The sequence below is a fragment of the Streptomyces sp. NPDC005485 genome, from assembly GCF_040606085.1.
Classification (GTDB): Bacteria; Actinomycetota; Actinomycetes; order Streptomycetales; family Streptomycetaceae; genus Streptomyces.
This window is the reverse complement of record NZ_JBEXDZ010000018.1, coordinates 1-57451: the sequence shown is the minus strand read 5'-3', so window position 1 is coordinate 57451 and position 57451 is coordinate 1. Positions and strand designations below refer to the sequence as shown.

At 70.3% G+C, this 57451-nt stretch carries 53 protein-coding genes (1 of these 53 cut by a window edge); 35 read left to right on the top strand and 18 right to left on the bottom strand.

What is annotated here, in order from left to right:
• Positions 1-415, top strand: partial view of a 5-dehydro-4-deoxyglucarate dehydratase gene (locus ABZS97_RS09270; protein WP_356135372.1) — the final stretch only. It extends 536 nt beyond the left edge of the window; the window shows 415 of its 951 coding nt (coding positions 537-951); the start codon falls outside the window, past its left edge; the stop codon is at positions 413-415.
• Positions 412-1581 (top strand): hypothetical protein, encoded by a 1170-nt coding sequence (locus tag ABZS97_RS09265; protein ID WP_356135370.1) that lies wholly within the window; start codon positions 412-414, stop codon positions 1579-1581. Before ABZS97_RS09270 ends, ABZS97_RS09265 begins: the two co-directional genes overlap by 4 nt.
• Here ABZS97_RS09265 and ABZS97_RS09260 read toward each other — a convergent pair.
• Positions 1515-2795: an MFS transporter gene (locus tag ABZS97_RS09260; RefSeq protein WP_356135368.1), complete on the bottom strand. Its 1281-nt coding sequence runs from the start codon at positions 2793-2795 to the stop codon at positions 1515-1517. The genes ABZS97_RS09265 and ABZS97_RS09260 overlap by 67 nt on opposite strands.
• A gap of 109 nt (positions 2796-2904) precedes the next feature.
• Positions 2905-3873 carry an NAD(P)-dependent alcohol dehydrogenase gene (locus tag ABZS97_RS09255; RefSeq protein ID WP_356135366.1) on the bottom strand — a complete coding sequence of 323 codons (969 nt, stop codon included), beginning with the start codon at positions 3871-3873 and terminating at the stop codon, positions 2905-2907.
• 172 nt (positions 3874-4045) lie between these two features.
• On the opposite strand from ABZS97_RS09255, the gene ABZS97_RS09250 reads away from it, so the two are divergent.
• From ABZS97_RS09250 to ABZS97_RS09160, 19 genes are all read left to right on the top strand, one after another.
• Positions 4046-4648, top strand: coding sequence for a TIGR03086 family metal-binding protein (locus tag ABZS97_RS09250; RefSeq protein ID WP_356135365.1), 603 nt, complete (start codon positions 4046-4048; stop codon positions 4646-4648).
• An 85-nt stretch (positions 4649-4733) separates the two neighbouring features.
• On the top strand, positions 4734-5486 hold the full coding sequence (locus ABZS97_RS09245; RefSeq protein ID WP_356135364.1) for an MBL fold metallo-hydrolase: 753 nt from the start codon (positions 4734-4736) through the stop codon (positions 5484-5486).
• A gap of 160 nt (positions 5487-5646) precedes the next feature.
• Positions 5647-6303 carry a GntR family transcriptional regulator gene (locus ABZS97_RS09240; RefSeq protein ID WP_356135362.1) on the top strand — a complete coding sequence of 219 codons (657 nt, stop codon included), beginning with the start codon at positions 5647-5649 and terminating at the stop codon, positions 6301-6303.
• A complete protein-coding gene (locus tag ABZS97_RS09235) occupies positions 6300-7208 on the top strand; it encodes a dihydrodipicolinate synthase family protein (protein WP_356135360.1) in 909 nt (302 codons plus the stop codon). Before ABZS97_RS09240 ends, ABZS97_RS09235 begins: the two co-directional genes overlap by 4 nt.
• Complete coding sequence (gene araD, locus ABZS97_RS09230; RefSeq protein WP_356135358.1) at positions 7205-8926, top strand: L-arabinonate dehydratase; 1722 nt, start codon at positions 7205-7207, stop codon at positions 8924-8926. The genes ABZS97_RS09235 and araD overlap by 4 nt, the downstream gene beginning before the upstream one ends.
• A 99-nt stretch (positions 8927-9025) precedes the next feature.
• Positions 9026-9961 carry a sugar ABC transporter permease gene (locus ABZS97_RS09225; RefSeq protein ID WP_356135356.1) on the top strand — a complete coding sequence of 312 codons (936 nt, stop codon included), beginning with the start codon at positions 9026-9028 and terminating at the stop codon, positions 9959-9961.
• A gap of 47 nt (positions 9962-10008) precedes the next feature.
• Positions 10009-10863, top strand: coding sequence for a carbohydrate ABC transporter permease (locus ABZS97_RS09220; RefSeq protein ID WP_356135412.1), 855 nt, complete (start codon positions 10009-10011; stop codon positions 10861-10863).
• Positions 10860-12161 (top strand): pectate lyase, encoded by a 1302-nt coding sequence (locus ABZS97_RS09215; RefSeq protein WP_356135353.1) that lies wholly within the window; start codon positions 10860-10862, stop codon positions 12159-12161. Before ABZS97_RS09220 ends, ABZS97_RS09215 begins: the two co-directional genes overlap by 4 nt.
• Positions 12158-13360: a Gfo/Idh/MocA family oxidoreductase gene (locus tag ABZS97_RS09210; protein ID WP_356135351.1), complete on the top strand. Its 1203-nt coding sequence runs from the start codon at positions 12158-12160 to the stop codon at positions 13358-13360. The genes ABZS97_RS09215 and ABZS97_RS09210 overlap by 4 nt, the downstream gene beginning before the upstream one ends.
• On the top strand, positions 13357-14205 hold the full coding sequence (locus tag ABZS97_RS09205; RefSeq protein ID WP_356135349.1) for a PmoA family protein: 849 nt from the start codon (positions 13357-13359) through the stop codon (positions 14203-14205). The genes ABZS97_RS09210 and ABZS97_RS09205 overlap by 4 nt, the downstream gene beginning before the upstream one ends.
• Positions 14202-15731 carry a family 43 glycosylhydrolase gene (locus ABZS97_RS09200; protein ID WP_356135347.1) on the top strand — a complete coding sequence of 510 codons (1530 nt, stop codon included), beginning with the start codon at positions 14202-14204 and terminating at the stop codon, positions 15729-15731. The genes ABZS97_RS09205 and ABZS97_RS09200 overlap by 4 nt, the downstream gene beginning before the upstream one ends.
• A 49-nt stretch (positions 15732-15780) precedes the next feature.
• Positions 15781-17802, top strand: a complete 2022-nt coding sequence (locus tag ABZS97_RS09195; RefSeq protein WP_356135345.1) for a pectinesterase family protein — start codon at positions 15781-15783, stop codon at positions 17800-17802.
• A 68-nt stretch (positions 17803-17870) separates the two neighbouring features.
• Positions 17871-19208, top strand: coding sequence for a sugar ABC transporter substrate-binding protein (locus ABZS97_RS09190; protein ID WP_356135343.1), 1338 nt, complete (start codon positions 17871-17873; stop codon positions 19206-19208).
• Positions 19209-19363: 155 nt separating this feature from the next.
• Positions 19364-20170, top strand: a complete 807-nt coding sequence (locus ABZS97_RS09185) for a rhamnogalacturonan acetylesterase (protein WP_356135341.1) — start codon at positions 19364-19366, stop codon at positions 20168-20170.
• A 100-nt stretch (positions 20171-20270) separates the two neighbouring features.
• A complete protein-coding gene (locus tag ABZS97_RS09180) occupies positions 20271-21596 on the top strand; it encodes a pectate lyase (RefSeq protein WP_356135339.1) in 1326 nt (441 codons plus the stop codon).
• A 14-nt stretch (positions 21597-21610) separates the two neighbouring features.
• The gene (locus tag ABZS97_RS09175; protein ID WP_356135337.1) at positions 21611-22717 is read left to right on the top strand and encodes a pectinesterase family protein; all 1107 of its coding nucleotides are present in this window, start codon (positions 21611-21613) and stop codon (positions 22715-22717) included.
• Between the two features lies 1 nt (position 22718).
• Positions 22719-23738: a pectinesterase family protein gene (locus ABZS97_RS09170; protein ID WP_356135335.1), complete on the top strand. Its 1020-nt coding sequence runs from the start codon at positions 22719-22721 to the stop codon at positions 23736-23738.
• Between the two features lie 50 nt (positions 23739-23788).
• Positions 23789-24901: a pectate lyase gene (locus ABZS97_RS09165; protein WP_356135333.1), complete on the top strand. Its 1113-nt coding sequence runs from the start codon at positions 23789-23791 to the stop codon at positions 24899-24901.
• A 97-nt stretch (positions 24902-24998) separates the two neighbouring features.
• Positions 24999-25793 (top strand): HAD family acid phosphatase, encoded by a 795-nt coding sequence (locus ABZS97_RS09160; protein ID WP_356135331.1) that lies wholly within the window; start codon positions 24999-25001, stop codon positions 25791-25793.
• On the opposite strand, the gene ABZS97_RS09155 is transcribed toward ABZS97_RS09160, so the two are convergent.
• Positions 25790-28018, bottom strand: a complete 2229-nt coding sequence (locus tag ABZS97_RS09155) for a family 43 glycosylhydrolase (protein ID WP_356135329.1) — start codon at positions 28016-28018, stop codon at positions 25790-25792. The two genes, ABZS97_RS09160 and ABZS97_RS09155, sit on opposite strands and share 4 nt — an antisense overlap.
• A gap of 236 nt (positions 28019-28254) precedes the next feature.
• Here ABZS97_RS09155 and ABZS97_RS09150 point away from each other — a divergent pair, with 236 nt between their 5' ends.
• Positions 28255-29409 carry a right-handed parallel beta-helix repeat-containing protein gene (locus tag ABZS97_RS09150; protein WP_356135327.1) on the top strand — a complete coding sequence of 385 codons (1155 nt, stop codon included), beginning with the start codon at positions 28255-28257 and terminating at the stop codon, positions 29407-29409.
• Positions 29410-29562: 153 nt separating this feature from the next.
• On the opposite strand, the gene ABZS97_RS09145 is transcribed toward ABZS97_RS09150, so the two are convergent.
• The 3 genes from ABZS97_RS09145 to ABZS97_RS09135 all read right to left on the bottom strand — a co-directional run bounded on the left by ABZS97_RS09145 (position 29563) and on the right by ABZS97_RS09135 (position 31960).
• Positions 29563-30393, bottom strand: a complete 831-nt coding sequence (locus ABZS97_RS09145) for a pectate lyase (RefSeq protein WP_356135325.1) — start codon at positions 30391-30393, stop codon at positions 29563-29565.
• A 119-nt stretch (positions 30394-30512) separates the two neighbouring features.
• The gene (locus ABZS97_RS09140; protein ID WP_356135323.1) at positions 30513-31397 is read right to left on the bottom strand and encodes a hypothetical protein; all 885 of its coding nucleotides are present in this window, start codon (positions 31395-31397) and stop codon (positions 30513-30515) included.
• A complete protein-coding gene (locus ABZS97_RS09135) occupies positions 31394-31960 on the bottom strand; it encodes a SigE family RNA polymerase sigma factor (RefSeq protein ID WP_356135321.1) in 567 nt (188 codons plus the stop codon). The genes ABZS97_RS09140 and ABZS97_RS09135 overlap by 4 nt, the downstream gene beginning before the upstream one ends.
• A 251-nt stretch (positions 31961-32211) precedes the next feature.
• Between ABZS97_RS09135 and ABZS97_RS09130 the strand changes: the two genes are divergently transcribed.
• The gene (locus ABZS97_RS09130) at positions 32212-33663 is read left to right on the top strand and encodes an NCS2 family permease (RefSeq protein WP_356135319.1); all 1452 of its coding nucleotides are present in this window, start codon (positions 32212-32214) and stop codon (positions 33661-33663) included.
• Positions 33664-33737: 74 nt separating this feature from the next.
• On the opposite strand, the gene ABZS97_RS09125 is transcribed toward ABZS97_RS09130, so the two are convergent.
• The 5 genes from ABZS97_RS09125 to ABZS97_RS09105 form a co-directional block, all read right to left on the bottom strand.
• Positions 33738-35189 (bottom strand): penicillin-binding transpeptidase domain-containing protein, encoded by a 1452-nt coding sequence (locus tag ABZS97_RS09125; RefSeq protein WP_356135317.1) that lies wholly within the window; start codon positions 35187-35189, stop codon positions 33738-33740.
• 55 nt (positions 35190-35244) lie between these two features.
• Positions 35245-35901, bottom strand: coding sequence for a response regulator transcription factor (locus tag ABZS97_RS09120; RefSeq protein ID WP_356135315.1), 657 nt, complete (start codon positions 35899-35901; stop codon positions 35245-35247).
• A 24-nt stretch (positions 35902-35925) separates the two neighbouring features.
• Positions 35926-37179 (bottom strand): histidine kinase, encoded by a 1254-nt coding sequence (locus tag ABZS97_RS09115; RefSeq protein ID WP_356135313.1) that lies wholly within the window; start codon positions 37177-37179, stop codon positions 35926-35928.
• A 158-nt stretch (positions 37180-37337) separates the two neighbouring features.
• Entirely contained in the window at positions 37338-37811 is a 474-nt protein-coding gene (locus ABZS97_RS09110; protein WP_356135311.1) for a GNAT family N-acetyltransferase, read from the bottom strand.
• On the bottom strand, positions 37811-38584 hold the full coding sequence (locus ABZS97_RS09105; RefSeq protein WP_356135309.1) for an IclR family transcriptional regulator: 774 nt from the start codon (positions 38582-38584) through the stop codon (positions 37811-37813). The genes ABZS97_RS09110 and ABZS97_RS09105 overlap by 1 nt, the downstream gene beginning before the upstream one ends.
• A 162-nt stretch (positions 38585-38746) precedes the next feature.
• Between ABZS97_RS09105 and ABZS97_RS09100 the strand changes: the two genes are divergently transcribed.
• A complete protein-coding gene (locus ABZS97_RS09100) occupies positions 38747-40276 on the top strand; it encodes an aldehyde dehydrogenase (NADP(+)) (RefSeq protein ID WP_356135303.1) in 1530 nt (509 codons plus the stop codon).
• Between the two features lie 105 nt (positions 40277-40381).
• On the top strand, positions 40382-40990 hold the full coding sequence (locus ABZS97_RS09095; RefSeq protein ID WP_356135301.1) for a DUF1349 domain-containing protein: 609 nt from the start codon (positions 40382-40384) through the stop codon (positions 40988-40990).
• Between the two features lie 15 nt (positions 40991-41005).
• Here ABZS97_RS09095 and ABZS97_RS09090 read toward each other — a convergent pair whose 3' ends face one another.
• Entirely contained in the window at positions 41006-42403 is a 1398-nt protein-coding gene (locus ABZS97_RS09090) for an MFS transporter (protein WP_356135299.1), read from the bottom strand.
• A gap of 70 nt (positions 42404-42473) precedes the next feature.
• Between ABZS97_RS09090 and ABZS97_RS09085 the strand changes: the two genes are divergently transcribed.
• From ABZS97_RS09085 to ABZS97_RS09065, 5 genes are all read left to right on the top strand, one after another.
• Entirely contained in the window at positions 42474-43481 is a 1008-nt protein-coding gene (locus tag ABZS97_RS09085) for a helix-turn-helix domain-containing protein (RefSeq protein WP_356135297.1), read from the top strand.
• A gap of 61 nt (positions 43482-43542) precedes the next feature.
• Complete coding sequence (locus ABZS97_RS09080; protein ID WP_356135295.1) at positions 43543-44262, top strand: DsbA family oxidoreductase; 720 nt, start codon at positions 43543-43545, stop codon at positions 44260-44262.
• An 83-nt stretch (positions 44263-44345) separates the two neighbouring features.
• A complete protein-coding gene (locus tag ABZS97_RS09075; protein WP_356135293.1) occupies positions 44346-45449 on the top strand; it encodes an aminotransferase class V-fold PLP-dependent enzyme in 1104 nt (367 codons plus the stop codon).
• Positions 45450-45494: 45 nt separating this feature from the next.
• Positions 45495-46109: a sigma-70 family RNA polymerase sigma factor gene (locus ABZS97_RS09070; protein ID WP_356135291.1), complete on the top strand. Its 615-nt coding sequence runs from the start codon at positions 45495-45497 to the stop codon at positions 46107-46109.
• Positions 46110-46167: 58 nt separating this feature from the next.
• The gene (locus ABZS97_RS09065) at positions 46168-47238 is read left to right on the top strand and encodes a maleylpyruvate isomerase family mycothiol-dependent enzyme (RefSeq protein ID WP_356135289.1); all 1071 of its coding nucleotides are present in this window, start codon (positions 46168-46170) and stop codon (positions 47236-47238) included.
• Between the two features lie 44 nt (positions 47239-47282).
• On the opposite strand, the gene thpD is transcribed toward ABZS97_RS09065, so the two are convergent.
• The 6 genes from thpD to ABZS97_RS09035 form a co-directional block, all read right to left on the bottom strand.
• The gene (gene thpD, locus ABZS97_RS09060) at positions 47283-48176 is read right to left on the bottom strand and encodes an ectoine hydroxylase (RefSeq protein WP_356135287.1); all 894 of its coding nucleotides are present in this window, start codon (positions 48174-48176) and stop codon (positions 47283-47285) included.
• Between the two features lie 6 nt (positions 48177-48182).
• Complete coding sequence (locus tag ABZS97_RS09055) at positions 48183-48587, bottom strand: ectoine synthase (RefSeq protein WP_356135285.1); 405 nt, start codon at positions 48585-48587, stop codon at positions 48183-48185.
• Positions 48588-48623: 36 nt separating this feature from the next.
• On the bottom strand, positions 48624-49898 hold the full coding sequence (ectB, locus tag ABZS97_RS09050; protein WP_356135283.1) for a diaminobutyrate--2-oxoglutarate transaminase: 1275 nt from the start codon (positions 49896-49898) through the stop codon (positions 48624-48626).
• A 13-nt stretch (positions 49899-49911) separates the two neighbouring features.
• A complete protein-coding gene (gene ectA / locus ABZS97_RS09045) occupies positions 49912-50472 on the bottom strand; it encodes a diaminobutyrate acetyltransferase (protein WP_356135281.1) in 561 nt (186 codons plus the stop codon).
• 362 nt (positions 50473-50834) lie between these two features.
• Complete coding sequence (locus tag ABZS97_RS09040) at positions 50835-51935, bottom strand: aminotransferase class V-fold PLP-dependent enzyme (RefSeq protein ID WP_356135410.1); 1101 nt, start codon at positions 51933-51935, stop codon at positions 50835-50837.
• Positions 51936-52067: 132 nt separating this feature from the next.
• Positions 52068-52403: a hypothetical protein gene (locus ABZS97_RS09035; RefSeq protein WP_356135279.1), complete on the bottom strand. Its 336-nt coding sequence runs from the start codon at positions 52401-52403 to the stop codon at positions 52068-52070.
• Positions 52404-52573: 170 nt separating this feature from the next.
• Here ABZS97_RS09035 and ABZS97_RS09030 point away from each other — a divergent pair, with 170 nt between their 5' ends.
• From ABZS97_RS09030 to ABZS97_RS09010, 5 genes are all read left to right on the top strand, one after another.
• On the top strand, positions 52574-53425 hold the full coding sequence (locus ABZS97_RS09030; RefSeq protein WP_356135277.1) for a transporter substrate-binding domain-containing protein: 852 nt from the start codon (positions 52574-52576) through the stop codon (positions 53423-53425).
• Positions 53422-54255, top strand: a complete 834-nt coding sequence (locus ABZS97_RS09025) for an amino acid ABC transporter permease (RefSeq protein ID WP_356135275.1) — start codon at positions 53422-53424, stop codon at positions 54253-54255. The genes ABZS97_RS09030 and ABZS97_RS09025 overlap by 4 nt, the downstream gene beginning before the upstream one ends.
• Positions 54252-55043 (top strand): amino acid ABC transporter ATP-binding protein, encoded by a 792-nt coding sequence (locus ABZS97_RS09020; protein ID WP_356135273.1) that lies wholly within the window; start codon positions 54252-54254, stop codon positions 55041-55043. The genes ABZS97_RS09025 and ABZS97_RS09020 overlap by 4 nt, the downstream gene beginning before the upstream one ends.
• A gap of 25 nt (positions 55044-55068) precedes the next feature.
• Positions 55069-56160 (top strand): amidohydrolase family protein, encoded by a 1092-nt coding sequence (locus ABZS97_RS09015; RefSeq protein WP_356135271.1) that lies wholly within the window; start codon positions 55069-55071, stop codon positions 56158-56160.
• Positions 56161-56458: 298 nt separating this feature from the next.
• Complete coding sequence (locus ABZS97_RS09010) at positions 56459-57355, top strand: SCO1860 family LAETG-anchored protein (protein WP_356135269.1); 897 nt, start codon at positions 56459-56461, stop codon at positions 57353-57355.
• Positions 57356-57451: the final 96 nt, after the last annotated feature.

The window sequence follows — 57451 nt, the reverse complement described above, 5'->3', positions numbered from 1 at the left end:
GATCGTGAGCGCGGTGCGCAGCGAGGCCCCGGGGGACTTCCTGTACTTCAACGGGCTGCCCACCGCCGAACTGACCGCTCTCGCGTATCGCGGCATCGGGATCACCCTGTGCTCGTCCGCCGTGTTCTGCTTCGCGCCCGAGATCGCGCTCGCCTTCCACCAGGCGCTCAACGCCGGTGACTTCGCGGGCGATACGGTGGTCGACCAGCTGCTCGACGGGTTCTACCGGCCCTTCGTCGACCTGCGCGCGCAGGGACGCGGATACGCCGTCTCGCTCGTCAAGGCCGGGGTGCGGCTGCGGGGGCTCGACGTGGGGGAGGTCCGGCCGCCGTTGCACGAGCCCGCAGAGGAGCATGTGAAGCAGCTCGCGCAGTTGATCGAGCGTGGGTACGAGCTGCTTGAGGAGGGCGTGTGAAGGCGTCGACCTTCGTCTACCCGTGGGATGTCAACGGCGACCCCGACGCTGCGGCACGCATCGCCGGGCTCGGGGTGCGGCAGGCGACGCTCGCCTCCGCGTACCACTCCACGCGCGCACTGACCCCTCGCCACCCCCGGCACCGGATCGTCACCGCCCTGCACGCTGCCGTGCTCTACCCGGTGGACGGTGAGCGGTGGCAGGGGCGCCGGCTGCGGCCGTACGCCGCCGGGGACTGGGCGCCCGGGGACGCATACGGAGAGGCCGCCTCGGCCCTCGCGGAGGCGGGCCTCGACGTGCACACGTGGGTGGTGCTCGCGCACAACTCCCGTATGGGCGAGGAGTTCACGGACACCTCCGTGGTCAACGCCTACGGAGACCGCTATCCGTGGGCGCCCTGCATCGCGCAGCCCGACACGCGCGCGTACCTGGTCGAACTGGCCGTGGAGGCGGCGGTACGGCCGGGCGCGGGGGGCACGGAGCTGGAGTCCCTCGGCTGGTACGGGCTCGCGCATCTCCACGCGCACGACAAGACGGGGGGCGTGGCGCTCGGGGACGCAGGGCTGTACCTGATGTCGCTGTGCTTCTGCCCCTCCTGCCGCGACGGCTATGCGCAACTGGGTCTGGACCCGGACGAGTTGATGGCCGCGGTCCGGCGTGCCCTGGAACCGGTCTGGCGCGGCGAGGCACCCGCGGGGGATTGGGAAGCCGTCGAGAAGCTGCTCGGCGCGGAGTTGGCGACGGCCACGCGCGCGTGGCGCGATTCCGTCGCCCGTTCGCTCCAGGAGGAGGCCGTCGGCGCGGTGCGCTCGGCCGCCCCCGAGGGGTTCCAGATCCTGTTGCACGCGGATCCGGCCTCGTACCGCGTCGGCGCGAACGTCGGCGTGGATCCCGCGCACATCCTGTCGGTCGCCGACGGTGTGGTCGTGCCGTGCGCCGGAGGACCGGAGCCGCTGGCTTCCTTTGCCGGGCAGGCAGCCGGGCCCCATGTGCTGGCGGCCAACTTCACCGTGGTGAGCGGCATGGGCGGCCGCCCCGGGGCACTCGGCGAGGACGTGGCACGGGCGGTCGAGCTCGGGGCCACCGAAGTGCGGCTCTATCACGCCGGGTTGGCATCCGACGAGGATCTGTCGCGCGTGACGGAGGCGCTCGCGCGGCTCGGCTGACGCCGCAGCAAGGGTGCGGCCGTCACCAGCCGCACCAGCCCGAGCACCGCCAGCAGCACCTGATGGGGGACCAGTTCGACCAGACCCGCGCCCAGCGCGAGTCCTGCCGCGTTCGGGCCGAACAGCAGCGTGTTGGCGGTCGCCGTCGTACGGCCCAGGAGCGCGTCCGGCGTCTCGCGCTGGACCGCGGTGAGGGCCGCGATCAACACGCACGGCAGCCCCGCGCCGACCGCCACGGCCGAGGCGAGCACCACCGCGTCGTACGGGAGCGCGCGAGCCGCCACGGCCGCGGCGGTGAGCGCGATGCCGCAGCCCGCGAACCGGCGCTCGCCCAGGCGGCGCAGGAGCGGGCCCGCGGCCGGTCCGATCGCCACCGAGCCGATGCCCTGGGCGACGTACAGCACGCCCACGTACGCGGGGGAGTGGCCGAGGCCCTCCGCCACCGCGTAGATCGTCGCGCCGTTGATGCCCGCGAACAGCATCGTCGTGCCGCCGGCGACGACGAGGGGACGCAGCGTCGCGTGGCCCCAGAGGTAGCGGGCGCCGTCGGCCGCCCGCGTGCGCCAGTGGGCGGGTGCCGGGAGCGGCTTCGGCTCGTGTACGCGCAGAAGCGAGCAGAGGCCCGCGGCCAGGACGAAGGTGAGTGCGTCCAGAAGCGCGACGCGGGCACCCCCGTACGCCGCGTACAGGCCCGCTCCGGCGAGCGGGGCGAGCAGCTTCATACCCTCGGTGGCCGTCATCCGAAGGCCGTTGAAATCACCGAGGAGCTGTCTGTCGACGGCGGTGGCCACCAGGGCCGACTCCGCCGCGTCGTGGACGACGCCGGCCGCGCCGTGGACGAGGAGGACGGCGAAGAGAATCCACAGGGTGTGCGCGGAGTCGACGGTGAACAGGGACATGAGGAGTGCGGCCAGACCCAGGTTCGTCCACACCAGCAACGGCCGGCGGCGGACACGGTCCGCGAGAGTGCCGAGAGCCGGGCCGATGAGCGTCGGGGCCCAGAGCGCGAAGACGCAGAGCGCGGCCAGACCGTCCGATCCGGTGAGGTCCTTCACCCAGACCCCGGACACCAGCCACATGGCCGACGTGCCGAAACCGGAGACCAGGACCCCACCCAGGTAGAGGCCGGCGTTGCGATCGCGCAGGACGCGCGTCACCGGCCATCCGGAAGGCGATGGCGATGGTGATGGCGAGGCTGATGGCGATGTCGTCATGCCTGGTCATCGTGGAGCTAAGGGCCCCTGCCCGGGATCGGGCGGTTGCCTTAGAAACGGGCCGGCGGACGGTCGGCCGCTCCGAGCGCGGCCCCGGCACCTTCCGCCGTCAGATGGTGACGACGAGCTTGCCCCGGGGGTGGCCCTTCTTCAGATGGCGGATGGCGGCGGGGGCCTCGGAGAGGGGGTACGTGCGGTCGATGGCCGGTGTGATCAGGCCCTGCTCCGCGAGGTCCTTGAGGGTCTGGAGGTCCTCGCGGCGGGCGACGGAGACGAGGTTGCGGAGGTCCTGGCCGATGAACGGGGAGAGCAGGACGGCCCGGATGTCGCGACTCATGCCGCCGAAGAAGCCGGTTCCGCCCTCGCCGCCGACGATGACGAGGGTGCCGCGCGGGGTGAGCGCGCGACGGAGGGCGGTCAGGGAGCGGAGACCCGCGTTGTCGACGACTACGTCGTAGCGGTGCGGGCCGTCGGTGATGTCCTCGCGGGTGTAGTCGATGACGTGGGCGGCCCCCTGGGAGCGGACGAAGTCCGCGCCGGCAGGGCCGCAGACGCCGGTGACCTCGGCGCCGTACATCGCGGCCAGTTGGACGGCGTAGGACCCCACACCGCCGGAGGCGCCGACGACGAGGACCTTCTGACCCGGCTGCGGGCGGCCGTTGCCGCTCAGGGCCTGGAGGGCGGTCATGCCCGAGACGGGGAGGGCGGCGGCCTGCTCGAAGGTGAGGCCCGCGGGCTTGAGGGCGATCCTGGCGGCCCTGGCGCACGCGTATTCGGCGAACGAGCCCTCGCAGTTGCCGAAGACCTCGTCGCCCGGCTCGAACCCGGTCACCTTCGCGCCGACCGCCTCGACGCGCCCGGCGCCGTCCCAGCCGCGTACCGGGTTCTTCGGCTTTCGGAGCCCCAGGACCGCACGGGCCACATAGGGCCGGCCCGTCATGAGGTGCCACACCTCGGGGCCGACGCCGGCCGCGCGCATCTCGACGAGCACTTCGTCGTCACGGGGCACGGGGCGGTCGATGTCGCGCAACTCCAGGAGGTCCGCTGATCCGTAGGCATCCTGAACGATCGCCTTCATGGCGTGGCTCCCCTTCGTGGTCCCGGACACCGAACATCGTGGATGGACCGAGCATTCCGGGGCTTCGAACGCCTGAACAGACTCCTGAGCACGATCGTGGGAGTGGGTGCGATGAGTTTCCGTACGTCCGGCGGTCTACCCCCTGACGACCCCGTGACCGGAGGAGCCGAGCATGACCGATGGCGGTACGACACCGACGACCCTCGACCTGGAGCCGCAGGCCCGGATCGTGGCGCGCCTCGCGGCGAACGTGACGCAGGAGCAACTACAGGGCGCGACGCCTTGTCCGCAGTACGCGGTGCACCACCTGCTGGGGCATCTCGCCGGGCTGACCGTCGCGTTCCGTGACGCCGGGCGCAAGGATCTGGGGGCGACCACGGACACCAACCCGGGCGCCGCCCTGCCGGACCTCGGGCCCGGCTGGCGCGAGGCCCTGCCGACGGAACTGGACGGTCTCGCCGAGGCCTGGCGCGACCCGGCCGCCTGGACCGGGATGACCCGGGCGGGCGGGATCGATCTGCCGGGCGAGATCGCCGGTGCCGTCGCGGTCGACGAACTGGTGGTGCACGGCTGGGACCTCGCCCGGGCCACCGGGCAGGAGTACGAGCCCGACGAGGCCGCGCTGCGTGCGACGCACGACTTCCTTGCCGCCGCGGCCACGGAGATGCGGGGCAGCGATGGACCTTTCGGAGCCGTCGTGTCCGTGCCGGACGACGCGCCCCTCCTCGACCGCGTGATCGGGCTCAGCGGGCGCGATCCCGGCTGGAAGCCCTGATCCGGTGAGCGGCAGTTGAGCGGCCGGGGATGAGCTCCGGTCAATAAGGGGGGCGGCCACGGAGGCCGTTTCGTACGCTCCCCGTATGTCTCTCAGCCTCACCGTCCTCGGTACCGCCTCCCCGCACCCGCGGCCCGGTCGTCCCTGCTCCGGGTACCTGCTCGGCGGCGGGGGCGCCGAGGTGTGGGTCGACGCCGGGCCGGGGAGCTTCGCCGAGTTGCAGAGGCACACGGATCCGGCCCGGCTGGACGCGATCTGGATCTCGCATCTGCACGCGGATCACTGTGCCGATCTGCTGTCCGCCTTCTACGCGCTCGCCTACGGCGGACTCACCCCGGCCGCACCCGTGCCCGTGTACGCGCCCGGCGACTGCGCACGGCGCCTCGCCGGGTTCTTCGGGCGCCCGGACGCCGGGTTCATGGGTGGCGTTTTTGACTTCCGGACCCTGCACGACGGGCACACCGCCCGGCACGGCGACCTGCTCCTCACGTCCGGCGCCGTCCTGCACGACGTGGAGGCCTACGGGCTGCGCGCCGAGTGCGCGGGGCGGACGCTCGTGTACTCCGGGGACAGCGGGCCGTGCGACGCCCTGCTGCATCTCGCCGCCGGCGCCGACCTGTTCCTGTGCGAGGCCGACATCGACGAGCATCGCGAAGGCGAACAGGTTCATCTGACCCCCGAGGAGGCCGGCGCAGCCGCCCGGCTGGCAGGGGTGGGGGAGCTGCTCGTCACGCACGTCGGACCCACTCTCACCACCGAGGCGGCGACCACCCGTGCCGCCGCGGCGTTCGGCGGGCCCACCGCCGCCGCCCGCGTGGGCGAGATGCGCGTCGTCTGAACGCAACTCCGACTTCGTTTGTCAGAAGCATTGACGAAACACGGCGACGCTCCTACCTTCAACGCGTCGTACTTCGTACGTCATATATGAGACGCGATACGCCAGATCAGATACACCTGATCCGGCACGCGATCTGACACGCGAGATCCGAGAGGCGCGCATGACCTCTGTGCCCACCCCGATCCCGTCCCGCACGCAGTTCGTGCTGGAAGGGATCAAACACCGCATCCTCACCGGGCAGTTGACCCCGGGGCAGGCTCTGGTCGAGACCGAGCTCGCCGCGCAGTTCGGCGTGTCGAAGACACCCGTCCGCGAGGCGCTCAAGACACTGGCCGGCACCGGGCTCGTCGTGATGAACCAGTACAAGGGCGTCACGGTGCGCATGGTGGACGCGGACATGGCGCGCGAGGTGTACGACGTGCGGCTGCTCCTCGAACCCGAGGCGCTGCGGCGCGCGGTGCGGCGCGGGTCGTCGCTGGACGCGGCACGCGACGCGCTCGGCCGCTCCGACGAAGCCTCCGACACCGCCGAACGCTCCCTGGCCAACCGGGAGTTCCACCGCGCCCTGTACGTGTCCTGCGGCAACCCGCTGCTCGGCCGCATGCTCGACGAAGTGCGCGACCAGGCAGCTCTGGTCTCGGCCGTCGCGTGGGCGGCAAACCCGTCCTGGGAGCGCGAGGCCGACGAACACCGGGAGATCCTGCGGCTCGCCCTCGACGGCGATGCCGACGGCGCCGCCGACGCCCTGCATGCCCATATCGCGTCGTTCGTGCAACGGGCCTTCCCCGGGACCCAGGAAGAGGATGGACAGGAATGACAGCGACGTACGAGACCCAGCGGGCGGCACTCGCCGAGGTCGTGGCCATCCCCGTGACCCCGTTCGCCGAGGACGGGTCGGTCGACCGCGACACCCACCGGGCCCTGCTGCGTCGGCTGCTCGACGGCGGCGTCAAGACCCTCACCCCCAACGGCAACACCGGTGAGTTCTACGCCCTGACGCCCGAAGAGCGGCGGCTGGTCACGGAGTTGACCATCGAGGAGGCCGGGGACCGGGCCGCCGTCGTGGTCGGCGTCGGGCACGACGTGCCGACCGCTGTCGCCTCCGCACAGCACGCCCGTGAGCACGGCGCACAGCTGGTGATGGTGCATCAGCCCGTGCATCCGTACGTGTCGGAGGCGGGTTGGGTCGACTACCACCGGGCCATCGCCGAGACGGTGCCCGAGCTGGGTGTCGTCCCCTACATCCGCAACGCGCGACTGAGCGGCGCCCGGCTCGCCGAACTCGCCGACCACTGCCCCAACGTCGTCGGCGTGAAGTACGCGGTGCCGGACGCCGCACGCTTCGCCGCCTTCGCGCGGGACGCCGGGCTCGAACGGTTCGTGTGGGTGGCCGGGCTCGCCGAGCCGTACGCCCCCTCCTACTTCTCCGCCGGCGCCACCGGCTTCACCTCGGGCCTGGTGAACGTCGCCCCGTCCGTTTCGCTGAACATGATCGAAGCGCTTCGATCCGGCGACTACCCGGCCGCCATGAAGGTCTGGGAGCAGATCCGCCGCTTCGAGGAACTGCGGGCCGAGGACGCTTCCGCCAACAACGTCACCGTGGTGAAGGAGGCGCTCGCCTCGCTCGGGCTGTGCCGCCGCGATGTGCGCGCGCCGAGCAGGGCACTGCCGGAGGGCGAGCGGGCCGAAGTCGCCGCCATCGCGGCCGGGTGGTCCATATGAAGAGCCCCGAGGAGTTCAGAAGCCACCAGTGGTACGGCACGGACGGGCTGCGTTCCTTCAGCCACCGGGCCAGGACACGGCAGCTCGGCTACCTGCCCGAGGAGCACCTCGGCAAGCCGGTGATCGCGATCCTCAACACCTGGTCCGACATCAACCCGTGCCACGTCCACCTGCGCGACCGCGCACAGGCCGTCAAGCGGGGTGTGTGGCAGGCCGGGGGTTTCCCGCTCGAGTTCCCGGTCTCCACGCTCAGCGAGACCTTCCAGAAGCCGACCCCGATGCTCTACCGCAACATGCTCGCGATGGAGACCGAGGAACTGCTGCGGTCGTATCCGGTCGACGGCGCCGTGCTGATGGGCGGCTGCGACAAGTCCACGCCGGCGCTGCTGATGGGCGCGGCCTCGGTGGACCTGCCGGCCGTCTTCGTGCCCGCCGGGCCCATGCTGCCGGGCCACTGGCGCAATGAAGTCCTCGGCTCCGGCACCGACATGTGGAAGTACTGGGACGACAAGCGCGCCGGCCTCATCGGCGACTGCGAGATGACCGAGCTGGAGAGCGGACTCGCCCGTTCGCCGGGGCACTGCATGACCATGGGGACGGCGTCCACGCTGACAGCCGCCGCCGAGGCGCTGGGTGTGACCGTTCCGGGGGCGTCGAGCATCCCGGCCGTCGACTCCGGGCACGACCGGATGGCCGCCGCAGCGGGACTTCGGATCGTCGAACTCGTGCGCCAGGACCGGAAGTTGTCCGACATCCTGACGGCGGAGGCGTTCGAGGACGCGGTGACGACCGTCCTCGGGCTGGGTGGCTCGACCAACGCCGTCATCCATCTGATCGCCATGGCCGGCCGCGCCGGCGTCACCCTCACACTCGACGACTTCGACCGCGTCGCGCGGACCGTGCCGGTGCTCGCCAACGTCCGGCCCGGCGGACAGACGTACCTGATGGAGGACTTCCACTTCGCCGGCGGCCTCCCCGGGTTCCTGTCCCGGATCACCGACCTGCTCCACCTGGACCGCCCGACGGTCTCCCACGACACCCTGCGCGAACAGCTCTCGACCGCGCAGGTGCACAACGACGACGTCATCCGCACCCGGGACAACCCCGTCGCGAGCGAGGGCGGCGTCGCCGTCCTGCGCGGCAACCTCTGCCCCGACGGCGCCGTCATCAAGCACATCTCCGCCGAGCCGCACCTGCTCAAGCACACCGGCACCGCGGTCGTCTTCGACGACTACCGGACCATGCAACGCACCATCAACGACCCGGAGTTGGGCATCACCGCCGACAGTGTGCTGGTGCTGCGCAACGCCGGACCCAAGGGCGGCCCTGGCATGCCCGAGTACGGCATGCTCCCGATCCCCGACCACCTGCTCAAGCAGGGTGTACGGGACATGGTGCGGATCTCCGACGCCCGGATGAGCGGCACGAGTTACGGCGCCTGCGTGCTGCACGTGGCACCGGAGTCGTACGTGGGAGGACCGCTCGCCCTGGTGCGGACCGGCGACGCGATCACCCTCGATGTCGAGGGACGGTCGCTCCAACTCAATGTGGACGACGTGGAGTTGGAGCGGCGCAGGGCGGAGTGGACGCCGCCGCCCGAGCGGTACGAGCGCGGCTACGGGGCGCTCTACAACGAGCAGATCACCCAGGCGGACACCGGCTGCGACTTCGAGTTCCTCGCACGGCCCGGCAAGGTCCAGGACCCGTACGCGGGCTGAACGAACATCCCCGGCCACCCCTTCTTTTGGCCGAGATCTCGAACGACGCTCGGAAAGCGCTTCACCCCGCTGCACCCCGCACGAGAACGGAGAAAAGTCATGGCCCAAGCCGCAGCCGTGGCGAAACAGCCCGCGCCACCCCGGCGGCGCCGTGGCTCGGCGACGCCCCGCAAGCTCCCGTACCTGCTGATCGCCCCCGCGGGCCTGCTGATGCTGGGCTTCATCGCCTACCCCGTCATCAGCGTCTTCTACTACAGCCTGCGCAACTACAACCCCACCAAGCCGTGGCGCAACGGCTACGCGGGCTTCGACAACTTCGTGCACGCCTTCACCGACGACCCGCAGTTCTGGGACACCCTGACCTTCAGCGCCAAGTGGGTCGTGGTGGAAGTCGGACTGCAGCTGCTGTTCGGCCTCGCGCTCGCCCTCATCGTCAACCAGACCTTCGTGGGGCGGGCGGTCGGCCGCGCGATGGTGTTCTCGCCGTGGGCCGTCTCCGGCGTGCTGACCTCCGCGATCTGGGTGCTCCTCTACAACTCCCAGACGGGTATCACCCGTTACCTCGCCGACATGGGGATCGGCGCGTACGGCACCAGCTGGCTGTCGGACCCCTCGACCGTCTTCCCGGCCGCCGTGGTCGCCGACCTGTGGCGTGGCGTCCCCTTCTTCGCGATCCTGATCCTCGCCGACCTCCAGTCCGTCTCCAAGGACCTCTACGAGGCCGCCGAGGTCGACGGCGCCGGCCGCGTCAAACAGTTCCTGCACATCACGCTGCCGCACCTCAAGGACGCCATCGTCCTGTCCACGCTGCTGCGCGCGGTCTGGGAGTTCAACAACGTCGACCTCCTCTACACCCTGACCGGCGGCGGACCCGCGGGCGAGACGACCACACTGCCGCTCTACATCGCCAACACCAGCGTCGAGGCACACAACTTCGGCTACGCGTCGGCCCTGACCACCGTCGCGTTCGTGATTCTGCTCTTCTGCTCGATCGTCTACCTGCGGCTGAGCAAGTTCGGAGGTGGAGACAAGTGATCACCAAGGACGCCGAGATCAGCGACGCTCCCGCGGCGCCCGCCCCGGTGGCCGAGGAGCCACGGCAGCGCCCGGGCAAGGCTCGTCGGGCCTGGGACGAGGTCCCGCGCTGGCAGATCTACCTCCCGCTCTCGATCTACCTGCTCTTCACCCTGATCCCCTTCTACTGGATCCTGCTGTTCGCGCTGCGCCCGGCCGGCTCCACCTCGCTCGTGCCCTGGCCCATGACCTTCGAGCACTTCGACAAGGTGTGGACCGAGCGCAGCTTCGGGACCTACTTCCAGAACAGCGTGCTCATCGGCGTCGCCACCCTCGTGATGACCACCGTGGTCGCGCTGGCCGGCGGATACGCCCTCGCCCGCTTCGAGTTCAGGATCAAGCGCGCCTTCATGCTGGCGCTGCTGTGCTCGCAGTTCGTGCCGGGCGCCCTGATGCTGGTGCCGCTCTTCCAGATCTTCGCCAAGCTCCAGATGATCAACTCGCTGGGCAGCGTCATCATCGCCGAGACCGTCTTCCAGCTGCCGCTGTCGATGATCCTGATCAGCGGCTTCATCCGGAACGTGCCGCCCTCGCTGGAGGAGGCCGCATGGGTCGACGGCTGCAACCGCTTCAAGGCCTTCAGGATCGTCGTACTCCCGCTGCTGCGCCCCGGGTTGATCGCCGTCGGCTCCTTCGCCTTCGTGCACGCCTGGAACCACTTCCTGTTCGCCCTGATGTTCCTCAGCGACCAGAGCAAGCAGACCATCCCCGTCGGCCTCAACACCCTGATGAGCGCGGACAGCGTCGACCTGGGCGCCCTGGCCGCGGGCGGCATCATCGCTGCCGTCCCCGTGGTCATCGTCTTCGCCTTCATCCAGAAGTGGCTGATCACCGGCTTCAGCGCAGGGGCGGTGAAGGGATGAGAAGGATCCTCCAAGTGGCCGCCGTGGCAGGCCTGTTGGGGCTTGCTCTCGGTGTCCCGGCCGACGCCGACTCCCGCTCCCGTGACATCAGCCGCGACACCCTGGCCGCGGACGACGGCTGGGCCGCGGCGGACGGCGGCACCACCGGAGGCGCCGCCGCCGACGACGCCCACGTCTTCACCGTGACCAACCGAGCCGAACTGGTCCGCGCCCTCGACGGCGGCAGCGCCACCCCGAAGATCATCAAGGTGGCGGGGACGATCGACGCCAACGCGGACGACGACGGCCGGCATCTGGACTGCGACGACTACGCGACCGACGGCTACACCGTGAAGAAGTACCTGACCGCCTACGACCCCCGCACCTGGGGCTCCGCCAAGCCCAGCGGCGCACAGGAGGAGGCCCGCCAGGCGTCCGCCGCCGCCCAGGCCTCCCGCGTCGAGTTTCTCGTCGGCCCCAACACCACGATCGTCGGCCTGGGCTCCGGCGCCGTCCTCAAGGGCGCGAGCCTCCAGGTCAAGAACGCGGACAACGTCATCGTCCGCAACCTCGACCTCCGCGACGCCTACGACTGCTTCCCCCTCTGGCAGCCCAACACCGGAGGCCTCGGCGACTGGAAGACGTCGTACGACACCCTGTGGCTGAACGGCGCCACCCATGTGTGGGTCGACCACATCACCGCGAGCGACCAGGGCCACCCGGACGCGAAGGAACCCACCTACTTCGCGCGCAACTACCTGCGCCACGACGGCCTGTTGGACATCACCGGTGGCTCCGACCTGGTCACCGTCTCCTGGAGCCGGTTCGCCGACCACGACAAGGCGATGCTCATCGGCAACAGCGACTCGGCGACCGGCGACCGCGGCAAGCTGCGCGTCACGCTGCACCACAACGAGTTCGAGTCCGTCGTACAGCGCGCGCCGCGCGTCCGGTTCGGCCAGGTGCACGTGTACAACAACCGTTATGTCGTGCCGGAGGATTCCGAGTACCGCTACTCGCTGGGCGTCTCCACCGAGTCGGGCATCCACGCCGAGAACAACGCCTTCACCGCGCCGGGCCATGTCGAGGTCGCCGATCTCGTGAAGAGCTGGAACGGCACCGCCCTGCACCAGACCGGGACGCTCTTCAACGGCTTCCCCGTCGACCTGCTGGCCATTCACAACGCGTACAACTCCGGCAGCGAGCGCGACCTGACCGCCGACGTCGGCTGGACGCCCTCGCTGCACGGGAAGATCGACAGCGCCCGCCGGGCCGACCACGACGTCGAGCGCGGCGCGGGCGCGGGGAGGATCCCATGAACCCCACCCATCCCATGAGCCTGCCGGTGCCGGTCGTTCTCGCGGGCGCCCGCGGCCACGGCCGCTGGCACCTGGAGAACATCCGCCGCCTCCAGCACAAGGGGCTCGTACGACTCGCGGGCATCTGTGAGCTGACACCGCTGAGCGAGGACGAGCTCGACGGCCTCGGCGCCCCCGAGCAGTCCGCGGACTTCGGCGCCCTCCTCGACTCCACGGGCGCAGCGATCGCGGTGATCTGCACGCCCATCCCCACCCACACCGACCTCGCGCTCGTCGCGGCCGGCAAGGGCGTACACCTGCTCCTGGAGAAGCCGCCCGCGCCGTCGTACGCCGAGTTCCGGCGGATGGCCGACGGGGTCGCCGCCGCCGGAGTCGTCTGCCAGATCGGCTTCCAGTCGCTCGGCTCGCACGCCGTGCCCGCGATCCGGCAGCTGATCGCGGAGGGCGCGCTCGGCACGGTGACCGGGATCGGCGGCGCCGGGGCCTGGGCGCGCGACGAGGCGTACTACCGGCGGGCGCCCTGGGCCGGCCGGCGCCGCCTGAACGGGGCCGACGTGATCGACGGGGTGCTGACCAACCCCCTCGCGCACGCCGTCGCCACCGCCCTCGCGCTGCACGGCTCCACCCGCGCCGAGGACATCGCCGACATCGAGACCGAGCTGCTGCGGGCCAACGACATCGAGTCCGACGACACCTCCTGCGTCCGTGTGACGACGAAGGACGGCGGGCGTATCACCGTCGCCGCGACGCTCTGCGCCCAGCAGCCGGGCGAGCCGTACGTCGTGGTGCACGGCAGCAGCGGGCGGATCACCTTCTGGTACAAGCAGGACCGGGTGCTCGTCCAGCGCTCCGGGCGCGGCCCCGAGGAGATCGAGTACGGCAGGACGGACCTGCTGGAGAACCTCGTCGCGCATCTGACGGACGGCACCGAACTGCTGGTCGAACCCGACGCGACGGGCGCCTTCATGAAGGTCGTCGAAGCGATCCGGCAGGCCCCCGACCCGGTGGCGCTGCCGGCCGACGCCTGGCGTCTCGTGCCCGAGGAGAACCGCCGTGTCGTGCCCGGCATCGACGCCCTCGTCGCGGCCGCCGCCGACACCCTCGCCCTCTACTCCGAGCTGGGCGCCCCCTGGGCGCTCCCGCACGCCGCACCGCACTCCGCAGCGAAGGCTCTCCCCGACGAGGTGAGCACCCGATGAACACGAACAACGAGTCGCTCGTCCTGCGCGTCGCGGGCCGCCCGGTCGGCCGCTACATCACCCGCCCCGAGCTGCCGCCCAGGCTCTCCCCGCGCCCCTATCTGCACCCCGTCACCACCCTGGCCGGTACGGCGGTCACCGAGCTCAGCCCCGCCGACCACATACACCACCTCGGCGTCGGTGTGGCAGTACCCGACGTCGAGGGGCACAACTTCTGGGGCGGTCGCACCTATGTGCGCGGCCAGGGGCCGACCGAGCTCGACAACCACGGCGCGCAGCGGCACACCTGCTTCCAGCTGCGCGACCCCGACGGCTTCGTGGAGGAGCTGCGCTGGGTGGCCGGGGGCGGCGAGCTGCTGCGCGAACGGCGCACCGTCGCCGCGAGTGAACTCACCGAGTCCGCCTGGGCGTTGGACTTCACCTTCTCGCTCACCAACATCACGGACGCGGACCTGTCGGTCGGCAGCCCCGCGACGAACGGGCGCCCCGGCGCGGCGTACGGCGGCTTCTTCTGGCGGGCCCGCAAGGAGGCGGACGCACCGCGCGTGTTCACCGCCGCCGCCGAGGGCGAGGAGGCGGTGCACGGCACCCGCGCCGATTGGCTCGCCCTCGTGGGCGCCGGCTGGACGCTCGTCTTCGCCGGTGCCACCGAGCCCACCCGCTGCGACCCGTGGTTCGTGCGCACCGCCGAGTACCCGGGCGTCGGCTCGTCCCTCGCCCACGGCGAACGGCTGTCGATCGCCGCCGGGGAGACCGTCGTGCGCCGGATCGTCACCGTCGTCGCCGACGGCATCCTCGACCGGGACGGGGCGGCGGCCCTCGTCCGCAAGGCGGTGAGCCCGTGATCACCTCGTCCGACCTGGGGGACGGGACCTACCGCAACCCCGTCCTCGACGCCGACTGGTCCGACCCCGACGTCCTGCGCGTCGGCGACGACTTCTATCTGACCGCCTCCAGCTTCGGCCGGGCGCCGGGTCTGCCGCTTCTGCACTCCCGCGACCTGGTGAACTGGACGCTGGTCGGGCATGCGCTGGCACGGCTGGAGCCCGCCGCCGAGTTCAGGAAGCCACGGCACGACTGCGGCGTCTGGGCTCCGTCCCTGCGCCACCACGACGACCGGTTCTGGATCTTCTGGGGCGACCCCGACCAGGGCGTCTTCCAGGTCAACGCCCCCGAGATACGCGGCCCTTGGACCCGGCCGCACCTGGTGAAGGCGGGCAAGGGGCTCATCGACGCCTGTCCGCTGTGGGACGAGGAGAGCGGCGAGGCGTATCTCGTGCACGCCTGGGCCAAGTCCCGCGCCGGGGTGAAGAACCGGCTCACCGGGCATCGCATGCGGCCCGACGGCACCGCACTGCTCGACGAGGGCAAGGTGATCGTCGACGGCGACCTGATACCGGGCTGGTTCACGCTCGAAGGCCCCAAGATCTACCGCCACGACGGCTGGTTCTGGATCCTCGCCCCCGCCGGAGGAGTGGAGACCGGCTGGCAGGGCGCCTTCCGCTCGCGCGGCTTCTTCGGCCCGTACGAGGAGCGGGTCGTGCTGGAGCAGGGCGACACCGACGTCAACGGCCCCCACCAGGGCGGCTGGGTGCGCACCCAGGCGGGCGAGGACTGGTTCCTGCACTTCCAGGCCAGGGGCGCGTACGGCAGGGTCGTCCACCTCCAGCCGATGCGCTGGGGCACGGACGGCTGGCCGGTGCTCGGCGACGAGGGCGCCCCCGTCGCCGTGCACAGGAAGCCGGACCTGCCGCGGCAGCCGCTCTCCGCGCTCGCGGTCGACGACAGCTTTCCCGGCGGCCGGTACGGGCGGCAGTGGCAGTGGACGGCCAACGCGCAGGACGGCTGGGCCACCCACCACTCCGCGGACGGGCTGCGGCTGACCTGTGTGCGAACGGCGGACGCGCACGACCTGCGCACCCTGCCGAACGTCCTCACCCAGCGCCTGCCCGGCACCCCCTGCACCGTCGAGGTGGAGCTGCGGCTCGACAGCGAGGAGCCCGGCGCACGGGCCGGACTCGCCGTACTCGGGGACGCGTTCAGCTGGATCGGGCTGCAGCGGGGGAGCGACGGGTCGGTGCAGCTCGTGCACCGGTTCGCGGAATCCGTCGCCGACCGGGAGCGGGACGCCGCGCCTGCCCGGCTCGCGCCCGAGGGACGGGCCCGGCTGTGGATCGAGATCGGCGCGGGGGCACGCTGTCGCTTCTCCTACGACGTCGGTGACGGCCGGGGCCGCTCCGGTCAGGTCTTCGCCGCCACCCCCTGGCGCTGGGTCGGCGCCCTGCTCGGGCTCTTCGCGCTCGCACCCCTCGGCGGGGGACACGCGGGTGCGGCCACGTTCACACAGTTCCGTATCACCGAGACCCGCTGAGGGTCATTTCCTGCCATCCGTACACCTGTTGTGCCTGTTGGGAGCCGCAATGACGCAGCACCTTCATAGCAAGCGCTTGCCGAGACCGGGTCGCGGCAGGGTCGTGGCCGCCGTGATCGCCCTGGCCGCCGCACTGAGTCTCGGAGCGATCGGGGAGGCGAAGGCCGTGGGCCCGGCGGCCGGCGAACCGACGGGGGCTGCCGCTGCCGGGCCGGCCGCGACGGCAGCCCGTCTCTCCGACCGCCCGCACGGCTTCGCCTCCCTGGAGGGCGGCACCACCGGCGGAGCGGGCGGCAAGGTCGTCACCGTCACCGACCAGGCCTCGCTCGCCCGGTACGCGGCCGCCGAGGAGCCGTACGTCATCCGGGTCTCGGGCGCGATCGACGTCGAACCCTTCGGTTCGGACATCGTCGTGAACTCGGACAAGACCCTCATCGGCATCGGCGACACCGGCGAGATCGTCCACGGCGAGCTGCACCTCAACCCCGGCACGCACAACGTGATCATCCGCAACCTGACGATCCGCGACAGCTATGTCGAGGGTGACTGGGACGGCAAGACCACCGACTTCGACGCCATCCAGATGGACACCGTCGACCACGTGTGGATCGACCACAACCGCTTCACACACATGGGCGACGGGCTGCTCGACATCCGCAAGGACAGCCAGTACATCACCGTCTCCGCCAACCGGTTCACCCACCACAACAAGGCGTTCGGGATCGGCTGGACGCCCAACGTCACCACGCAGATCACCATCGACCACAACCTGTTCAGCGGCACCAAGCAGCGCAACCCGTCCGCCGACAACTGCGCCTACGCACACCTCTACAACAACTACTTCACCAGCCAGGTGGCCGACGGCGACCCGGTGTGGACGTACGGCAGCTGGTCGCGCGGCCACACCAAGATGGTCATCGAGAACAGCTACTACGACGGTGTCCAGCACCCCTATCAGGCCGACGCCACCGCCGAGTTGGTGCAGCGCGGCTCCATCCTGAAGAACACCACCGGGCGTCAGGACGCGTGGGGCAAGGCCTTCGACCCGCACGACTTCTACGCCTACCGTCTCGACCCGGCGGCCGCCGTACCCGCACTGGTGACGCGGTTCTCCGGGCCGCAGAAGAACCTCGGCACGAACACCGTGCTGAACGTCCCCGCGGACTACCCGAGCGTCCAGGCCGCCGTGGACGCCGTGCCCGACGGCAACGCCGGCACGGTGACCGTCGCGATCGCGCCCGGCACCTACCGCGCGAAGGTCTACATCCCCGCGATCAAGCCGCGGATCGTGCTCCAGGGCACCGGCCGGGACCGATCCGACACCGTCGTCGTGTACAACACCCCTGCCGAGTACGGCGGTTCGACCGGCAGCGCCACCGTGCGGATCGCCGCGAACGACGTCACGGCCCGCAACCTCACCTTCAGCAACGACTTCGACGAGGCCGCGGTCGAGCTGAAGGGAGAGCAGGCCCTCGCCATGAAGACCACCGGTGACCGGATCGTCTTCGAGAACACGGCCTTCCTGGGCAACCAGGACACCCTGATGACCGACAGCCCCAAGCTGGACGTCATCAGTCGGGTCTACCTCCGTGACTCGTACATCGAGGGCGACGTCGACTTCATCTACGGGCGCGCGACCACCGTCATCGAGCACTCCGTCATCAAGGCCCTCAGCCGCGGCTCCACCACCAACAACGGCTACCTCACGGCCGCTTCGACGTGGAAGGACAACCCGTACGGGTTCCTGATCACCCGGTCGAGGGTCGTGAGCGACGCGCCCGCCGGGTCCTTCCACCTCGGCCGGCCCTGGCACCCCGGCGGCGAACCCGACGCCGTGGCCCAGGTCCTGTTCCGCGACACCGAGCTGCCCGCGGCGGTCAAGTCCGCACCGTGGGCCGACATGAGCGGCTTCTCGTGGAAGGACGCCCGCTTCGCCGAGTACCGCAGCCACGGCCCCGGAGCGACCGTCACGGCCGACCGGCCGCAGCTGCCGGACGCCGACGCGACGACGTACACCGTCGCCACGTACCTGTCGGGCACGGACGGCTGGGCGCCGTACGCCCGCCACTGACCCCACAACCGCACAGCCGACCCCACAACCGCACAGCTCCGTTGGATCCAGAAGAAGAGAGCCGGTCAATGAAGATCAACGTTCGTAGAAGCAGGCGCGCCGCCGCGGCCGTCGCCCTGGGGTCCGTCCTCGCCCTGACCGCCACCGCCTGCGGCGACGACGGCAGCGGCACCGCCGGCGACAAGGGCAACGAGGGCTCCGGCAAGGGCGAGATCACCTTCTGGGACAACAACGGCGGTGTGCGTACCGACGTCTGGAAGGAGATCATCAAGGACTTCGGGAAGAAGTACCCCGACATCAAGGTCAACTACGTCGGAGTGCCCGCCACCAGCATCCAGTCCAAGTACGACACCTCCATCAGCGGCGGCGGTCTGCCCGACGTCGGCGGTGTCGGCGCCGCCATGCTCGCGGAGGTCGCGGCCCAGAAGGCCCTTGAGCCGCTGGACAGCCGGATCGAGAAGAGCACCCTGAACGGCAAGCTCAACCAGGGCATGCTCGACAGCGTCCGCAACGCGGGTGGCGGCGACAAGCTCTACTCGGTGCCGACCTCCGCCAACAACGGCACGCTGTGGTACCGCACCGACCTGTTCAAGTCCGCGGGCCTCGCCGAGCCGTCCAGCTGGACGAACTTCTACAAGGCCGCCGACAAGCTCACCGACAAGGGCGACAACAAGTTCGGCTACACCATCCGCGGCGGCGAGGGCTCCATCGCGCAGGCCCTGGACGCCAGTTACGGCCAGAGCGGCATCACCGAGTTCTGGAACGGCGACAAGACCACGGTCAACGACCCGAAGAACGTCGCCGCGTTGGAGAAGTACGTCAAGCTCTACAAGAAGGACACCCCGTCCGCCGACGTCAACAACGACTTCACCAAGATGGTCGCCCAGTGGGACAGCGGCACCATCGGCATGCTGAGCCACAACCTGGGCTCCTACCAGGACCACGTGAAGGCGCTCGGCACCGGCAAGTTCCGGGGCATACCCAACCCGACCCTGGACGACGGCACCCGGGTGCAGGTCTCCAACCCCGTCGACGGTCTCGGACTGTTCAAGGCCAGCAAGCACAAGGCGGCCGCCTGGAAGTTCATCGAGTTCGCCGCCTCGCACGAGTCCAACAGCAAGTGGAACGAGTCGGCCGGCGCCATTCCGTCCAACATCGAGGCCGCGAAGGACTCCTGGATCCAGCAGGCCGAGCCCACGAAGCTCGCCGCCGAGGCGCTGAACGGCGGCAAGACCAAGATCGTGCAGCTGCCGTACTACCTGCCCGACTGGAACAACATCTCCAAGTCCGACAACGAGCCGAACTTCCAGAAGGTGCTGCTCGGCAAGATGTCGGCGAAGGACTTCCTGAACACGCTGGCGGAGCAGCTCAATGCTGCGCAGGCGGACTGGAAGAAGAACGGATAGCTCTGCTGGTTGTGCTGTGCGGATCGGCCCGTGGTCATGACGCTGCATTCCGTCCGCGGGCCGGTCGTGGCTGGTCGCGCCCGCGCGGCGGAGCCGCATGTCTGCACAGCCCCGCGCCCCTTGATTCCCTCACCTCTGTTGAAAGGTGCACCCCTGTGTCCCTTACCCGCAGACAAATCACCTCGGCGGCCCTCGCCGCCGTCCCCCTCGCCGTCGCCGCGACGGCGCCCGCCTTCGCGGCTCCCGGCGCGGCGCGGCACCGCACCCTCTACATCGCCGGTGACTCCACCGCCGCCCAGAAGTACTCCGATGCCGCGCCCGAGACCGGCTGGGGCATGGCGCTGCCCTTCTTCCTGAACAAGGACGTGGTGGTCGCCAACCACGCCGTGAACGGGCGGAGTTCGAAGAGTTTCATCGACGAGGGCCGACTCGACGTCATCCTCCAAGCCATCCGGCCCGGCGACCTCCTGCTGATCCAGTTCGCGCACAACGACGAGAAGAGCGCCGACCCCACGCGCTACACCGAGCCGTGGACGACGTACCAGGACTATCTGCGTCAGTACATCGACGGGGCGCGCGCCCGCGGTGCGCGCCCGGTGCTCGCCACCCCCGTCGAGCGCAGAAAGTTCGACGCGGACGGCAACGCCGTGCCGACCCACGGCGACTACCCGGCAGCGATGCGCGTTCTCGCGGCCGAGGAGGGCGTGGCGCTGCTCGACATCCAGGCGCTGTCGCTCGCCCTGTGGCAGAAGCTCGGTGTCGAGGAGACCAAGACGTACTTCAACTGGACCGCGACCGAGCAGGACAACACGCACTTCAACCCGCCCGGCGCGATCGCCGTGGCCCGTCTCGTCGCGGCCGGGCTGCTGCACCGCCGGGTGCTCGCGCCCCGGGACGTACGCCGCCTCGACGACGCGATCCCCACGTCGTGGATCACCTGGCCCGAGGGCACCGCCGCGTAGGTCCCACCTCGGAGCTCCACCCACGTCGGTACCCCTGAAGTCGCACCCCCGAAGTCGCACCCCGAAGCCGCACCCCGGAAGTCGAAAGAGGAGCCGCACAGTGAACGCACAGGAATGGCATGGGCATGTCATTACAAAGGCTGCCGCGCTGATCGGCTGCACCGCACTGGTGCTGTCCGTCACCGGTACGACCGCGCAGGCCGCCCAGGCCCAGGTCGCCCAAGCCAAGGACGTCGCCCGTCAGACCCTGGCCGCGAACGACGGCTGGGGCTCCTACGGCACCGGCACCACCGGCGGCGCGAGTGCCGACGCCGCGCATGTGTACACCGTCACCACCTGGGCGGAGTTCAAGGCCGCACTCAAGGCCGGCGGCACCGCACCGAAGATCATCAAGGTCAAGGGCACGATCGACGCCAACGCCGACGGCTGCGCGTCCTTCGCGGCCGAGGGCTACGACTTCGCCCAGTACCTCGCGGACTACGACCCGGCCGTGTGGGGCCACGACAAGGTGGTCAGCGGGCCGCAGGAGGACGCGCGCGCCGCCTCCGCCGCCAACCAGGACACGGCCATCAAGGCGAACGTCCCCGCCAACACCACCATCATCGGCATCGGGAAGAACGCCGGGTTCAAGGGCGCCAGCCTGCAGATCAAGGCCGTCGACAACATCATCGTGCGCAACCTCGCCTTCGAGAGCCCCCTCGACTGCTTCCCGCAGTGGGACCCCACCGACACGGCGGACGGCAACTGGAACTCCGAGTACGACAGCGCGGTCGTCTACGGCTCCACCCATGTCTGGCTGGACCACAACACGTTCACCGACGGCGACCACCCCGACAGCTCGCTGCCCAGCTACTACGGCCGGATCTACGAGCAGCACGACGGCGAGCTCGACATCGTCAAGGGCGCCGACTACGTCACCGCGTCCTGGAACGTGTTCACCGACCACGACAAGACGATCCTGATCGGCAACAGCGACAGCGCGTCCACCGCCGCCGTCGACCGCGGCCATCTCAAGGTCACCTTCCACCACAACCTGTTCTCGAACCTGGTGGAGCGCGCACCGCGCGTCCGCTTCGGTCAGGTCGACTCGTACAACAACCACTTCGTCGCCGAGGCCGGGTTCGCCTACAGCTACGGCATCGGCATGGAGTCCCAACTCGTCGCGGAGCACAACGCGTTCACACTTCCCGGCGGGGTCAAGGCCGGTTCGATCCTGAAGAAGTGGAAGGAGGCGCCGGTCACCGCCGCCGACAACTACGTCAACGGCTCGCCGACCGACCTCATCGCCGTGCACAACGCGGAGATCCCGGCCGAGACCCTGCAGTCGGGCGCCGGCTGGACGCCGACCCTGCGCACGAAGGTCGACGCGCCGCGGGCCGTCCCCGGCATCGTCGACCACCGCGCGGGTGCCGGAAAGGTCTGCTGACCATGCGGGCAGCCATGGACCGCAGAAGCTTCCTGGTCGCGAGTGCCGGCGCCGCGGTGGCGCTCGGCCTCGCGGCCCCCGCGCCCGCCCGCGCCGCGACACGCCCGCGCTCCCGCTTCGGGCGCTACGGCTCGCCGGCCGCACGCCTCACCGAGCACACGCTGTACGTGGACGCGGGTGGCGCCGGTGACTTCACCACCGTTCAGGCCGCCGTGACGGCGGCCACCGGCAGCGGGTGCACGCTCGTCATCGCTCCCGGCGTCTACCGCGAGACCGTCGCGGTCGCCGCCGCCGCGACCGAGCTGACCTGGATCGGCGCGTCCGAGGACCCGCGCGATGTCGTCGTCGTGTACGACCACGCCAACGGGACACCCAAGCCCGGCGGCGGCACCTACGGCACCACCGGCTCCGCCACGACGACCGTGCAGGCCGACGGGTTCACCGCCCGCTGGATCACCTTCGCCAACGACTGGCTGCGCGCCGACCACCCCGAGATCACCGGCACCCAGGCCGTGGCCATCAAGGTGCAGGGCGACCGCTCGGCATTCCTGCACTGCCGTTTCCTCGGACACCAGGACACGCTCTACGCCGACTCGATGGCGCTCGGCACGTTCGCGCGCCAGTACTTCGCGCACTGCTACGTCGAGGGAGACGTCGACTTCGTCTTCGGCCGGGCCACCGCCGTCTACGAGCAATGCCACTTCCGTACGCTGAACCGCACCGACCTGGCCGGGGCGCCGTACGGCTTCGTGTTCGCCCCGTCCACGGCGGTCGCCAACCCGCGCGGCTACCTGGTGACCCGCAGCCGGATCAGCAGCGAGGCACCGGAGGCGTACTACAAGCTCGCCCGCCCCTGGGTGCCAGGCTCGGACACCACCGCCCGCCCGATGCTCACGGTGCGCGACAGCGTCCTCGGCCCCGGCATCGACGCGATCGCGCCCTACACGAACATGTCGGACACCTACCCGTGGCAGAGCCAGCGGTTCGCCGAGTACCGCAACACCGGGCCCGGCGCGGTAGTCACGGTCCAGGCCAACCGGCCCCAACTCACCGACGAGGAGGCCGAGTCGGCGACCCGCGAGGCCTACCTCGGCGACTGGACCCCGTGGGAGAGGTGCTGACATGAACCGGCGCACTCTGCTGACCGGGATAGTGGGAGGGCTCGTCGCCGTCGGTACGACCCCTGCCTTCGCGGGCATGCGCGGCCATACGCTCCACGTCCGCCCCGGCGAATCCGTGCAGGCCGCCGTGGACGCGGTGGACGGCAGCGGCTGGACGATCGTCGTGCACCCGGGAACGTACCGGGAAGTGGTGAACATCCCTGTCAACAAAGCGGAGTTGACCGTCCGCGGTGCCACGTGCGACCCGCGCGACGTCGTCATCGTCTTCGACCACGCGAACGGCACGAAGAAGGCCGACGGCACGACCTACGGCACCGCGGGCTCCGCCACCTTCACCTCGGCGGCGCCCGGTCTGACCGTCCGCGACCTGACGCTCGCCAACGACTGGCTGCGCGCCGACCACCCCGACATCACCGGCACGCAGGCGGTGGCCGCCTACACCTACGGCGACCGCACGCACTTCGAGAACGTCCGGCTGCTGGCCCACCAGGACACCCTCTTCGTCGAGACGACCGCGCTGGACACCTTCGACCGGCAGTACTTCCACCGCTGCCACATCGAGGGAGACGTCGACTTCGTCTTCGGCCGGGCGACCGCCGTCTTCGAGGAGTGCCACTTCCACACACTGCAACGGGACGTGGCCTTCACCCCCAAGGGCATGGTCTTCGCACCCTCGACGGCCCGCGCCAACCCGTACGGCATCCTCGCCGTCCGCTCCCGGATCACATCCGGCGCGGAAGACGGGGCGTACAAGATCGCCCGTCCCTGGGTGCCGTCGTACGAGACGACCGCCTGGCCCTCCCTCGTGGTCCGGGACACCCGGATCGGCCCCGGCATCGACGCCGTGGCCCCCTACACCAACATGCGCGAGGCCTACCCCTGGCAGTCCATGCGCTTTCGCGAGTACCGCAACACCGGGCCGGGCGCGGAGATCACCGTCCCCGACAACCGCCCCCAACTCGCCGACGCCGAGGCCGCGTTGCACACCCCCGCCGCCTACCTCGGCGACTGGCGTCCCTGAAGAACCACAGGAAACCCCTCCCCACAGAACGACGAAAGGACCGCACTCCTATGTCTCGTCGTACCGCTCTCACCCTCTGCGCAGCCCTGGCGCTCGGCGCCGGGCTCGCCGTGCTCCCCACCCAGGCCCAGGCCGCCACCGTGGTCGTCAGCAACTCGGCCGACCTGACGAACGCCATCAAGAACGCCACCGCTGGCACCGTCATCCAGGTCCGCGGAGGCACGTACTACCCGACGGCCACGCTCCAGTCGACGGCCAACGGCACCTCCGCGAGCCGGATCTCCCTTCAGCCGTACGGCTCGGAGACCGTGAAGATCGACGGCTCCTCGCTGCCCGACGGCGACTGGATCTTCAAGTTGACCGCCGACTACTGGAACGTCTCGAACATCACCTTCCAGAACTCGCCGGACAGCGCCGTCGTCTGCCAGTCCTGCACCGGCACGGTGTGGAGCAACATCAAGACCGTCAACGGCGGCGACTCCGGGTTCACGCTGACCGGCGACGGCACGGTCAACAACACCGTCAGGAACATCGACAGTTACGGCAACTACGACGCGGCCAACCACGGCGAGAACGCGGACGGCGTCGCCGTGAAGTTCGGCTCCGGCACCGGGAACCTGATCACCGGGGCCCGCCTCTACAACAACTCGGACGACGGGATCGACTTCTGGTCCTTCTCCTCGCCCGTCACCGTCGAGCACACCTGGTCCTTCGGCAACGGGAAGAACCGCTGGTCCGACTCGGCCTTCGCGGGCGACGGCAACGGCTACAAGCTCGGCGGCGACGGCGAGGTCGTCGCGCACGTCATCAACAACTCCGCCGCCTGGGACGACGCCGGCAACGGCTTCACGGAGAACTCCAACACCGGAGCGATCGTCATCAACCGCACCACCGCCTACGCCAACGGCAAGTACGGCTACTACTTCGCCACCAGCTCCGCGAAGCTCGGCAAGAACCTCGCCGTGAAGAACGGCAGCGCGGCGGTCTCCAAGGGTTCCGCCGTCAGCTCGTCCGGCAACAACTGGGACTCCGGCATCTCGACCCCCTCGTTCGTCTCCACGGACGCGACGACCTGCTACAACGCCCGCAAATCGGACGGCTCGCTGCCGGCGACCACCTTCCTGACGACGGGGAGCACGACCATCGGCGCGACGATGAACTGAGCCGGCCGGGGGACGCGAGGCCTCTTTGTCTGTGGAATATGTATCGATCAGGCAACGAGCCTCGCGTTCAGGGGGGTGACGCGCGTAGAAACCTGTCATGCATAAGCCACTGCGTTTCGCGGCGATCGCCGCCACCTGTGCCGTCGCCGGTGCCGCCCTGTACGGCACCGGCGCCGCCACCGCCGACCAGTCGACGGCGAACAGCACCAGGGAGCCCCACAACATCGGGCTTCTGGTCGGGGAGATCGACACTTACTACGGCACGACGCTCGACAGCAACGGCGTGTACCAGGCGTCCAAGGACAGCCAGTACGCCAAGGACCTCGCGCGCCTCGAGTCCGACGCCAAGAAGTACATCAAGAAGGCGGCCGGCAAGGCCCGTCACAAGGGCGAGAAGGCCGCGGTCGTCTTCGACATCGACGACACGCTGCTGCTCTCCCTCGACTACGAGAAGAAGACCAACTACACGTACAACGGCACCACGTGGGCCGACTACGTGAACAAGGCGGACCGCCCGGCCGTCTTCGGCACCCCCGAGCTCGTCGCGTACGCCGAGTCCAAGGGCGTCGAGGTCTTCTACAACTCGGGCCTGAGCGAGGCGCAGCGCTCCGCCGCGGTCGCGAACCTCAAGAAGGTCGGCGCCGACATCAACCTCGACGCCGACCACATGTTCCTGAAGGACAAGACGAACCCGCCGGCGTACCTGAGCGCCTGCGCCACCCCGGGCGCCTGGACCTGCACGACCGTGCAGTACAAGTCCGGCACCCGCAAGCACATCGAGGACCTCGGCTACGAGGTCGTCGCCAACTTCGGCGACCAGTACTCGGACCTCGAAGGGGGCTACGCCGACAGGACGTACAAGCTCCCGAACCCCACGTACTACGTGAGCTAGTCGCTTGCTGCGGTCCGCACGGGGCGGACCGACTCCAGGGTCGGCACCACCGGCTCGATCGTGCCGTCGGCCGCGAAGCGGAGACGGTCGATCGTGGTCTCCCGGTGCGTGCCGTCCCCACCCGCCCTGCCGGGGCCGTTGAGTGCGAACCGGTGGTAGACGATGTACCAGTCGTCGCTGCCGGGGACGTTCACCACCGAGTGGTGGCCGGTGCCCTTGATGCCGTACTCAGGGCGCTTGGACAGGATCGTGCCCCGCTTGGTCCAGGGACCGAGCGGGGAGGGTCCCGTGGCGTAGGCGACGTGGTAGTTCTCGCTGCGCGTGTCGTCCTCGGACCACATGAAGTAGTACGTGCCCTGCCGCTTGACCACGAAGGAGCCCTCGCGGAAGTTCGCCGGGGTGATGTCCTTCACCCTCGCCGGGTCGTAGGACACCATGTCGTCGTTGAGCGGGACGACGTAGCCGTGCCCGTTGCCCCAGTAGAGGTACGCCTGCCCGTCGTCGTCCGTGAAGACCGCCGGGTCGATCATCTGGCCGCTCAGCGAACCGCCCTTGGCGACCAGGGGCTTGCCCAGCGCGTCCTTGAACGGGCCGGCCGGCGAGTCGGCGACCGCCACCCCGATCTGCTGCTCGGCGCAGAAGTAGAAGTAGTACTTGCCGTCGCGTTCGGCGATCGCCGGGGCCCAGGCGTTCTCGTCGGCCCAGCTCACATCCGGCCCGAGGTCGAGGATCACGCCGTGGTCCTTCCAGTGGACCAGGTCTTTCGACGAGTACGCCTTGAAGCTCGTACCGCTCCATCCCGGGTGGCCGTCCGACGTCGGATAGATCCAGTAACGGCCGTCCAGGTACTGGATGTCGGGGTCGGCGGTGAGCCCTGGCAGGACCGGGCTGCGGGTGGGCACCGCCTCGACCGTCCAGGTGCGGCTGGTCCCGTCCGCGGCCGTCACGGTGTACGTCTGCGGGGTGCGGAAGTCGCGAGGGGTGCCGGAGGCGGGGGTGAGGGTCGCGCCCGCGCCGACGGCCAGCTTCGGCGCCAGGTGCCGCAGTGCGGCGTCCGGCTTCATCGGCAGCACCACCTTGGACGAGCCCTCGGTGACGACCGCGTAGCCCTTCTGTCCCGTGGCCGTCGCGTCCACGACCGAGGCCGGAGTGGACGGATACGCCGCGAGCAGCCGGTCGTACTGGGCCTGCGTCACCGGCAGCACCGTGCCGTGCCGGGGGCTCGCCGGCAGCTGGTAGTTCGTGGACATCGTCCACTTGCCGGAGTCGAGGTCGGTGGTCTCGAAGGGCACATAGCCGCGGCCGCCGTACTCGTCGATGAACAGGTACCACTTGTTCTCGGTGTTGGACCTGAAGACCGTCGGGCCCTCACCGCGGTCGATCGAGCCGCTGCCGATGCAGTCGGAGACGAAGTCGTACTTCTCGGACGTCAGCGTGGCCGACTTCTCCGCGGTGATGAACTTCGAGCACGGGGAGTCGGACGACGGGTTCCGCTCGTCCTTGGTGAAGCGGTAGTAACTGCCCTTGTTCTTGATGACCGTTGAGTCGATCACCGAGTAGCCGGGGTCGTCCCAGACCTTCGGCTCGCTGAAGGTGCGGAAGTCCTCCGTGGTCGCGTACAGCATCTTGTTGTACGTCGATCCCGTGTGGTCCGGGTCGTCGTCGGCGTAGAGCTTCGACGCCCAGAAGACGACGTACCGGCCGAGCGTGTCGTCCCAATAGGCCTCCGGCGCCCAGGTGTTGCCCGCCGTGTCGGGGGCGACCTTCACCAGCCGCTGGTCGGTCCAGTGGACCAGGTCGGTGGACTCCCAGATCATGATCGACCTGCTGCCGTGCCGCTGGACCTGGTCCCAGCTGCCGCTGGAGTTCTTGTACATCTTCAGGTCGGTGGCGATCAGATAGAACTTGTCGCCCTTGGGAGAGCGGATCACGAACGGGTCGCGCAGGCCCTTCTCGCCCAGCTCGGAGGTGAGGACGGGCTTGCCCGCGTTCAGCTCCCGCCAGTGCAGTGGGTCGTTGCCGCGGCTGAGGGCGTAGCGGATCTGCTCGCCGTCGGCGGTGCCCTCGCCGGTGAAGTAGGTGAAGAGGTATCCGGCGTACTTCTGCTGGTTCACGGGTGGTGCTCCTGAATGCGCGGTGCTGGGCGGGGCGTTGAGCAGCGTGAGGAGGAGGGTGAGGAGGGCGAGCAGGGGGAGCAGGACCGTGCGGGCGATGCGGGGGCGCATGACACATCCTGTGGGGGTCTGATGGTTTCTGTTGGTTGAGCTGCCCTCGGAGTGTCACCAGCGGGGGACAGTGCGTCAATCGATGCGGGCGGGACAGCGGCGAGCGAAATTTTCGGACGCTTTCGCGGCGCCCGGCAACCCTTCCGGGGGCGGCGGCGACAAGAGGGCAGAAGCGGGTCGGGGCGGCCCCTCCGGCCCGCTTCGCCGCCTCCCATTCCCGAGGAAAGGAACGCCCCGTGCGTCAGAGCATCGGACGCCACCGCAGGACCCGCACTCTCTCGATCGCCGCCGCCGTGGCGGTCGCCGCGGGGGCGGGCGGCGTCTACCTCGGCCTCTCGGACGACGGCGCGCAGGCGGCCGCCTCGACGGTCTCCGTCTCCACCACCGCAGAGCTCCAGACGGCCGTCAGCAATGCCGTCGCCGGTACGACCATCCAGGTGCGCGGCGGCACGTACTACCCGACGAGCACCCTCAAGTCCACGGCGAACGGCACCGGTTCGGCGCGGATCACACTCCAGGCGTACGGCAGCGAGAAGGTGAGGATCGACGGCTCCAAGCTGGCCGACGGCTCCTGGCTGGCCGGGATCTACGGCGACTACTGGACCGTCCGGAACATCACCTGGCAGAACGCGCCCGCCCAGGGCTTCGTCGTCACCTCATCGGTCGGCGGCGTCTTCAAGAACCTCGTCACGGCGGACAACGGCGACTCCGGCTTCACCCTGCGCGGCGACGGCACGACGAACAACCTCGTGCAGAACCTGGACAGTTACGGCAACTACGACGCCGCCAACCACGGCCAGAACGCCGACGGCATCGCCATCAAGTTCGGCTCGGGCACCGGCAACAGGATCACCGGCGCCCGCCTCTACAACAACGCCGACGACGGCCTCGACCTGTGGCAGTTCTCCTCGCCCGTCACCGTCGAGCACTCCTGGGCGTTCGGCAACGGCAAGAACCGCTGGAACGACTCGGCCTTCGAGGGCAACGGCAACGGCTTCAAGCTCGGCGGCGGAGGCGCCTCGGTCGCCCACGCCGTCAACAACGACGCGGCCTGGGACAACGCGGGCAACGGCTTCACGGAGAACTCCAACACCGGAGCCATCGTCCTCAACCGCAACACCGCGTACGCCAACACCGACGCCGGTTTCTACTTCGCCACCGGCAAGGCCAGGCTCGCCCGGAACCTCGCCGTGAGCAACAAGGGCGGCCCGGACAAGCTGGGTTCGTCCACGGTCTCCGCGGCCAACAACTGGGACAGCGGCGTCTCCACGCCGTCCTTCAGGTCGACGTCCGCGACGACCGCGTACGGCGCCCGCTCCGCCGGCGGCTCCCTGCCCTCGACGACGTTCCTGACGACGGGCTCCACGGCCATCGGTTCGACGATGAACTAGAGGGAGTGCGAACGCCCCCACCGGTCGTCACCGGTGGGGGCGTTCTGCTGCCGGTCCGAGGGGGGCTCGAATCGGCTGCGCCGGACCGAGGGGGGCTCGGCGGCCGGCGCGTGCCCGCCTGAGGGGGGCTCAGACGGGCAGCTCAGGGACTGCTCACTCGTAGCTGATGTCGGACGTGGTGAACCTGCAGAAGGTTCCGTCGGGGCCGGTGCCCAGCTCCTTGGGCTCCTTGCCGGAGTTGTTGCCCTGGAAGCGGACGCACGTCTTGATCTTCTTGCCGCTGTCGCCGTGGACGCGGATGTTGCGCAGCGCCGCGGTGTCCCCGTAGTTGGAGTTGATGCCGACGATCGCCTTGAGGGGCGCGGTGACGTCGACGTCGTTGATGATGACCGTGCGCTTGTACTGCGTCTTGCAGTTGCCGCAACTGCGCACCAGTTTGCCGGAGTTCTCGACCTGGAACTTGCTCACGACCAGTTTGCCCGCGCCGTTGAACTGGAGCACCTTGTCGTCGGCGTTCTTCGCGCCGCCGCCGTAGACCTTGTAGACGGCCGAGGAGGACTTGCCCTTGAAGCTTGCGGCGTCCTCGCCGACATCCAGCCACCACACGTTCTGCAGCGTGCAGGAGCCCTTGCAGTGGACACCGTCCGCGGCCGGGGTGCCGATGATGACGTTCTTGAGCGTCGCGCCGTCGGCCAGCTCGAAGATCGGTCCCTGGTCCTCGTCCTGGCTGTCGGTGCCGAGGTCGCCGCTGCCGTAGAACTTCGTGAGCTTGCCGTCGTAGGTGCCCGAGACCTCGATCGTCGAGGACACGGCCTTGCTGCCCTTGGCCGTCGGCCAGGCGGAGGCGGCACCGGCCGTGGACAGCATCGTCGTGGTGACGATCGCCGCGCCCGTGATGGCGAGGGCGGCGGACCCGCCGATCACCGCCCGCCGCCTGGTGACCCGGCGGCGGTGGCGGACGCGCTGTTCAGCTCTTGCAGTCATGAACCGACTTCCCTGCGTGGACGGCGAAGCTTGCGTCTCTTGGTCGCCACGGGTCAGGAAAGGGTTGCCGGTTGTCGGGAGATTCTTTTCGGCCAGGGATTCTCCCCGGCCGGAGATCGTTACGAATCGCCCTCGGCTGCCGAGTCGTTGTCGCTGTGCGCCGCGAAGTCGCCGCCGACGCCGAGCTGCCGCCCGCCCGCCCGGGCGGTCAACGTGTAGCGGTCGTCCTTGGCGTCGCGGCCGCCGCGCGTGTGGTCGTACTGCCCGGCGAACACGAACTCGCCGGAGGGGACCGTACGTCCGTCCCTCAGCACCCACGTGTAGACGAGGAAACCGTCCTTCTCGGCGACCGTCTGCGTGAAGTCGCCCTCGGGCAGCGAACGCCAGGCGCCCGTGGAGGTGACACCCCCGGTCTGCGCGATCCGCAGCTCGACCGTCAGCTCGGTCAGCGGCTTCGACGTCTTCAGCGTGACATTGCTCTGCGCCCAGAACTCGTTGCTGTGCGGGTCGACCGAACCGTCCGACCACAGCGGACCGTCCTCGGTGCCGGCCGGGGGCGGCACCTGCGTGGAGGGCGCGCTGCTGTGGGACTCCGGGGTGCGGGAGGGGGACGAACTCGGCTTCCCGGTCGGCTTCGACGTACCGGAGCCGTGGGTGGGGTCGGGGTGGACCGGCGCGCGACTCGTCGCGTCGGGCGAGGGGTCCGGGGTCGGCGACACCGCGACCGTCTGCTGCTGCGAGCGGTCCTCCTGCACCGCGGAGGCGACCGTGTAGCCGCCCACCGCGACCACACCCGCCACCGCGGCCGTGGCGCCCACGACCCGCGCCCAGCCCAGCACGGGCGGCCGTGCCGCCCGCCTGGCCGCACGGGCCGTGCGCGGCTCCGCACCGGCCATGCCGCGCTCGACCCGGGCCAGGATGCGCGCGCGGTCGGGCTCGTGCGCCTCGGCCGCCTCGTGCAGCCGGGCACGCAGCTCGTCGTGCACGTCCTGCGCCTTCCTCATCGGTCCCTACCTCCGGCTCCGCCCGTGCGCCCCACTGCCGCGTGAACCCGCTGGGGGGCCTCGGCATTGCCGAGGTGCCGCTGAAGTTCAGCCATGCCCTTCGACGTCTGGCTCTTCACCGTACCCACAGACACACCCAGCGCGAGAGCGGTGTCCTTCTCCGAGAGGTCGAAAGCGTGGCGTAGTACGACACATGCCCGCTTGCGGAACGGCAGCCGGCGCAGAGCCTCCTGGACATCGACCACTCCGGGGATGTCCGGGTTCTCGGTCCTGTCCTCGCGCTGCGACCAGAACAACGTGATGCGGCGGCGCTCGCGGACCGCGCTGCGGATGCGGGTGCGGGCCAGGTTGGCGACCACGCCGCGGGCGTACGCCGCAGGATGGTCGGCCGCGCGCACCCGGTCCCAGCGGTTCCAGAGCGCGAGCAGCGCATCCGCCGCCAGATCGTCCGCCGCGTCCGCCTCGCCCGTCAGCAGATGGGCGAGGCGGGAGAGTTCGGCGTAATGGCGCTCGAAGAAGTCATGGAACTCCACGGAGGCGGCGTCGTCGACGACTGTGCCCACGGGATCTCTCCTCGCTGCGACTGCGGCACTTGTGCGGGTACCTGTGTGTGTCATGTGGATGCCATGTGATCGTCCGGGGGTCGTCCGGGACGAGATCCGGAAGCGTAGCAGTGTCCGTACAGGCCTTCGAACGACGTATGGCAGGCCGAACCCGATTCCGTAACACGGAGAAAACCTGAAACTGGTTCAACGCGGGAACAATCCAGCCAGCATCCGCACACCCGGCACCGCAGGTCACAAGGAGCATCGCCATGTCCGACACCCAGAAGCAGACCGACCGGCCAAGTGCCGCGCCACCTGCGGCGAACAGCGTCGACCGGTACTTCAGGATCTCCGAACGGGGGTCCACCCTGGGCCGGGAGATACGCGGCGGCTTCGCCACGTTCTTCACGATGGCCTACATCCTTGTCCTGAATCCCATCATCCTGGGAAGCGCCAAGGACAAGTTCGGACACCACCTCGACGCGGTCCAACTCACCACCGCCACCGCCCTGGTGGCCGCCGTCATGACGATCGTGATGGGCCTCGGCGGCAATCTCCCGCTCGCGCTCGCCGCGGGCCTCGGCCTCAACGCGGTCGTCGCCTTCCAGATCGCCCCGCTGATGAGCTGGGACGACGCGATGGGCCTGATCGTCCTGGAAGGTCTGCTGATCTGCGTCCTTGTGGTGACGGGGCTGCGCGAGGCCGTCATGCACGCGATCCCGCAGCCACTGAAGCAGGCGATCAGCGTAGGCATCGGCCTGTTCATCGCGTTCATCGGCTTCGTCGACGCCGGCTTCGTCAGCCGCATCCCGGACGCCGCGAACACCACCGTGCCGGTTCAGCTCGGCGGCACGGGCACCCTGGCCGGCTGGCCGATCCTCGTCTTCTGTCTCGGGGTGCTGCTGACCATCGGGCTGCTCGCCCGCAAGGTCAAGGGCGCGATCCTGATCAGCATCGTGACCATGACGGTCGTGGCGATCATCATCAACTCCCTCGCCGACATCAAGAGTTGGGGCCTGACCACGCCGAAGGTCCCCGACGACGTGGTGGCCTCACCGGACTTCGGACTGCTCGGTCACTTCAGCCTGTTCGGCGCCTTCGGCGAGACCGGTGCGATCACCGTCGTCCTGCTGATCTTCACGCTCATCCTGTCGGACTTCTTCGACACCATGGGCACGGTCGTCGGCATCAGCGCCGAGGCGGGCTTGCTGGACGAGGAGGGCAGGGTCCCGAACCTCGGGCGCGTGCTGCTGATCGACGGCGCCGCGGCGGTCGCGGGCGGCGCGGCCTCGGCGTCCTCCTCGACCTCCTACATCGAGTCGGCGGCGGGTGTCGGCGAGGGCGCCCGCACGGGCTTCGCGAACCTGGTCACCGGTGGCATGTTCGCCCTGGCCCTGTTCCTGACCCCGCTGCTGACCATCGTCCCGCTGCAGGCCGCCGCCCCCGCCCTCGTCGCGGTCGGCTTCCTGATGATGACCCAGGTCAAGCACATCGACTGGGACAAGTACGAGATCGCCATCCCGGCGTTCCTCACCATCGCCGTGATGCCGTTCACGTACTCGATCACCAACGGCATCGGCGCCGGCTTCCTCGCCTACGTCCTGATCAAGACGGTCCTCGGCAGGGCGAAGGACGTCCACTGGCTGCTGTGGGCGGCCTCCGCGCTGTTCCTGGTGTACTTCGCGATCGACCCGGTCGAACAGATCCTCGGCACGAAGTAGCACGAAGTGGCACGAAGCAGTGCGCGGCGCGCAGGGGCCGCCCTTCAGCGGGCGGCCCCTGCGCGTACGCGGCCTCAGTCCTTGAGCGCCGCCTGCATCATGGCCTTCGCGACCGGCGCCGCCAGCCCGTTGCCGCTGACCTCCGAGCGGGCCGCGTCGGACTGCTCGACCATGACCGCGACGGCGACCTCCTTGTCGTTCGAGTCCGACTTCGCGTACGACGTGAACCAGGCGTACGGCGTCTTGCTGTTGTTCTCGCCGTGCTGGGCCGTGCCGGTCTTGCCGCCCACGGTCGCGCCGGAGATCCGCGCGTTCGTTCCCGTACCGTCCTCGACGACCGTCTGCATCGCGGACTGGAGCTGCTCGGCGGTCCTGGAGTTGACGATCCGCTTCGTCGACGTGCTGTCGTCGTAGTCCTTCACCACATTGCCGTCGGCGTCACTGGTCTGCGACACCATGTGCGGCGAGACCAGCTCGCCGCCGTTGGCTATGGCAGCTGACACCATGGCCATCTGAAGCGGGGTTGCCGTCACGTCGTACTGGCCGATGCCGGTCAGCGCCGTGAACGCCTTGTCCATGCCCGTCGGGTACACGCTCGGGTACGCCCGCACCGGCACGTCCTGCGTCTTGTCGTTGAAGCCGAACTTCTCGGCCATCGCCCTGACCTTGTCCTGGCCCAGGTCGACCGCCATCTTCCCGAAGACGTTGTTGCACGAGTACTGCAGCGCGACGCGGATCGTGGCGTTCTCGCAGGGCGCCGACTTGCTCTCGTTCGGCAGCACCCGGGTCGTGCCCGGCGGCGTGTACGGGATCGGGCTGGTCGTCTTCTCGTCCACGTCCGAGTACAGCCCGTCCTCCAGCGCGGCCGCCGCGACGACCAGCTTGAACGTCGAGCCGGGCGGCAGCGGCTGGCGCAGCGCCCGGTTCACCAGGGGCTTGTCGGAGTTCTTGCGCAGCTTCTGCCAGAGGGTGTCGTTGCTGGTGCTGATCTCGCTCGGGTCGTACGACGGAGTGGAGACGACCGCGAGGATCTTGCCCGTCTTGGGGTCGATCGCGACGGCCGCGCCCTTGTTGCCGCCGAGCGCGTTGTACGCCGCCTTCTGCACGTCCGGGTCGATCGTCGTGATCACGTCACCGGGGTCGGCGCGCTTGTTGGTGAGCGCGTCCAGCGGGTTCTTCAGCTGGGTGTCCGTCCCGTCGAGCAGGTCCTGGTAGATGCCCTCCAACTGCGTCGCCCCGTACACCTGCGAGCTGTAGCCCGTGACGGCGGCGTAGAGACTGCCGTTCGTGTACGTCCGCTTGTACTTGAGGTCGCCGCTCTTCGTGGCTGCGGAACCGGTGATCGCGTCCCCGGCCACGATGATGTTCCCGAGCGGGTTCGCGTACTGCTCGATCGCGTTGCGCCGGTTCTTCTTGTCGTCCGCGAGTGCCTTGCCGTCGTAGAACTGCACCCATGTCGCCCGGACCAGAAGGGCGAGCACGAGCAGCAGCGAGAAGACGGCGGTCCGCCTGATCGTCTTGTTCATCGCGCTTGGAAGGACGACCGAGGGGGAGTGAATCGTTCCCTTCCGCCCTGTTTTCTCATGTCCCGTTCATGAAGCCCGCCTCGTACGCCGCGATCACCGCCTGCGTACGGTCCCGGGTCCCCGTCTTCGCGAGCACCGCCGCCACATGCGTCTTCACCGTCGCGGGTCCGACCTCCAGCCGCCCGGCGATCTCGGCGTTGGTGAGCCCGGTCGCCATGTGCCGCAGCACCTCGCTCTCCCTTCCGGTGAGCTTCGCCACCCACGGCGGCGGGGCCGGCCGGGAGCGCGCGTGCTCGGCGGCGAGGGCGCGCACCGCCGCCGGGAACAGCAGGCTGTCGCTGTGCGCGACCAGCCGCACCGCCTGCACGAGCGCGTCCGCCTCGGCTCGCTTCAGCAGGAACCCGCAGGCTCCGGCGCGCAGCGCCTCGTACACGTACGAGTCGTTCTCGAAGGTCGTCACGACGATGACGCGCGGCGGGTCGGGGAGGGTGGCGAGGATCTGCTCGGTGGCCCGGATGCCGTCGATCCCGGGCATCCGGACGTCCATGAGGACGACGTCCGGCGTCAGCTCCCGGACGACGGACACGGCCTCGGTGCCCGTGGCCGCCTCGCCGACGACCTCCAGGTCCGGCTCGGCCGCGAGGATCGCGCGCAGTGCGGTGCGCACCATGCGTTCGTCGTCGGCGAGGACGATACGGACGGTCACGGGCATCCTTCTTTCACGGGCGTTCTTCTTTCATGGGCATGTTTCTCCGCTCAGCGGAAGGCGTGCGCGCAGGCGCCAGACGCCGCCGGTGGCTCCCGCCTCGACCGTGCCGCCGAGGAGGCGGGCCCGGTCGGTCATGCCGCGCAGGCCGTGGCCGCCGCCCGGCCGGGAGAGCGGCCTGGACGACGCCGGGTTGTCGACGGTGATGCTCAGCTCCGCGTCGTCCCGGGCGAGGCTCAGGGTGACGGGGCCCTCGGCGCAGCCGTGCTTGAGGGCGTTGCTCAGCGCCTCCTGGATGATGCGGTAGGCCTCGCGGGAGAGCAGTGGAGGCAGCCGCGCACAGTCCGGTTCGCCGGCGACGGTGACGCGCAGGCCGCCCGCGCGGGTGCGGCGCAGCAGGGCGTCCAGGTCGGCGAGGGTGGGCGCGGGAGCCGTCGCCCGGTCGTCACTCTCTCTCAACACGCCCAGCACGGCGTCCAGTTCGCCCACGGTTCGGCGCGTGGTGTCCTCGATGGCGGCGAGTGCCTCGCGGACGAAGTCCAGGTCGGTGTCCAGGACACGGCGGGCGGCGCTCGCCTGCAGGGTGACCGCGCTGAGGGCGTGGCCGACGGAGTCGTGCAGTTCGCGGGCGAGCCGGTTGCGTACGGCCAGGTCGGCGGCGCGCCGCTCGGCCGCCGCGAGCCGGTCCTCCGGTGTGGGCCCGAGCAGCCGCGGCGCCCAGCGGGCCAGCAGCCGGCCGGACACGGCGGCGCAGGCCGCCAGCGCGATCAGCGAGGCGACCCCGACGACCGGCGAGAGCGCCAACGCCCAGGTGTGGTCGAGGACTTCGGGCAGGTCCAGCGGTGAGTCACGCAGCCATGAGACGACCGGAAGGGCGATCAGCACGGCCGCGAACGGCGGTACCGCCAGTGACATCCCGCTGATGACCCCGCCGAAGCCGAGGTGAAGCGTGAACCAGGCGGCGGTGCGCCGCCGGGCGGGCCAGGTCCGTGCGGGCCCGTCGGCGAGCCGGTCCCCGTCGATCCCGTACAGCGCCCGTACCGCCGCCGCCGACATCGGCCGCGTCAGCGGGAACAGCGCGGTGATCGCCGCGAGCGGCAACCCGGCGGCGAAGGAAAGGAGTTGCAGCGGCAGCGAGTTGAACCCGTACCGCGCGCCGAGCAGCGGCCCCACGACGACCTCCCCGACGAGGACGTACGGCATCGCGAGCGCGCCCCCGAGGATCAGGTGCACCCACCGCCGCCGCGCCCACCGTCCGAGGAGGAACCGGGCGAACCCGCTCACGTGGTGGAGCGGAGGGGCGTGGGGTCGACGGTCATCGGGCCAGCGTAGGTGAGGTTCACCGGCGTCGTCGGGCGGTCGGAGATGTCGTCGACGCCGGTGAGCGGGGCCGACGCCACTCGCACCGCCAAGGCGGGCCGGCGCCGCCGCACCCTCCGCGCTCAGCCCTCCAGCGTGAGGACGACTTCGGCTGTCTCCTCGCCGCGGGCCTCGGCGTACCCGCGACCCTCGGCGGCCTGCCGGAACCCGCACTTCTCCAGCACGCGCCGCGACCCGGAATTGTCCGCCGCCGCGCGGGCGTACAGCGGGCGTTCGGGGACCTCGACCAGCAGTGCGCGCAGCGCCGCCGTCGCGATGCCGCGGCCCCAGTACGCCCGGTCGATCCAGTAGGTGACCTCGCGCTCGCCCGGCTCGCCGTACACCGCCGCGCTGCCCACCACGTCGCCGTCCGCCAGGACGGTGCGCGCCAGTACGTCGGACGAGGTGCGGATGCGCTCCCAGTGGGCGTCGAAGGCGCCCCGGTCGGCGGGGTCCCTGGCGGTGAAGGCGGCCATACGGAGCGACTCCGGGTCGTTCGTGTGGCGGTAGAAGACCGGCAGGTCGCTGTCGTGGACCGCGCGCAGCACGACATCCATCAGAGCCTCCGGGTCGCCAGGGTGAGCCGGTCGCGGGCGTCGAACAGCGCGTCCTTGACCATCTGCTCGTGCGCCGGCGTCAGCCGCGCCACCGGCACCGAGCAACTGATCGCGTCGCGGGCCGGTGTGCGGTAGGGGATCGCCACGCCGAAGCAGCGCAGGCCCAGCGTGTTCTCCTCGCGGTCCACCGCGAAGCCCTGCTCCCGCACCTGGTGCAGCTCCTCGACGAGCTTCTCCCGGTCGGTGATCGTGTGCTCGGTGAGGGCCGGCAGCGTCTCCGGGAGCAGCTTGCGGACCTGCTCGTCGGTGTGGGTGGCGAGCAGCGCCTTGCCCAGGGAGGTGGAGTGCGCGGGCAGCCGGCGGCCGACCCGGGTGAACGGGCGCAGGTAGTGCTGCGACTGGCGCGTGGCGAGGTAGACCACGTTGGTGCCGTCGAGGCGCGCCAGGTGGATCGTCTCCGTGGTGTCGTCCGACAGCCGGTCCAGGGTGGGCCGGGCCGCGGCCACCACCTCGTCGCCGTCGATGTAGGACGTGCCGACGAGCAGCGCCCGTACGCCGATGCCGTACCGCGTGCCCGTCGCGTCCGTCTCGACCCAGCCGAGCTCCACGAGCGTCCGAAGCAGCATGTACAGACTGGACTTGGGATATCCGACGGCCTCCTGGACCGCCGCCAGGGAATGCATTCCGGGCCGACCGGCGAAGTACTCCAGCAATTCCACGGTCCGTACCGCGGACTTGACCTGCGCCCCGCCGCCTGTCTCGCCTGCCGACATCGCGCTTGACCCCCTCGTTGTACGGGAAATAGTCTCCGCATCATATTCACCATCAGAGACAGCGTTCAGTATATCGAACAGCCCTGGTCGGTGACATAGAAACTGAGCGACAGTAAATACTGCGGTGAAAGAACTGCGGCATCACATCTGGAGGAACCCGCGGTGGCAGCAGCACCAGTCTGGAGTGTCGACCCCCGAACCGGGAAGCAGCGCGAGCAGGTTGCGGTGGAGGCCACAGCCCAGGAGGTGGACGAGGCCGTCCGCGCCGCGCACGCCGCGCGTCCCGCACTCGCCGACCGCGCCGTGCGCTCGGCCTTCCTGCGCACCGCGGCGGAGTTCCTGGAGGGCGCCAAGGAACTGCTCGTCGAGGCCGCCGACGCGGAGACCGCGCTCGGCCCGGTCCGACTGACCGGCGAACTCGCTCGCACGTGCTATCAATTGCGGTCATTTGCGGACATCGTGGACGAGGGTGAGTTCCTCGGCGTGGTGATCAACCACCCCGACGACACCGCGACCCCGCCGATCCCCGACCTGCGCCGCTACAAGGTGCCGCTGGGCGTCGTCGCCGTCTACTCGGCCTCGAACTTCCCCTTCGCCTTCTCCGTCGCCGGCGGCGACACCGCGAGCGCGCTGGCGGCCGGGTGCCCGGTCGTCGTCAAGGCCCACCCGGACCACCCGGGGCTCTCCGAGCTGGTCGCGGCCACGCTGCGCCGGGCCGCCGCCCAGTACGACATCCCCGCCGGGGTCGTCGGCCTCGTGCACGGCTTCGAGGCGGGCGTCGAGCTGGTCAAGCACCCGCTGATCACCGCCGCCGGGTTCACGGGCTCCATCCGCGGCGGCCGCGCCCTCTTCGACGCGGCGGCCGCCCGTCCGGTCCCGATCCCCTTCCACGGCGAGCTGGGTTCCCTGAACCCCGTCGTCATCACCGAGGCGGCCGCCGCCGAGCGCGCCGAGGCGATCGGCGCCGGACTCGCGGGCTCGATGACGCTGGGCGTCGGCCAGTTCTGTGTGAAGCCGGGCCTGGTCCTGGCGCCGGCCGGCGCGGCGGGCGACCGCTTCCTCAAGTCGCTCACGGACGCCGTCAGCGACACCAACGCCGGGGTCCTCCTCGACCACCGCATGCGCGACAACTTCATCGCGGGTGTCGCCGAGCGCGCCGAGCTCCCCGACGTGGAGGCCCCGGTGACCCCGGGCGCGGGCGGCGAGCACACGGTGAGCCCCGGCTTCCTGACCGTCCCGGCGCACAAGCTGACGGCCGAGGGCGTGCACGACCTGCTCCTGGAGGAGTGCTTCGGCCCGCTCACGGTCGTCGTGCGCTACGAGGACGACGCGGAGGCGGGCGCGGTCCTGTCCCGTCTCCCGGGCAACCTCACCGCGACCGTGCACCTCTCCGCGGAGGAGGCCGCGGGCGAGGGCCGGGGCGCCGAGATCCTCGCCGAGCTGACCCCCCTCGCCGGACGCGTCCTGGTGAACGGCTGGCCGACCGGTGTCGCCGTCGCCCCCGCCCAGCACCACGGCGGCCCGTACCCGGCGACGACCTCCACCTCGACCTCCGTCGGCGGTACGGCGATCGAGCGCTGGCTGCGCCCGGTGGCGTACCAGGGCGCACCCGAGGCGCTCCTCCCGCCGGAGCTGCGCGACGACAACCCGCTGGGCCTGCCGCGCCGTTACGACGGCGTGCTGGAGCGCTGAGCCGGGCGACCCCGGAGGGACAGGGGATTCACGGAAACTCCACGTAACCTCACGAAAATCCACGAGTACTCCGCCAGAACCGCTCCGACCTGGGACACTCGCTCAATGGACGTGGAACTTCCCGAACTCCCTTTCCCGCTGCGGACCTACGGCCCCGACGGGCACTGGTCCTACGAGGGCGGAGTACTCACCGGCTGGGCGGGCGCGCGGCAGGACCGCTTCGTGCCACCCACCGGTGAGGCCCTCGACCCCGCCTCCGACGCCCCCCGACTGCTGGGAGCGCCGGAGGGGGACTTCCAGCTGATCGCCCGCGTCACGGTCGGCTTCGCGGCCTCCTTCGACGCGGGGGTCCTGTACGTGCATACGGGCGAGCGGGCCTGGGCCAAGCTCTGCCTGGAGTACTCCCCGGACGTGCCCACCGTCTGCACGGTCGTCACCCGGGGCCACTCCGACGACGCCAACTCCTTCAGCGTGGACGGCAGTTCCGTCTGGCTCCGAATAAGCCGCACCGGCCGCGCCTTCGCCTTCCACGCCTCCCGCGGCGGCAGCCACTGGACCTTCGTCCGTCTCTTCACCCTGGCCGACGAGAAGGAGTCCGCCGCGGCTCTGGTCGGCTTCATGACCCAGTCCCCGATGGGCGAGGGCTGCGTCGTGACGTACGACAACGTGGAGTTCCGCCCGACGTGGCCGAAGGACCTGAGAGACGGCAGCTGATCTCAACCCGTCCCGCTACCGCCGCACCCGCAACCCCACCGTCCCCACTGCCGTCACCGCGAGCAGCCCCGCACTCAAGCCGAGACTCCACCGCAGCCCCGCCTCGAAGCCGCCTGCGACCAGCGCGCCGAACACCGCGATGGCGAGCCCCCCGGCCACCTGCCGGGCGGAGTTGAGCACACCCGCCGCAAGCCCCGCCCGCCCCGAGGGCACCGCCTCCATCATCGCGGCCGTGAGCGGCGGAACCGTCAGAGCGCACCCCAGCGCCACCGGCACCAGAAGCAGCGCCACCACGACCGCCGGAGTCGACGAGTCGACGTACAGCAGAACGAGCAGCCCCGCGGCGGCCAGCGGCTGCCCGAGCAGCATCGGCATCCGCGCCCCGTACCGCCCCGCCAGCTTCCCCGCCGCGATGTTCGTCACCGCGATCAGCCCCGACATCGGCAGGAACAGCAGCCCCGCGTACAGCGCCGACTTCCCCTGCACCTGCTGGAAGAAGAGCGAGAACAGGAACACCACCCCGTAGAACGCCACGCTGCACGCCGCGCCCGCCGCGACCAGCACGCTGACGTTCCGGCTGCGGAACAGCTCCAGCGGGACGACCGGATGCGGCTGCCGCGCCTCGATCCGCAGGAAGACGGCCGCGGCCACCCCCGCCACGACGAGCGCGACGGCCCCTGTCACCCCGCCCTCGATGACCGCGAAGGTCAGTGCCGTCAGCGCGACGACGGCGGTGAGCTGGCCCGGCAGGTCCAGCGGTGCGGGACGCCGTTCGGAGCGCGGCGCCCGCAGCAGCAGCGCGAGCGCCACCGCGCCCAGCGGCAGGTTGATGAAGAAGATGCCCCGCCAGTCCCAGACCGTGGTCAGCGCGCCGCCCGCGACGGGCCCGAGCGCCACCGCGAGCGATCCGCCGGCCGCCCACAGCGCGACGGCCCGTGCCCGCTTCGCGGCGTCCGCGTAGGCCTGCCGCACCAGGGCGAGCGACGCCGGCAGCACCACGGCCGCGGCCGCCCCCTGTGCCACGCGCGAGGCGATCAGCACCGGCAGATTCGGGGCCAGCCCACAGGCCGCGGACGCCACGGTGAACACCGCCACCCCGATGCCGTAGGCCCGGCTCGCCCCGGCCCGGTCCGAGAACGCCCCGGTCGACAGCATCAATGCCGCGAACGCCAGCGTGTAGGCGTCCACGACCCACTGGAGCCCGGACATCCCGCCGCCGAACGCCTCGCCGATCGCCGGGAGCGCCACGTTCACCACCGAGGCGTCGAGCGTGATCAACGCGAAGCCGAGCAGGGCCGCGACGAGGGTGAGGGCGGGGGAGGGGGCGGGAGCGGAGGCGGGCGTCAAGTCTCCATCTCTGGAGTCGGGTTGAGTGCCCGCCGTGGGGCTTTCGAGAGCCGGGTCAGTAGCCATGCCCTCATGCTGGGGATGATCGGCGTCGTACAGTAGTGGCCCGAATGCCATACGTCCGGAGGTTCTGGCCATGCAGAGGACACCGCGTCGCGTTGCCGTCGTCGCGCCCTCCCCGGTGTCGATGTTCAACCTGGCCATCCCCGAGCTGCTCTTCGCCAAGGCCGAGGTGGACGGGGCCCCGGGATACGAGGTGACCTTCTGTACGCCGGAGCCGGGCCCCGTCGCCACCACCGGCGGGCTCGACCTGTACGTGGCGCGCGGTCTGGACGCCGTGGGCGACGCGGACACCATTCTGGTCGCCGGCACCGGAAAGCGTTACGCGCCCGATCCCAGGACCGTGACCGTCGTCCGCGAGGCCGCGGCCGCGGGCAAGCGCGTCGCCTCGATCTGCAGCGGTGCCTTCGTGCTCGCCGAGGCGGGCCTGCTCGACGGGCGCAGCGCCACGACGTACTGGGAGCTCGCGGACGAGCTGCGCAAGCGGTACCCGGCGCTCGACCTGAAGGGCGACGTCCTCTACGTGCAGGACGGCGACATCATGACCTCTTCCGGGTACGCCGCCGGAATCGACCTCTGCCTGCACATCATCCGCACCGACTACGGCGCCGCCGTCGCCAACCGGGTGGCCCGCCTCGCCCTCGTCGCACCCGTACGGCCCGGTGGCCAGACCCAGTTCACGCAGACCCCGCTCCCGGCGGAACGGGGCAACGTCTGCGCGGACACCCGCGGCTGGGCGATGCGCAACCTCGACAAGCCGCTCACCCTCACCGACCTCGCCCGGCACGCGGGCGTCAGCGTGCGCACCCTCACCCGCCGCTTCCACGCCGAGAGCGGGGTCAGCCCCCTGCAGTGGCTCCTCCACCAGCGCATCGAGCGCGCCAAGGAACTCCTGGAGACGACCACCCTCCCCATGGACCAGGTGGCCAGATCCTGCGGTCTGGGCACCGCCGACTCGCTGCGCGCCCACCTGGTCCGCCGCACCGGCCTCACCCCGAGCGCGTACCGCATCCAGTTCAGCCGTCTGGAAACCGAAGCCGCCGCCATGCCGTCCGCCCGCAGGGGAATGAACCCGGCTGCTTGAACGTTCATGCAGTCGGCGGAGGGTGTCTCCGCGCCCCTGTGACCTGGAAAGAAGTCTGAGAATGCGCGTCGAGATCTGGAGCGACATCGCCTGCCCCTGGTGCTACGTGGGCAAGGCCCGCTTCGAGAAGGCGCTCGACGCCTTCCCGCACCGTGACGAGGTCGAGGTGGTGCACCGTTCCTTCGAGCTCGACCCGGGACGCGCCAAGGGCGACATCCAGCCAGTGATCAAGATGCTGACCAAGAAGTACGGCATGAGCGAGGCGCAGGCGCAGGCCGGCGAGGAGAATCTCGGTACGCAGGCCGCCGCCGAGGGCCTCGCCTACCGCACCCGGGACCGCGACCACGGCAACACCTTCGACATGCACCGCCTCCTCCACTTCGCCAAGGAGCACGGCAGGCAGGACGAGCTGATCGGCCTGCTGTACAAGGCGAACTTCGCCGAGGAGCGGACCGTGTTCGACGACGAGGAGCGGCTCGTGGAGCTGGCCGTCGCCGCCGGTCTCGACGCCGACGCGGCCCGCAAGGTCCTCGCCGACCCCGCCGCCCACGCCGACGCCGTGCGCGCCGACGAGCGCGAGGCCGCCGAGCTCGGCGCGAACGGCGTCCCCTTCTTCGTCCTCGACCGCAAGTTCGGCGTCTCCGGCGCCCAGCCCGCCGAGGTCTTCGCACAGGCGCTGACCCAGGCATGGGGCGAGCGCCCGCCGCTGCAGATGGTCCAGGACGGATCCGCCGACGCGGAGGCCTGCGGTCCCGACGGCTGCGCTGTACCGCAGCAGTGACCCCGCACGGAACCTGGCGGTGAAAAGTGCAGGTCAGGACCGTCGTATAAGCGCTGCTTAGGGAATCCACGTAAAACTCCGCAATGGACGGGGAGTTCGCGGACCCGCAGAGTAGTGCCATGGAGACCGTCGAGAGTTTCGAGAGCCTCGTCCGAGCCGAGTTCGCCCCGAAGAACACCTACCTCAACACCGCGAGCACCGGTCTCCTGCCGGTGCGCGCGGTGGACGCCATGCGGGCAGCCGTCGAATCCGTGGCGGCCGGGCAGCCGCAGGACATGTTCGCGGACGTGGAGGCGGCACGGTCCGCCTTCGCCCGGCTGGTCGGCGTCCCGGACAGCCGGGTCGCGGCGGGCGCCTCGGTCGCCGTCTACACCGGCCTGATCGCGGCCTCCCTGCCCGCGGGCGCCGAAGTCCTCACCGCCGAGGCCGACTTCACCTCCGTCGTCAACCCCTTCCATGTGCGCGGGGACCTCAAGGTCCGCACGGTGCCGCTGGAGGCCGTCGCCGAGTCGGTGCGCCCCGGCACGGCTCTGGTCGCGGTCAGTGCCGCGCAGTCCGCGGACGGCCGGATCGCCGACCTTCCCGCGATCCGCGAGGCCGCGCGCACGCACGGCGCCCGCACCTACATCGACGCGTCCCAGGCCGCCGGGTGGCTGCCGGTCGACGCGGACGCCTACGACTACGTCTCGTCCGTCGCCTTCAAGTGGCTCGTCTGCCCGCGCGGCGTGGCTTTCCTGGTCGTCCCGGAGGACCTCGGCGGGCTCACCCCCGTCTTCGCGGGCTGGGTCGCGGGCGAGCACCCCTGGGACAGCTGCTACGGCCCGGTCGAGGAACTCGCCCACTCCGCACGGCGGTTCGACGAGAGCCCCAGCCTGTTCTCCTACGCGGGCGCCCGGCACTCCCTCGAACTCATCGAGCAACTCGGGGTGGACACCGTGCAAGCCCACGACCTCGCGCTCGCCGACCGCTTCCGCGAGGGGCTGCACGGTCTCGGTCACGAGCCCGTCCCCGCGCCGGGCTCGGCGATCGTGTCGGTGCCCGGACTCGGCCGCCGTCAGCCCGAGTTGAGCAGCGCGGGCATCGAGGTCTCCGACCGCGCGGGCAACCTGAGGGCTGCCTTCCACCTGTACAACACGCCCGCCGATGTGGACCGGCTGCTGGACGCCCTGTCCGGTCTGTCCGGCTGACACCCTGGCGCCGGCCGCCCGGGAACGCTAGGAAGGCACCACGAGGTGGTGGTGCCGGTGGAGCCTACGGCCGAGCAGTCCGCGAGGCCGGCCGTCGACGCGGAGTTGCATCGACGGCTGGTGTACGGCGACGAGTCCGCGCTGGGCGAGGTCTACGCCGCGTACGGCGGGCTCGTCCGGCGCGTCGCCGCCCGTGTCACGCGCAGCCCGGCCGCCGCGGAGGACGTGGCGCAGGAGGTCTTCGCCCAGTTGTGGAGCAGGCCGTACGCCTTCGACGCGCGCCGCGGCTCGCTGCGCACCTGGCTGTCCATGCTCGCCCACCGGCGGGCCGTGGACTGGGTGCGCAGCGAGGCCCGGCACCGCAAGGCCGGCGCCGACGACGCGGCGCTGCACGCCATCCCCGACGCCGGGCCCGGCCCCGACGAGACGATCGTCGACCGCGAACGCTCCCTGCTGCTGCACACCGCCCTCGCCGAACTCCCCGAGCCCCAGCGCGAGGTGGTCCACCTCGCCTACTTCGCGGGCCGCACCTACCGGCAGGCCGCCCACGAACTCGGCATCCCCGAAGGCACGGCCAAGACCCGGCTGCGGTCCGCCCTGCGCAAGCTGGCGGAATCCCTCGCCGAGCCACCGGACCCGGCGTGGGAGAGGGGCGCGTGATGGCGGCGCGGGCAGGATGCGGGACAAGGCCGGCCACGGCCTGGAAGGGCGGAGCACGATGAGCACCGAGCACGAGCACGTACGGGAGCTGCTGGCCGCCTGGGCCGTCGGCGCGCTGCTGCCCGCGGACGAGAGGCGGGTCCCGTCGCACCTGGCGGAGTGCGAGTCCTGCGCCGCGGAGGCGCAGCGGCTGCGCGAGACGGTACGGCTGCTGGACGGGCACCACCGGGCGGACGGGGGCGCGGCCGGCGCCGCCGCGGGGCACCCGACACAGCCCGGCGGCGCCTCCCGCACCGACGGCCCCGCGAGCGTCCTCGCCCTCGCCCTGCGCTCCCGTCCCGCCGCTGCGCGCGTCGCCCCGTACGCGGCGCCCTACGCCGGAGCGGTCAGCGGACTGCGGGCGCTGCTGCGGGAGTTGACGGACCGCGGCGCCTGGGGGACCCCGGTCGTCCACGACTGGGACGTGCACGGCACCGTCGCCCATCTGATCGCCGCGGACGAACCACTGGCGCGCCGGCTCGGGCTCGGCATCCGGGTCCCGGACGTGCGCAGTGCCGAGGAGGCGTCCTGGGAGGAGGCCTGGACCGCCCGGACCGCCGACGTGATCGCGTACGAACACGGGCGTGACCCCGAGCAGACCCTCACCACCTGGGCCGAGCAGGCGAAGGCACTGCTCGCCGCACCCGAGGCACGGGATCCCGAACTGGCCGCGCACGCAACGATGTTGATGGGCGTACGGCTGCCGGTCGCCGATCACTTCGTCGTGCGGGCCTTCGAGACCTGGATCCACACCGACGACATCGGCCGCGCCCTCGGTGTTGCCGTGCCCCCGCCGCCGGCCGCGCACCTGGCGCAGCTGGTCCGGCTCGCCGTCCGCATCCTCGGCCTGGCGCTGGGCCCCGACGCGCCCCCGGTGCTCTTCGCGCTGGCCGGGGGCGACGCCGACGCCCAGTGGGTGCTGGGCTCGGAGGACGAGCCGGTGCGGGCCGAACTCGTCCTGGATCCGGTCGACTTCTGCCTGCTCGTGGGCGGACGGTACGCGCCGGAGGAGGTACCGCGGGGTGCCACGGGCGACGCGGCCGCGGTCCAGCTGGTGCTGGAGCGGGCCGCGTCGCTGGCGTGGCTGTGAGACTCGGCGGCGCACGGGCGTGAGGTCCCGTGCGCGCGAAGCACTCACCTCACGGGGGTGAAGTCCCTCGCCCCGATGAACTCCGGCCGGCGCACCGGTGCCGCGAACGGGTCCACCGCCGCGTTCTCCACGCTGTTGAACACGATGAATACGTTGCTGCGCGGGAACGGCGTGATGTTGTCGCCCGATCCGTGCATGCAGTTGCAGTCGAACCAGGTCGCCGAACCGGCCCTGCCCGTGAAGAGCTTGATGCCGTGCCGGGTGGCGAACCGGGTGAGCGCCTCGTCGGACGGTGTGCCCGCGTCCTGCATCTGGAGGGACTTCTTGTAGTTGTCCGTCGGAGTGGCCCCCGCGCACCCGAGGAACGTCTTGTGCGACCCCGGCATGATCATGAGGCCGCCGTTGGTGTCGTGGTTCTCGGTCAGCGCGATCGACACGGACACCGTCCGCATGTTCGGCAGACCGTCCTCGGCGTGCCAGGTCTCGAAGTCCGAGTGCCAGTAGAAGCCACTCGCGCCGAAACCGGGCTTGACGTTGATCCGCGACTGGTGGACGTACACGTCCGAGCCGAGGATCTGCCGGGCCCGCCCCACCACGCGCTCGTCGCGCACCAGCCGGGCGAACACCTCGCTGAACCGGTGCACCTCGAAGACGGAGCGGATCTCCTGCGACGTCGGCTCGATGATCGACCGCTCGTCGGCGCGGATCGCCGGATCGGTGACGATCCGCTCCAACTCCTTGCGGTAGACGGTGACTTCGTCGTCGGCGAGGAGCTCCGGCTCGGCGAGGAAGCCGTCACGCTCGTACGTCCGCAGCTCGGTCGCCGCGATCGGGCCGGGCGTGCCCGGGGCACCCCAGACGACCGGGTCCTGGCGCGGCAGGGACACCTCGGTGGCGCCGCGGCTGGGATACAGGTCGGTGATCGTGGTCACGGTCATGGAACTTCAGACCCCCTCGGGTTCGGTGAGCAGCGGGTAGACGCCGTTCTCGTCGTGGTCCTCCCGTCCGGTGACGGGAGGGTTGAAGACGCAGACGCACCGGAAGTCGGTCTTGGGGCGCATGGTGTGGCGCTCGTGCCCGTCGAGGAGATACATCGTCCCCGGCGTGATCCAGTGCGTGTCGCCGGTCTCGTCATTGGTCAGCTCGGCCTCGCCCTCCACACAGAGCACGGCCTCGATGTGGTTCGCGTACCACATCGACGTCTCCGTACCCGCGTACAGAGTCGTCTCGTGGAGGGAGAAGCCGACGCGCTCCTTGGCGAGCACGATGCGCTTGCTCTCCCAGGTGCCGGATTTCGCCTTCACATGGCGGTCGGTTCCCTCGATGTCCTGGAACGATCGGACGATCACGGTGAGTTGCTGCCTTTCTTGTGGTGCCTACGCTGGTCAGGCGACCGTCTCGCGGACGGCGCGGGCGAGGGTGCGCAGTCCCTCGTCCAGTTCCTCGGGCGTGATGGTGAGGGCCGGGAGCAGTTTGACCACCTCGCTCTCCGGGCCCGAAGTCTCGATGAGCAGCCCGAGTTCGAAGGCGCGCCGTGCGATGCGCTCCGCGCGCTTCTTCTCCTTGAACTCGATGCCCCAGACAAGTCCCCGGCCCCGGTACTCCTTCACGTCGGCGAGGTTCTCCTCGGTGATGGAGATCAGCGCCTGCTCGACCTGCTCGCCGCGCGCGCGGGTCTGCTTCTCCATGGCGGAGCCGTCCGCCCAGTACGCCTCCAGGGTGGCGGCGGCCGTCACGAACGCGGGGTTGTTGCCGCGGAAGGTGCCGTTGTGCTCGCCCGGCTCCCAGATGTCCAGCTCGGGCTTGAACAGGCACAGGGACATGGGCAGCCCGTAGCCGCTGATGGACTTGGACACGGTGACGATGTCCGGCGTGATCCCCGCCTCCTCGAAGGAGAAGAACGCGCCCGTACGTCCGCAGCCCATCTGGATGTCGTCGACGATGAGCAGCATGTCCTGGCGCTCGCACAGCTCGGCGAGGGCGCGCAGCCACTCCGGGCGGGCGACGTTGATGCCGCCCTCGCCCTGCACGGTCTCGACGATCACGGCGGCGGGCTTGTTGAGCCCGGAGCCCTGGTCGTCCAGGAGCCGCTCGAACCACAGGAAGTCCGGGACCTGGCCGTCGAAGTAGTTGTCGAAGGGCATCGGGGTGCCGTGCACGAGCGGGATGCCCGCACCCGCCCGCTTGAAGGCGTTGCCGGTCACGGCGAGCGAGCCGAGGGACATCCCGTGGAAGGCGTTGGTGAAGGACACGATGGCCTCGCGCCCCTTCACCTTCCGTGCCAGCTTCAGCGCGGACTCGACGGCGTTGGTGCCCGTGGGCCCGGGGAACATGACCTTGTAGGGAAGATCGCGCGGCCGCAGCACCAGGTTCTGGAACGACTCCAGGAACGCGCGCTTGGCGGTGGTCGACATGTCGAGCCCGTGCGTGACGCCGTCCCGCTCCAGGTAGTCGATGAGCGCGCGTTTCAGCACCGGGTTGTTGTGGCCGTAGTTGAGCGAGCCGGCGCCCGCGAAGAAGTCGAGGTAGGCATGGCCGTCCTCGTCGAACATCCGGCTGCCCTGCGCGCGGTCGAAGATGACAGGCCAGCCGCGGCAGTAGCTGCGCACCTCCGACTCCAGGGTCTGGAAGACACTCAGGTCCGGCTGGGTGATGGTCACAGCGAATCGCTCCTCAGCGAGAGGTGGGGTGCGGCAGGGGGCCGATGCGGTACAGGACTTCGGGGTCGTGCGCTTCGTGCGGGCCGGCGGGGAACTGCCCGGCGTCGAAGAGGACTTCACGCTCGACGCCGGCCCCGTGGCGTGCGGCGAACGAGGTGAAGAGACGCTCGGAGGCCGTGTTGCCCGGCGTGATGGTGGTCTCGACGGAGGTCAGCGTCTGCTCCGCGGCGACGCGTGCGGTCAGCCCGTCGAGCATCGCCGCGGCGAGCCCGCGGCCCCGGTGGCCGGCGTCGACGGCCACCTGCCACACGAGCAGGGTGCCCGGACGCTCGGGCCGGACGTACCCGGTGACGAAGGCCACCGGCGTTCCCTCCTCGTCACGCGCCACCACCGAGGTGCCGGCGAAGTCACGGCACCACAGCAGATAGCTGTAGGAGGAGTTCAGGTCGAGAGTTCTGGAGTCCTTGGCGATGCGCCAGAGTGCGGCCCCGTCCGCCACCTCCGGACGGTCGATCCGCAGGCCCTCCGGCATTTCCAGGAATTCCGCTTGCAGGTCTGCTTGTGCGGCGGTCATGCGGAGTGAATTTACCTAGGGAAAGTTCAAATTGCATCGCCGGATAGGGTTACGTCCGGCGCCCTCGTCTGTTATCACGCGGGCGCGCACATCCGCGCGGCCGCTCGCCGGTTTGCCCGTGTTTGCCCGGGAAATCCAGGATAAAGTGGACGCATTGTGGAGTGCGTCACAGCCATGTAATCACCACGAGACCTGCCCGAATTAAGTCGGTTGGCGTTCGCGAAATCTTTGCGTTTAGCCTTGCCGAAAGCGGGCAGAAGAATGCGGGAAGCTGCACTCATTCAAATTCGTGGATAAGCGGGTGAAGAAGACGGGTGAATTCCTTTGATTTCACGGAGAGGAATCCACCCGCGTCGGATCTGTCACACCCGGACCTCCGCCACGGCCCGCCGGGCCCCCTCCGGGTCGACGGCCGCCCCGGCCTCGGCCAGCGCGGCGCCCAGCGCGGCCAGGCAGGAGTGCACGACACCCCGCGTCGCATCGGGGCCGTAGTGGTTCACCCGGATCATCTCCTTCGCGAGCGCCCCACCCCCGGCCGCCAACGGCAGCACCGGGTCCGCGGCGAGCGCCCGGGCGACCAGCTCGGACGCGTCGATCCCGACCGGCGCCCGCAGCGTCGTGGCGACGGGGGCTGCGTCCCCCGCCTCGTACACATACGGCTCAAGCCCGCCGCCCAGCGCGAGCGCCCCCGCCCGGGTGGCCGCCGCGGCCGAGGCGTGGCGGGCCATCACCGCGTCCAGGCCCTCGCCCTCGATGCGCTCGACGCACGCCTCCAGCGCCAGCATCTCCAGTTGGGCCGGAGCGTGCAGCAGCGCCTTGCGCCCGCCGTCGACCCAGCGCTCCTTCCAGTCGAGCAGCGACAGGTAGGACCGTCGCGGAGCGTCGGGGTTGGCGGCCATCCGCGTCCAGGCCCGCTCGCTCACGGAAACCGCCGACACACCCGCGGGCCCGCCCATCGCCTTCTGCGCCCCGATCACGCACAGGTCGACACCCCACGCGTCCGGCAGCACGGGCTCGGCCCCGATCGAGGCGACGGCGTCGAGGTAGAAGAGCGCACCGTGCTCCCGTACGGCCTCACCGATCTCCGCGACGGGATTGGTGTTCCCGGTCGCCGCCTCGGCGTGCACCAGCGACACGAAGTCGATCTCCGGGTGCGCGGCGAACGCCTCCCGGATCTGCGCGGCCGTGACCGCCGTGTGGAAGGGCACCGCCAGATCGATCACCCTCGCCCCGCAGTCCCGCAGCCAGTTCCCGAAGGTCTGCCCGTACGGGCCGGTGATGACGTTGAGCGCCGTCGTGCCGGGCCCGGCGGTGGCGCGGATGGCACCCTCCAGGGGCAGCAGCGCCTCGCCCTGCATGATCACGACGTCCTGCTCGGTGGAGAGCAGCCGCGCCACCCGGTCCTCGATGGCGGCGAAGTGCGCGGCGCTCAGCGGCGCCAGGTCCAGGAAGGGGTGGGTCACGGCGGTGCTCTCTTCGTTCACGGGTTCCGATACGCGGTGCGCCGTGCGCGGACGCGCAGGTACGCGAGTTCGAGCCTAACCGGCGGTTCCGCAAGCCCCCGGAGGCACAGGGTGCGGGGGATGCACGAAAGGTCAGCGTCGGCGCCCGAGGCGACCGGCCCGGCGGCCGCGCCGGCGCCATGGCCGTCGCGGGCGCAGCCGCCGCTGCGCCGTGCCCGCCTCGCCGTCGTCCCGCGGCCACCGGTCGTCGGGCGACAGGAGGGGCGCCCTGCGTTCCGTCTGCGCCTGGATCTCGTGGTGGGACTCGTGCGCCGTCACCCGGAACGCCTCGTCGTGGGCGGCGAGGGCCGCGCCGATCGCCGCACCGGCGAGGCCGCGGCGGCGCACCACGGCCGCCAGCCAGGTGAGAAGACCCAGGACCACGGCGAGGCACCCGCCGAGTATCAGGTAAGGAGCCGCTGCGCTCATGCCCCCGGAGCCTACGTCCGCGCACGGCGCCCCGGCCCGGCCCGGGCCGCTCCGCGGCGCCCGGACCGACGGGTTCTGAGGCCATCCGGCTCAGCAGCCATCGGATTGATTTGAGGGACTCAAACAAATCCTTATAATCGGAACCCTCAGTTCCCTCACAGGAGGTCCCCGTGAACTCGGTCCTCGGACGCCGGACACGCATTCTGGCCGCCACCACCGCGACGGCCGGGCTGCTGCTCGTGGCCGGCTGCTCCTCGGACGACGGGGGCGGCAAGAAGACCACCGCGGGCGGCGTCACGCTCGTCAAGGGCGGTCAGCTCACCACCTGCACGCACCTCCCTTATCCGCCGTTCCAGTCGGAGAAGAACGGCAAGTACGAGGGCTTCGACGTGTCGCTCATCGACCTGGTCGCCAAGGACCTGGGCGTGAAGCAGGAGATCGTCGACACGCCCTTCGAGAACTTCAAGACGGGTGCGTTCCTCAACTCCAACCAGTGCGACCTCGCCGCCGCAGGCATGACGATCACCGAGGAGCGCAAGAAGAACGTCGACTTCTCCGACCCGTACTTCGACGCCACTCAGGCCGTCCTGGTCGACAAGAAGAGCGGCGTCAACTCCCTTGCCGACGTGAAGTCCAAGGGCGTCAAGCTCGGCACCCAGGCGCAGACCACCGGCGAGGACTACGCCAAGAGCAAGGGCTTCGACCCGGTCTCCTTCGAGTCCTCGGACGCGGTCCTCAACGGCCTGCGCACCGGCCAGGTCAAGGCCGTCATCATCGACTACCCCGTCGTGCAGGGCTGGCTGAAGGACAAGGCCACCGCCGACGCCTTCAAGGTGGTGGACAACCTCAACACCGGTGAGCAGTACGGCTTCACGGTGAAGAAGGGCAACACCAAGCTCGTCGCCGCGATCAACAAGGCGCTCAAGAACGCGAAGGCCGACGGCACGTACAAGAAGCTGTACGAGAAGTGGATCGGCCCGTACGACGCGAGCGCCGCCTCCGCCTCTCCGTCCGCCTCATGAGTGGAGCCGACGCACAAGTCCAGCCCCGCAAACGCGGCCTGACCCGACGTCAGAAGCGCGCGGTCTCGCACGGCATCCAGTACGCCGTCTTCGTCGCCGCCGTGATCGCCTTCGCGGTCACGGCCGACTGGGGTCAGCTGAAGAACCAGTTCGCCCAGACCGACCTGGCCAAGCAGATGTTCCCCGACATCATCACACTGGCCCTGAAGAACACCGTGCTCTACACGCTGTCCGGCTTCGCCGTCGGCATGGTGCTGGGCATGGTCATCGCCCTGATGCGGTTGTCCCCTGTGGGCCCCTACCGCTGGCTCGCCGGCATCTACATCGAGATCTTCCGCGGTCTGCCCGCCCTGCTGATCTTCGTCTTCGTGGGCGTCGCCGTGCCGCTGGCGTTCCCGGGCACCCAGATCCCCGGCGGGACGTACGGCAAGGTCGCCCTCGCGCTAGGCCTGGTGGCGGCCGCGTACATGGCGGAGACGATCCGCGCGGGCATCCAGGCGGTGCCCAAGGGGCAGATGGAGGCGGCCCGTTCGCTGGGCTTCTCGCATGCCCGGGCGATGGTCTCGATCATCATCCCGCAGGCCTTCCGTGTGGTGATCCCGCCGCTCACCAACGAACTCGTCCTGCTCTTCAAGGACTCGTCGCTGGTGCTGTTCCTCGGTGTCACGCTGGAGGAGCGCGAACTGACCAAGTTCGGCCGCGACCTGGCGAGCACGACCGCCAACTCCACGCCGATCCTGGTCGCGGGCCTGTGCTACCTGCTGGTCACGATCCCGCTCGGTTTCGTCGTACGCCGCCTTGAGGCGAAGGCCGGGGAGGCCACCAAGTGAGCAACGCCGAGATCCGAGTGAAGGACCTGCACAAGTCCTTCGGCGACAACGAGGTCCTGCGCGGCATCGACCTGGAGGTCGGCCAGGGCGAGGTCGTCTGCGTCATCGGCCCGTCCGGCTCCGGCAAGTCGACCCTGCTGCGCTGCGTGAACCTGCTCGAAGAGCCCACCAAGGGCCAGGTTTTCGTGGGCGGCACCGAACTCACCGACCCCGACGTCGACATCGACGCCGTACGCCGCCGTATCGGCATGGTCTTCCAGCAGTTCAACCTCTTCCCGCACCTGTCGGTGACCGAGAACCTCACGCTGCCGCAGCGCCGCGTCCTCGGCCGCGACAAGGCGCAGGCGGCCGAGGTGGCCGACCGGAACCTGCGGCGCGTGGGGCTCTCCGAGAAGGCGGACGCGTACCCGGCATCCCTCTCCGGCGGGCAGCAGCAACGGGTGGCGATCGCCCGCGCGCTGGCCATGGGCCCCGAGGTGATGCTCTTCGACGAGCCCACGTCGGCGCTCGACCCGGAGCTCGTCGGCGACGTACTCGCCGTGATGCGGATGCTCGCGAACGAGGGCATGACGATGATGGTCGTCACGCACGAGATGACGTTCGCGCGCGAGGTCGCCGACCGCGTCGTGTTCATGGACGCCGGTGTGATCGTCGAGGACGGCACGCCCGAGCAGGTCATCGGCAACCCGGCCCACGAGCGCACCCGGCACTTCCTCTCCCGGCTCCTGGATCCCGCCATGGCGGACGTGGAGGAGGAGACGTCGGACCAGGTCGGCAAGGAAGAGTAGAACGCCGCTCACTAAGGTGCCCTTCATGAGCGATCGCACGATTCTGCACGTGAAGGGACGGGTGCTCGTCGGACCCGACGACATCCGGGACGAACTCTGGGTCGTCGGCGGAAGGATCTCCTACGAGCGCCCCGCCGGCGCCCGCGACGTCCGCACCGTCGAGGGCTGGACGCTGCCCGGCCTCGTCGACGCGCACTGCCACGTCGGCCTCGACTCGCACGGCCCGGTCCCGGACGACGTCTCCGAGAAGCAGGCGCTGACCGACCGCGAGGCCGGCACCCTTCTCGTCCGGGACGCGGGCTCGCCCTCCGACACCCGCTGGATCGACGCCCGCGAAGACCTCCCGAAGATCATCCGTGCCGGTCGCCACATCGCCCGTACCCGCCGCTACATCCGCAACTACGCCTGGGAGATCGAGCCCGAGGACCTCGTCGCGTACGTCGCCCGGGAGGCCCGGCGCGGTGACGGCTGGGTGAAGCTGGTGGGCGACTGGATCGACCGCGGCACCGGCGACCTGAGCGCCTGCTGGCCCCGCGCGTCGGTCGAGGCGGCGATCGCGGAGGCCCACCGCCTCGGCGCCCGCGTCACCGCGCACTGCTTCGCCGAGGATTCCCTGCGGGACCTCGTCGAGGCGGGCATCGACTGCGTCGAGCACGCGACCGGCCTCACCGAGGACACCATTCCGCTGTTCGCGGAGCACGGGGTCGCCATCGTCCCCACCCTCGTGAACATCGCGACCTTCCCGCAGCTCGCGGCCGGCGGTGAGAGCAAGTTCCCGCGCTGGTCGCAGCACATGCGACGGCTGCACGCGCGGCGCTACGACACCGTGCGCGCCGCCTACGACGCCGGGATCCCCGTGTACGTCGGCACCGACGCGGGCGGCTCCCTCGCGCACGGGCTCGTCGCCGGTGAGGTCGCCGAACTGGTCACCGCCGGGATCCCGCCCGTCGAGGCGCTCTCCGCCACCACATGGGGCGCCCGCCGATGGCTCGGGCGCCCGGGCCTCGACGAGGGGGCACCCGCGGACCTCGTCGTGTACGACGGGGACCCGCGTGCGGACGTACGGGTCCTCGCGGCACCGCGCCGCGTGGTGCTGAACGGGCGGGTCGTGAGCTGAGCCCCCGGCTCACGGCGATGCTGTGCGGTTCCTCCATGGGTTGACGGAGCGTGACGGACCGGGGAGCCGGCTCGTTGAGCATCTCTCCCCGCACTCCCGCCCGCGCTCCGGATCGTCAACCGGCGTGTTCGGCAAGGGACGTTGAGTGAGTGACTGTGGGGAACGTGCGTGCCTTCGTAATCGAAGACATTCACGGATACACCACGTTGGAGTGAAGTGGCGTCAGGTTGCTGACTGTTCACTCTCGGTGCGTAATTCTTGCCGGGTCCCGAGCTTTTCTCTTATGGGGGTCCCACCCTTGAACAGCAACAACTTCCGCATGCCCGCACGCCGTTTCGCCGTCACCGCGGCGGCCACCGTCCTTGCCGCGGGTCCTGCGGTGCTGGCCGGTGCGGGCTCCGCCCACGCGACCACCGACCACGGTCGTGCGAGCGCCGTCGTGCTGCGCACCGGGCTCGACGTGTCCCTGCTCAACAAGTCCGTGAACGTTCCGCTCACGCTCTCCCTCAACGAAGTGCAGGCGCCGCGCAGCGCCGGGAAGACCGCGCTCACCGCGCAGTTGGACGGGGTCGACGGCGGAAAGCCGTTCAGCGTGCTGCGCGCCGACGTCGCCACCGCGCACGCGACGGTCACCCCGGCCGGAGCCGAGGGCTCCACCAACCTCGCCCACGCGGCGCTCCATGTCCCCGGGCTGCCGCTTCTCTCGCTCATCGAGGTCGAGCAGGTGACCTCGAAGGCGACCTGCGAGGCCGGCAGGAAGCCCGTCGCCTCCGCGAACCTGCTGGGCTCGGTCACCGTCCTCGGCAAGAAGGTGACCCTGACCGCCGGGGGACCCACCGAGGTGAAGGTCCCCGGGGTCGGCGAGGTCCGTCTCGACCTCTCCAAGACGGAGACCACCTCACGCACGGCGGCCGCCTCCGCCCTCGAACTCAACGTCTCCATCAACCCGTTGAAGCTGAACGTGGCGGAGGTGGAGGGGACGGTCACCCTCGCGGGGGCGACGTGCGAGGCGCCGGACGCGGCCGCGCCGAGTGCCGATCCCGGGTCCGGCGTCGAGCCCCAGGGGGCTCCCGCCGAGGCGAACCTCGCCGAGACCGGGGGCTCGTCGATGACGCCGTACATCGCCGGCGGCGCGATCGCGTTGCTCGCGGCGGGCGGGGGAGTGGTGGCGCTGGCGCGCCGCGGGAGGGGGTGACGGTTTTCGCCCCCTCCGCCCCTTCCCTTCCCGTGTTCCGGGGCTCCGCCCCTGGACCCCCGCTCCTCAAACGCCGGAGGGGCTGATTCTCAGCCC

Bases quoted from the DNA above. Each gene is read 5' to 3' on its own strand.
- ABZS97_RS09035 (WP_356135279.1), bottom strand. From the start codon at position 52,403: ATGAGCGCAGCGGCTCCTTACCTGATACTCGGCGGGTGCCTCGCCGTG.
- ABZS97_RS09130 (WP_356135319.1), top strand. From the start codon at position 32,212: ATGTCCGACACCCAGAAGCAGACCGACCGGCCAAGTGCCGCGCCACCT.
- ABZS97_RS09250 (WP_356135365.1), top strand. From the start codon at position 4,046: ATGACCGATGGCGGTACGACACCGACGACCCTCGACCTGGAGCCGCAG.
- ABZS97_RS09255 (WP_356135366.1), bottom strand. From the start codon at position 3,873: ATGAAGGCGATCGTTCAGGATGCCTACGGATCAGCGGACCTCCTGGAG.
- ABZS97_RS09205 (WP_356135349.1), top strand. From the start codon at position 13,357: ATGAACACGAACAACGAGTCGCTCGTCCTGCGCGTCGCGGGCCGCCCG.
- ABZS97_RS09110 (WP_356135311.1), bottom strand. From the start codon at position 37,811: ATGGATGTCGTGCTGCGCGCGGTCCACGACAGCGACCTGCCGGTCTTC.
- ABZS97_RS09140 (WP_356135323.1), bottom strand. From the start codon at position 31,397: ATGAGGAAGGCGCAGGACGTGCACGACGAGCTGCGTGCCCGGCTGCAC.
- ABZS97_RS09025 (WP_356135275.1), top strand. From the start codon at position 53,422: ATGAGTGGAGCCGACGCACAAGTCCAGCCCCGCAAACGCGGCCTGACC.
- ABZS97_RS09080 (WP_356135295.1), top strand. From the start codon at position 43,543: ATGCGCGTCGAGATCTGGAGCGACATCGCCTGCCCCTGGTGCTACGTG.
- ABZS97_RS09085 (WP_356135297.1), top strand. From the start codon at position 42,474: ATGCAGAGGACACCGCGTCGCGTTGCCGTCGTCGCGCCCTCCCCGGTG.
- thpD (WP_356135287.1), bottom strand. From the start codon at position 48,176: ATGACCGTGACCACGATCACCGACCTGTATCCCAGCCGCGGCGCCACC.
- ABZS97_RS09105 (WP_356135309.1), bottom strand. From the start codon at position 38,584: ATGTCGGCAGGCGAGACAGGCGGCGGGGCGCAGGTCAAGTCCGCGGTA.
- ABZS97_RS09125 (WP_356135317.1), bottom strand. From the start codon at position 35,189: ATGAACAAGACGATCAGGCGGACCGCCGTCTTCTCGCTGCTGCTCGTG.
- ABZS97_RS09165 (WP_356135333.1), top strand. From the start codon at position 23,789: ATGTCTCGTCGTACCGCTCTCACCCTCTGCGCAGCCCTGGCGCTCGGC.
- ABZS97_RS09075 (WP_356135293.1), top strand. From the start codon at position 44,346: ATGGACGGGGAGTTCGCGGACCCGCAGAGTAGTGCCATGGAGACCGTC.
- ABZS97_RS09065 (WP_356135289.1), top strand. From the start codon at position 46,168: ATGAGCACCGAGCACGAGCACGTACGGGAGCTGCTGGCCGCCTGGGCC.
- ABZS97_RS09210 (WP_356135351.1), top strand. From the start codon at position 12,158: ATGAACCCCACCCATCCCATGAGCCTGCCGGTGCCGGTCGTTCTCGCG.
- ABZS97_RS09245 (WP_356135364.1), top strand. From the start codon at position 4,734: ATGTCTCTCAGCCTCACCGTCCTCGGTACCGCCTCCCCGCACCCGCGG.
- ABZS97_RS09260 (WP_356135368.1), bottom strand. From the start codon at position 2,795: ATGACGACATCGCCATCAGCCTCGCCATCACCATCGCCATCGCCTTCC.
- ABZS97_RS09095 (WP_356135301.1), top strand. From the start codon at position 40,382: ATGGACGTGGAACTTCCCGAACTCCCTTTCCCGCTGCGGACCTACGGC.
- ABZS97_RS09120 (WP_356135315.1), bottom strand. From the start codon at position 35,901: ATGCCCGTGACCGTCCGTATCGTCCTCGCCGACGACGAACGCATGGTG.
- ABZS97_RS09190 (WP_356135343.1), top strand. From the start codon at position 17,871: ATGAAGATCAACGTTCGTAGAAGCAGGCGCGCCGCCGCGGCCGTCGCC.
- ABZS97_RS09225 (WP_356135356.1), top strand. From the start codon at position 9,026: ATGGCCCAAGCCGCAGCCGTGGCGAAACAGCCCGCGCCACCCCGGCGG.
- ABZS97_RS09090 (WP_356135299.1), bottom strand. From the start codon at position 42,403: ATGGCTACTGACCCGGCTCTCGAAAGCCCCACGGCGGGCACTCAACCC.
- ABZS97_RS09240 (WP_356135362.1), top strand. From the start codon at position 5,647: ATGACCTCTGTGCCCACCCCGATCCCGTCCCGCACGCAGTTCGTGCTG.
- ABZS97_RS09015 (WP_356135271.1), top strand. From the start codon at position 55,069: ATGAGCGATCGCACGATTCTGCACGTGAAGGGACGGGTGCTCGTCGGA.
- araD (WP_356135358.1), top strand. From the start codon at position 7,205: ATGAAGAGCCCCGAGGAGTTCAGAAGCCACCAGTGGTACGGCACGGAC.
- ABZS97_RS09155 (WP_356135329.1), bottom strand. From the start codon at position 28,018: ATGCGCCCCCGCATCGCCCGCACGGTCCTGCTCCCCCTGCTCGCCCTC.
- ABZS97_RS09160 (WP_356135331.1), top strand. From the start codon at position 24,999: ATGCATAAGCCACTGCGTTTCGCGGCGATCGCCGCCACCTGTGCCGTC.
- ectA (WP_356135281.1), bottom strand. From the start codon at position 50,472: ATGACCGCCGCACAAGCAGACCTGCAAGCGGAATTCCTGGAAATGCCG.
- ABZS97_RS09235 (WP_356135360.1), top strand. From the start codon at position 6,300: ATGACAGCGACGTACGAGACCCAGCGGGCGGCACTCGCCGAGGTCGTG.
- ABZS97_RS09170 (WP_356135335.1), top strand. From the start codon at position 22,719: ATGAACCGGCGCACTCTGCTGACCGGGATAGTGGGAGGGCTCGTCGCC.
- ABZS97_RS09145 (WP_356135325.1), bottom strand. From the start codon at position 30,393: ATGACTGCAAGAGCTGAACAGCGCGTCCGCCACCGCCGCCGGGTCACC.
- ABZS97_RS09215 (WP_356135353.1), top strand. From the start codon at position 10,860: ATGAGAAGGATCCTCCAAGTGGCCGCCGTGGCAGGCCTGTTGGGGCTT.
- ABZS97_RS09195 (WP_356135345.1), top strand. From the start codon at position 15,781: ATGACGCAGCACCTTCATAGCAAGCGCTTGCCGAGACCGGGTCGCGGC.
- ABZS97_RS09175 (WP_356135337.1), top strand. From the start codon at position 21,611: ATGGACCGCAGAAGCTTCCTGGTCGCGAGTGCCGGCGCCGCGGTGGCG.